The organism is Nostoc sp. UHCC 0302, from assembly GCF_038096175.1.
GTDB lineage: Bacteria > Cyanobacteriota > Cyanobacteriia > Cyanobacteriales > Nostocaceae > UHCC-0302.
In genome coordinates this window covers 6059492-6117162 of record NZ_CP151099.1, presented here as the reverse complement: position 1 = coordinate 6117162, position 57671 = coordinate 6059492, and the positions used below count along the sequence as shown (strand labels likewise).

Sequence of the window (57671 nt, the reverse complement as noted above, 5' to 3'; positions counted from 1 at the left end):
GTGCATTTGTATCGAATGTCACTCTAGCAAAAGTTATCAAAATCATCTCAGCGGCTGATCCCAGTATTGGTCAAATTCCTCAAAATCATCTTTATATAGTTGAAAGTATCCGCTTAGATGGCTCTGAGGAAGTTAAACGGTTCTTCTTTGACCAAGTGTTGCAAGGTAAGCGCTTTGGCAACGCTTTCTCAGAAGTCGGAACTCGTGATGTCAACGATGTTAAAACTCAGTTGACACCAACTGATGATGGCAACTATGTGTTGAATGGCAAGAAGTTTTACTCTACAGGGGCGCTTTTTGCAGATTGGGTTCCAGTTGTGAGCAAAGATGAACACGATAATACTGTAATTGCAATTGTAGAACGGAATGCACCAGGTCTGACAATCATTGATGACTGGTCAAGCTTTGGTCAACGCACCACTGCTAGCGGTACAACAATTCTAGAAAATGTGAAAGTACCGCGTGATTATGTTGTGCCTCACTACAAAGCATTTGAACGCCCCACAACTCAAGGGCCTATTGCTCAAATCATCCAAGCAGCAGTAGATGTGGGTATTGCGAAAGCAGCATTGAAAGACACAATTGAGTTTGTGCGTAACCATACTCGCCCTTGGATTGATAGCAATGTAGAACATGGATATGAAGACCCCTTGTTGATCTACAAAGTGGGTGAGTCACAAATCAAAGTACATACAGCAGAAGCACTACTGCGGCGTTCAGGTGAATTTATTGATCGGGCGATCGCACAACCCAGTGAAGAAAATGTCGTCGCTTCGCAAATTGCTGTAGCAGAAGCCAAAGCCGTTGCTGAAGAAGCTGCTCTTTGGACGAGTAACAAACTATTTGAATTAGCAGGAACTCGTTCTACACTCAATCAGTTTAACTTGGATCGCCATTGGCGCAACGCTCGCACCCATACCCTACATGACCCTTCTCGTTGGAAGTATTATGCTGTAGGTAACTACTTCCTTAATGGTGTGAATCCTCCTCGTCACCCTTGGTTGTAGAAGTTTTGACGCTTACACAAATTTCTTGGATGCAATTTGGCATTTTTTACCTGTGCAGACAGCTCCTGCACAGGTTTTACTTTTCTAGTTTAAAAATCAATCATAAAGCCTACAAAAGTTCTGAATTCTAAATTTGACTTCTAAAATTCTGCTTTAATAATTCTGAGTACTTTTAGACTGATGATAGCCTAAAGTATGAGATGTGCTTGCTATCTGTGAAACTCGAAATTGCTCACCGACAAATGTCAAAGAATCTGCTAAATGTTCTCGCCAGTATTGCCAAGTATGACTGCCAGGAAATTGACGAAACTTATTATAAATTTTTAATTCATTTAGAACTTTCGTAAATCGTTCAGCTTCATCAATTTCTTCCAAATCTGATGTACCTGAATCTAGATAAATTCGTAATCTTTTTTTCGCTTGTAGTGGAATATTTCTGATATAAATTATTGGGCTATTTTGTGGGCCGCTTTTGTCTTGAAAGTAACCACTATGACTAAATAAAATCGAGAAGTTTTGCAAGTTATGTAATCCCACATTCATTGCACCCCAACCACCAGAAGACAGTCCACCCATAGCCCAAAAATTTGGATTGGGTAGTGTACGATAACGGCTTTGCAACACTTTCACCAGTTCATCCCCAACTGCGGTAGAAACATTACCGTTAGTTCCATCAATATATTGAGGATCCCAATAGCGGTTAGAACCGCGTTTGTCATTACCATCTGGTGTGATGATGATACTGGGTGGCAACTTACCTGTAGTGTAAAGTTTTTCTAGAGTCTTGAGAGCTTGCCCTTTTTTATCGCTAAACCAATCATCGGGATTGCCGTGTCCACCGTGGAGCAGAAAGATTACAGGATAGCGTTGTTTTGAGTTTTGCTCATAACCAGGAGGTAAAGAAATCCCATAGGTGCGACTTCCACCCATAACTAAGCTATTGTAAGTTTCAATCTTATAGGTTAAGGGAGTGGCTAAGACTCCAGTATTGGGCTGTGGCGGTAAAAGGGAAACCCTTGTTTGTAAATCTGATTGTTGGGGTAGTTTTGCTGCCGCACCTTGCGAGTAATGACAACTAACTAAAGTTAAAACGGAAACTACTAGTAGAATTTGAGGATTTTTATAGTTCATTGCTTGAGATTAATTATAAAATTGCTTCCAAATCTGCATCTCTGCTATAGCGATTTTCATTTGAATGAGGCGCATAGATGTTGCGACCCTACTGTGTTTATCTGTATGGCTTTGCTGAGTAAAACAATGAATTTGTATGTATCACGCAGAGGCGCAGAGACACAGAGAATAAGAGTTTGAGGATTGAATTTTTGACCTTTCATACTTAAATTCAGCAACGCCTATGTGTAGTTAAGGATTTTTTCTGTACTTTAACCATGTGAGAACCGCTATATTAACGGCATCATCTGTGTTTACTAACTCGTGCTTGACTTCAAAAGCTTACGCCAACAATTTGTCAATCCTGTGTCAAGGTGATGGAAACTTTACGACTGATGTAAGTTAAGAATCAACAGTCAAGATAGTTCTTCACTTAAGACTTTTGCAATGCTCAATAAACTGCGAATCAATCTCAGTTCTGTGTTTGGCTTGTTGCTGCTGGTACTTTCTTTATGGGCGATCGCTAACGAGTTGCATGAGTATAATTATCATGATGTCCTGAAATCTCTAGCAGCCATTCCTAAAAGCCGCTTAAGTTGTGCAATTTGGCTAACAGCCTTGGGATATTTAGTAATGATTGGGTACGATATCTTAGGTTTTAGCTATGTCAGCCGTTCTTTGGCTTGGAACAAGATAGCCCTTACCAACTTTATTAGCTCCGTATTCAGCAATACTATAGGTTTTGCTTTATTGACTGGTAGTGCTATCCGTTATCGATTTTATGCCAGTTGGGGAGTGTCGGCACTAGCGATCGCTCAAGTAATTGCTTTCGCCAATTTCACTTTTTGGTTGGGGATGTTTGCTGTTGCTGGGTTCTTATTTATCACCAACCCCTTAAAAATTCCCACACAATTACATTTGCCTTTTACAGATGTACGTCCTATCGGTGTAACTTTTATACTGTTAGTTGCCGCCTACTTGTTGGCAAGTATTTTAATTAAACAACCATTGACCATTCGTGGGCAAGAATTTCGCTTTCCTTCTTTGAAAATATCTATTGCACAGATAGCAGTTTCCAGCCTTGACTGGATTTTGGCAGCAGCAGTTCTTTATGTTGTGCTTCCCAATAAGATACCTTTGTCTTTTCTTGATTTTTTAGGAATTTATTTACTAGCAATGTTTGCAGGTGTTATTAGTAACGTCCCTGGCGGTTTAGGTGTATTTGAAACTGTGATTTTGCTAATTCTCTCCTCTAAAGTTTCGGCGGCTGCAATTTTAGGTTCAATGCTAGCTTATCGCGGAATATACTACTTCTTACCTTTGCTCATAGCAGCAGCTTTACTAGTACTGTATGAATTTAAACGCTGAACAGAGAAAATTACTAAGTAAATGTAGTGACTTAAAGTGCTAAACACCATGTATAGTCACGGGATTATTGTATCATGAAATGTATTTATTAATACAAATTTATAGCTATTTTGAAGCGATCGCAAAACTTTTCAGTTTACTAAATATCAAATACCAAAGAAAAGATAATATGCTAAACAACACCATATATATAAAGAGTAAGTCTCGTGGCATTTATAAAAAATCATTTATTCAAGTTCTCAGCAAAATATTTATCAAAAATTACCGTTTTAATAGCACTTCTTCCGTTACCAGTTAAAGCAGCTACATTTTTAGTAACTGAACGCGCTGCTTTTGAAAGCAATGACCAGATTAACTGGTCAAGTTTGGGTTCTACTTTTACGCCTTTACCTAACAGCTTTTCAGCGACATCTCAAGGTGGTTTAGGACTCCGTGTAAACATACCTTCAACTAATAATCCTCTAATTACCCAACCATTTGTCTTTCAAACCTCCGATAACCCCGGAGGTATTCGGACTAATTTCGCCAACGGCGATTATATTCTCTTCGCTGGTATCGATGTAAGAGCTTTTGGGCCTAATCCTCCTCTTCCTACAAATGGCAATCCTGGGCCTGTGACTATTAGCTTTGATCAGCCTGTTTTTGGCGCTGGTACTCAGATAGTTGTAGATGATGTTTTTGGGTTCGACACATTTGTCTCAGCTTTTGATAGTACCAATAACCTTTTGGGTACTTTCTCAGCTCCAGGAACTTCGTCATTGTTACTAGATAATTCAGCAGTGTTCCTGGGAGTCCGTAGTGACATTGCCAACATCTCGCGACTTGTGTTTAGCACTTCTGCTCAGCAATACGGCGTAGCCATAAATCAAGTGAGTATTATTGCAGTTCCCGAAGCAAACCCTACCTTAGCTATATTAATTTTAGGAACTTCCAGTGTTATTTTGCGACTACGCCAAAGGGCTTAAAATTTATGTATATCATGATAAAAGTTAAGATCCAAGAACTTAAACTCTGAGTTCTAATTTCGAAATTCCCAGTTCTGGAGTTGAATAAGGATCTTGTAAAGGCGATGTCTGACGACAAGCCGCAGAGTATAATTCATTTCGACTAAACAGCGTCGATTTTGAGGGAAAAATAGCAGCTTACGAATATGTAGCTTTTGAATAATCGTTCAGAATTGTTCAGAATCTTTCAAAAATGTCTAATCGTGGCAATCTAGACATCAAAAAACATAGATTCAAAACTGATAGCTATAAACCGCTAACAGAAAGAATTGCTATTGGAGTTACCAAGTTAATCGCTGAGAAGATTAAATCTATTGACAATTATCCATAACTCTGCATATAAGCTCTAAAATAAGCGCTAGACAAGGTAGACCAATTATAGAGTTAATTATGATGGGGTATTCGGCGCGATATTTTAGTAAACTAAATAACTAATAAGCCTTCAATGCTTCCTAACCCGGCGGGGGCGTTAATGAAAGCAGGCACATTGATTTAATAAAAGTTATGGCGCTCATAGTTCAGAAATACGGTGGTACATCTGTCGGTTCAGTCGAACGTATTCAAGCTGTTGCAGAACGCGTTTACAAAACAGTCAAAGCAGGAAACTCTGTTGTCGTAGTAGTTTCTGCGATGGGAAAGACCACCGATGGACTCGTCAAACTAGCTAATACAATTTCTCCAAATCCTAACCGCCGGGAAATGGATATGTTGCTTTCCACGGGTGAGCAAGTAACCATTGCTTTACTCAGCATGGCATTGCAAGAACTCGGACAACCAGCAATCTCTTTGACTGGCGCTCAGGTAGGAATTGTTACCGAAGCTGAACACACCCGCGCCCGAATTTTACACATTGAAACTGAGCGCCTAACTCGCAATCTTCAACAAGGCAAAGTAGTTGTAGTAGCAGGTTTTCAAGGTATCTCCAGCACTGAAGAATTGGAAATTACAACTTTGGGGCGTGGTGGCTCTGATACTTCAGCGGTGGCTGTAGCAGCAGCGTTAGGGGCAAATTTTTGTGAAATTTATACAGATGTCCCAGGAATTTTAACTACAGATCCTCGCCTAGTTCCTGAAGCTCAACTGATGGATGAAATCACCTGCAATGAAATGCTGGAACTAGCTAGCTTGGGTGCAAAAGTGCTGCATCCCCGTGCGGTGGAAATTGCCCGTAACTATGGTGTTCCCTTGGTTGTTAGGTCTAGCTGGACAGATACCCCAGGTACTTGGGTAACATCGGTCAAACCTCAAGGGCGATCGCTGATAAATTTGGAAATTGCTCGTCCGGTAGATCATGTAGAATTTGATACTGACCAAGCAAAGGTTGCCCTGTTGCGTGTACCCGATAAACCAGGGGTTGCAGCAAGGTTATTTGGAGAAATTGCCCGACAAAAAGTAGACGTAGATTTGATTATTCAGTCAATCCACGAAGGTAACAGTAATGACATTGCCTTTACTGTGACAACACCGATATTAAAGCGTGCAGAAGCAGTAGCAGCAGCGATCGCCCCAGCACTGAGGAGTCAATCCAACCCTAAATCTGACGAAGCCGAGGTAATAGTAGAGCAAAACACTGCCAAAGTCAGCATAGCTGGTGCAGGAATGATTGGGCGTCCGGGAGTAGCTGCCAAAATGTTCGCCACCTTAGCAGAAGCTGGGGTGAATATCCAAATGATTTCCACCAGTGAAGTGAAAGTTAGTTGTGTAGTTGATGCAGTAGACTGCGATCGCGCTGTCAAAGCACTCCAGGCTGTGTTTGAGATAGAAGCAAAGGAGCAGGGAGCAAGGGGACAAGAAGGACAAGGAGGACAAGGGGGACAAGGAAGAATTATTGAAAAAACTTCTCGCTTTTCTCCCTACTCCCCCACTCTCTCACTCCCCCCCTCCACTCCCTCAGTTCGCGGTGTTGCTTTAGATATGAACCAAGCGCGTCTTGCAATTCGCCAATTGCAAGACCGGCCGGGGATGGCGGCAAAGTTGTTTGGATTATTGGCACAACACAATATTAGTGTGGATATGATTATCCAATCTCAACGCTGTCGAGTAATTGATGGTGTTCCCACGCGGGATATTGCCTTTACGGTTTCGCGAATGGATGGGGAAAATGCTAAAGAATTGCTTTCGCAAGTAGCTGAACAATTAGGATGGGGTGAAGTTGTTTTAGATAATGCGATCGCGAAAGTAAGTATTGTCGGTGCAGGTATGATCGGACAACCAGGTGTTGCGGCTAAAATGTTTGAAGCGCTAGCTCAACAGCAAATCAATATTCAAATGATTGCTACTTCAGAAATCAAAATTAGCTGTGTCGTAACACAAGACCAAGGTACTAAAGCTTTACAAGCTATTCACACTGCCTTTGGGCTAGCTGGTAGCGAGAAATTTGTAGTGCCTGCGTAGATTAGAAGATGGCGTGTTTTAACTGGGTATGTAGATTAAGTAGACAATACTTTAACCGATTGTAACCGAATAGGAAGGGAAACTATGAATTCTGTACCACTACCTACTTCAGATTTACAAGTGAGTTGCCCTCCGTGTTTCTCGACTACAATCTGATGACTAATTGAAAGTCCCAACCCAGTGCCAACACCTCTAGCTTTAGTGGTAAAGAACGTCTCAAAAATTCTTTCTAGAATTTCAGGCGCAATACCAGAACCATTATCAGCAATCCGGACAACCACACAATTGTTGTCCTGGCGCTCGGTAGAGATTTCAATTAGTGGGCGGTCTTGATTGTCGTGCTGTTCTTCCAAGGCATCAAGTGCATTGTTAATAATATTCATAAACACTTGATAAAGCGAGCCAGAAAAACCTTGAATGCTAGGAATGTCACCGTAGTAGCATTTAACTGTAACTCCCTTTTTGATACGGCTGTTGAGGATGAGTAACGTACTATCAATGCATTCGTGTAGATTCACAGCATGAGCTTCTACTTCATCTAGTCGAGAGAAGTTCTTTAAGCTTAAAACAATCTGTCGCACGCGCTCAGCACCAAATTTCATCGAATGCAAAACTTTTGGTAAATCTTCTTGCAAAAACTCCGCATCAATTTCGGTGGCATAGTCTTGCACTACGGGAGGTGGACTTGCTATCTCTTGGCGATAAGTTTGTAGTAGTCCCACTAAATCATCTACATATTGAATAGCAGGATCTAAATTGCCGTAAATAAAATTTACCGGATTATTAATTTCGTGAGCGACGCCAGCTACCATTCGTCCCAAGCTAGACATTTTTTCAGTTTGCAGTAATTGAGCTTCTTGCATTTGCTGTTGCTGCACGGCGGCTGCCTTCTGTTCTGCTAGTAGGGATTTCACCCGTTGTAAGAGTTGGTTAAAGGCAGTGGCAAGTATCCCAATTTCGTCTGTGGTAATGATGGGGGCTTGCAGGTCAAAGTTAGATTCTTTCGTAACCTGCTGTGCAATATTAGTCAGCGATTGGATGGGATGGGTAATAGTGCGACTCGTCAACAGAGCTAAAAGAGTGGCTATCAGCACAGACAACAGAATGCTGGCAACAATCAGCCGAATCCGTAGTTGCTCTGCTAGCTGGAAAGCAGTTGCCGCTATTTTCAAATCCTCATAAGAATCATTAATAACGCTAACCAACTCATCAGAAATACCGTCAAACTTGAGCGCTAACTCACTATTTGTAAACTTCAACAGTTGTTGTCGAGCGGTTACAACTTTCGCATCAGTTAAAGGGGATAAATCGAGTTGCTGGAGTAGTTTCGCTAATTCGCGAGTATAAGTTTGTGGTACACCATTATAGGTTTGCAGAAACTGGGGAATATGGTCAGTATGATTTTCTTTAAGATAATCGTTAGTTTTAACATAGGTTTCGAGTTCAGACCAAACCCGCTCAATTTCAGGCATATGTACTTTAGTAATATGACCATATTCCTCCTTGTACAAGTCTGGTGTTGCTGCCAATGGAATGAGTTGCTGTTGATGGGTGCGAGTCTGGAGGATACCTGTCTGCAAACGATATAGCAAATTGAGTTCCTTAAAGGCGGTTTCTTGTCGATGTAACGCCTCTCGCTGATAGTGGTCTCCCAGAAGTAACCCAATCGTGGTTCCTAAAATTCCCACGCCGAGGGCAAGAGCATAGCCACATTTAATTTTGCTGCCAATACTAAGACCGTTGAGAATCGGTGATAACCAGCTTTTTACGTTGGACTGTATGACGATATCCTTAGAAACTGGCGGTAAATCTGAAGGTTGATTCTGAGAAGCCATAATGATACTAAACGCAACAAGAGTTAACTCTTACCTAGAGTTCCCTTGTTCTGCTCCAAAATCAAAAATTTTGAAACTTTGTTTTGGACTTAAAGGCTTTTTTATCTATTTTGAGGTTGCCATTTTTCCATCATGGTAATTAGTTCTGAAATCCGGCGTTCACCGCACCAAACTAAATCAAGTTTTTTGAGTTGTTCGAGACTAATAAAACCGTCAAAATCAGCAACACGGTGATATTCTGTATCTCCCATTGCCGCTAGTAAATGCTGGAAAATAATGGTCTCATTAAACTGTGGATTTGTTTGTGGATCATTCAGGATTGCCATTGCTCGTTCTTGTGGCAAGCTTTCAAGAGTACTAATAATAAATCGTGTAGGAAAATCTGCATCCTTGAGTTGGGGATGACGCGATACTAGACCAGCTAACACAACTCCTAGATATGCTGCTGCTTGAGAATTACTCAGCGCCTGTATCTGTCGAGATGCAATTTCTGTCAAATTCGTAAAAAACGGACATCCCAATTGTTGTTCAATAGCAGTCATCGCACCTGGAACTAGGGAGGTTTGCAATTGAGCCTCAAATGAAGCCCGACGTTCCTGTGGCAATTGATTAAGTAAAATTTGCTCAGCGCGATCGCTTATAATAATCTCGCCACCAACCCCAAAACTGAAGTCTTTGCCAAGTTCCAAACCCTCGCTGGCTAAAATTTGAAATATGTTATTTTGGGCTTTTCGTTGCATCTGTTCATAATGGAATTGCCCAAGAAACATTTGACAAAACCAACTGTGGTTATCAGAGTCGCATTCGACTAATAATTCGTTAACAATCAAATTTGTTAATTTTTCGGCTCCTAAAATCGGTTGCCATTGGGTAATCAAGCCATTGATAGCAGCTTTATCGTGGCGGCTAAGTGCATCATTAAATTGACGCTTGGCAATAGCTGCTTGATTTTTATTTTGTCTAAATAAGTTTATTTTCAATTTTTTATATGGGTTGAGGATATTTCAATTTGCCTCTTTTGTACACTATTTTGATCTCAGGGGTCATGAGTGGTATTGCTGAAAAACTTTTATGAAGTTATATGTGTATTTAACTCTTCCAGAAAAATCCCTCTTTTGCGAACGCAAAAGTCCCTCTGTCCTGGTATAATACTCAGGATTGTGTATACTCTATTCTGTAAATATAAAAAAAGTTATGATCAAAAATATGTATAGTATGGTTAATTATTAATACTTGTACTTTGCGGCAATACCTTAAACTTTTAACGTTTTTGCAAGTAGTATTTTAAAATACTGAGTGTTAACACTTAAGTAGATTAAATAAATATAAGACTATATTTATCTTGATGAATAGTCATCTGTGGGATGGACGTTACCGAATACTAAAAGTTTTAAATATAAGAGAAGAGACTACAACCTATTTAGTTGAAGATGCTAGCCTTGCTGCTAGCCAATATGTAGTCAAGCAGCTACGTCCTCCCAGTAATAATCCCCAAACTTTAAAAATTCTGCGTGATTTGTTTACGAGTAAGGCAATAAACTTAGAGAAACTAGGACAAGAACACGACCAAATCCAGAAACTAGTTGCTTATTTTGAAGAAAATGAAAAATTTTACTTAGTCCAAGAATTTATTCCTGGTCATCCTTTAACTGAAGAAATTTTAGTAGGGAAGCCTCTGAGTGAAGACCAAGTAATAAGTATCTTATCAGAGATATTAGAACTTTTGGTATTTATGCATAGCCGTGGAGTAACTCACAGAGACATTAAACCAGGAAATATTATTCGCAGAGAGTCAGATAACAAATTAGTTTTGGTTGACTTTGCTGCTGTTAAAGAAGCGATAAATCCTATAATTGTTAATTCTGGATATCTACCTGAAGAACAAATTCAAGGAAACACCAAATATAATAGCGATATATATGCTTTAGGTATAGTTGCGATCGCAGCTATTATGGGTTTAAAAGTAGACGAAATAGCTAGGTTACAAAGTCAAAGAAATCGTCTGACAAGGGAAATTGTCTGGCGTAATAAAAATATAAAAGTTAGTGGAAACTTAGTAAAAATTATTAATAAAATGGTGCGTTTTGATTATCGTAAGCGTTACCAATATGCAACAGAAGTTTTAGAGGATTTAAAACAGTTAAAAAATCCTACACAGGATAATAAACAACAAAAGCAGCAAAAATTGTGGCTAATTATTACAGGGATAGCTGGCTGTACCTTGCTTGGCGGTGCTGCATGGTTTTTGCAGTTGCAAAAACCTCTAAGTAATACTCAAACAATATATCAGAAGGGAGTAAGCAACTATCAAACAGGAAAGTTTCAAAAAGCTGTTGAAGATTTAACACAGGCTATAGAATTAGATCCCCAAAATGCTTTGGCTTATAATAGACGAGGCGATGCTTATTATCAGTTAGGAGACTACGAGAAAGCACAAGCAGATTCTAGTCAAGCGATTTTGCTTAATCCTCAAGATGACAATGCTTATTATGACCGAGGATTTTCTTTCTATGAATTAGGTAAATATAAAGAAGCAATCAGAGACTACACCGAAGCAATTAAACTCAATCTGAAAAATCCATATACTTATTATGGTAGGGGTTTAGCATATAGTAAACTTAAGGATAATAAAAGAGCAATTGGGGATTTTAGTAAAGCGATCGCCCTAAAACCTGAGTATTCTGAACCTTATTTACAGCGGGGTATCATCCGGCGTCGCCTCAAACTCAATAAAGTAGCAATACAAGATTTTAGTACAGCAATTAAGATTAATCCCAATGATGCTAAAGCCTATTATCACAGGGGTTTAATGCAAGTTGCTAATAAAGATAAAAATGCTGCAATTAAAGATTATACGAACGCAATTAATATCAATCCCAAGTATATAGAAGCTTATCTGAGTCGTGCTGATGTTTATAGTGATATAGGAAATCAAATAGAAGCGACTGAAGATTATAACAAAGTTTTGCAGCTTAATCCTCAATTAACCGCAGGTTATATCCACAGAGGGCTTCACCGCTTTTCTTTCGGAGATTATCAAGGCGCAGTTGAAGATTATACCCAAGCAATTACACTAGATGCTAAAGATGCTGCGGCTTACAACAATCGTGGTAACGCCTATCTGGAAATGGGAAATAAAAAAGCAGCTAGTCAAGATTATTCTCAAGCGATCGCAATTAATTCTAACTATGCTTTAGCTTACTATAACCGGGGTATAACTCGTGCTAAATTAGGAAATAAAAAAGGAGCGATCGCAGATTTTCAAAAAGCCGCGAAACTATTTCGACAGACAGGAGAAAAAGATAGTTATAAAGATGCACAGAAGGAAATTGCTAGTTTGCAAAGTCAATCAGTTTATGTTAACAGTACTCGCCTGAAGTCTAAGGAAAGAAAAGACAATTAAACTTCAATTCTGTGAATCAAGGTTCAAAACTTAATATTCAAAAACCTAATCATACCAATTGTTTTATATTGTCTTAATATCTCAATAAAAAACTATTTAGACAAGTGAATAAAACTGTTGATGATTAAGACAAACCCAATCCCCATCAAAGCAAGTGGTAAAATTTTAGGTAACCAAATATTTATTCGATAGTAAAATTTTGCTAAATAATTAATAGCCTTGTCATTCAATAAAAAATAAACACTAATGAATATTAATAATGGCAGGACAAAAATCAAATCATATAATGTCCACAATAGTATAAATGTTGGGGTTGAAAGATGGGCATCTACCATGTGTTTAAGCGCAGCAACGTGAGGCAATGCTGTTGGAGTTTCGATTGCGACAATACTAAAACCCAACCAAAAGGTGTGCAGTGGCTTGAGTGAACGAGGATGCTGAGTTGTTGTAGAAAATCTCAAGAGTTTTGTGGCGTTCCATCCTACAATCAATAGTGCGATTCCTACGAACAAATGTAATATATAAATACTCTTGCTAAGAGAATTCAAAAACTGTTCAAGCACTTGTGTCATTCCCCAAGCAATCAATAGTCCAGCAATCCAAAGTGCAACATATTCTCCAAGGGCAAAAGTTAATGCACGTATAGTAGGCTTTGCTGTACTCAGCAGATAAATTTGCACTGCAAAGCCGTTAGGGTTAATACTACCAATTACTGAGAGTGCTACCAGAGAAAGTAAGAAAGAGGACATATTTCAATAGCACACTCGTTTTGAGCTTTGTTTGGAAACTGTGGTAGGATTTGCAACTTAGTCGATAGCCAAGCACCTTACCTTATTAACTAATCCTGGAGTTTAAGCCCCCTGCTTCTAAAAGCAGCAAGTTTTGTATCTATTTCTAAATATGCATTACAAAACTTAATTACGAATTACGAATTATTTTAACCTCCAATATTCGTGTTGGTAAATTCTTCTGCGCCAGTATTGAATTTTTGATGAGTTATTGGGATATTTGTAGCGTTGGTATTGTCGTGCCAAGCTTGGAGGTAAATTAGTTCTAGTTCGCTGCCAACTTTAGAAAAATAATCTTTTTGTCGCGATCGCAAGCCTACAAAGATTCGGAAAAATATAAAAGCAATAATCGCTACAGTTATACCAGTAACAGAGGTGATTAGCGCCTGACTGATACCAGTAACAACCGCAGAGACATCAGTACTATCTATGTCGCCATTTTTCAGGTTGTGGAAAGTCGTAAGTAATCCGCCTGCTGTACCTAATATACCTAATAACGGTGCGATCGCCATCACGCTTTTGAGTAGCTGATCACCTTGGTACATATCTACAAATTCCCTGTCACAAGCTACTTTCATTGCTAGGTAAAAATTTTCCGGAGAAGGTCGCTTCAGTTTTAGTGGGGCCAAAAAAAAGCGGCCGATAGCTAACCCTTGGGAACGCTGTGCAATATCTTGTGCTTTTTCTAAATCCACCTTTGCCGCTGTTAGCACTTCATGCACTACGTGTTTTTCTTGAATTATTAGCTTAAACCAAAACCAACTGCGTTCTAGGACACAAGCAAACGTTGCAATAAATAAACCTAGCAGGGGCCACATAACAAAGCCACCTGCCAGGAAGGTATAGTATATTCCGGCCATGTTTTGATCAGGTTAGCGCTTATTTGTAAAAAATAATGCTTATCCCTAGTTAGGATAACTAAATTGGCTGTGAAATAAGGTTAAGAAAAGTAAATAAATAGGTTAATTTGCAGTTAAGAGGGGTGGAGAAGAATGACTACTGATCAATCCCCAATCCCCAATCCCCAATAACAAATGACAAATGCTTAATAATATAAGAAAGCGCTTCACACTTCTTAAATAATAGCTTTACTAGAAAAATGGCAAGAGACCTGCGGGGATTCATTAAAATTCTGGAAGAAAGGGGACAATTACAGCGAATTTCAGCTTTAGTTGACCCGGAATTAGAAATTGCAGAAATTTCCAACCGGATGCTGCAAAAGGGTGGGCCAGGTTTATTATTTGAAAACGTCAAAGGCGCTTCCTTCCCGGTGGCGGTGAATTTGATGGGAACTGTGGAACGGATTTGCTGGGCGATGAATATGCAGCGTCCTGAAGAGTTGGAAACTCTAGGGCAAAAGTTGAGTATGTTGCAACAGCCAAAACCGCCAAAGAAAATTTCCCAAGCAATAGATTTTGCTAAGGTGCTATTTGACGTAGTAAAAGCAAAACCAGGACGTGACTTTTTCCCTGCTTGTCAACAAGTGGTTATTCAAGGTGATGATTTAGATTTAAACAAGTTGCCTTTGATACGTCCTTATCCTGGTGATGCTGGCAAGATTATCACACTAGGATTAGTGATTACCAAAGATTGTGAGACGGGAACACCAAACGTAGGCGTGTATCGTTTACAACTGCAATCCCAGAATACGATGACAGTTCACTGGTTATCGGTACGGGGTGGGGCGAGGCATTTGCGAAAAGCAGCCGAACGTGGGAAGAAATTAGAAGTAGCGATCGCACTTGGTGTAGATCCTCTAATTATCATGGCAGCTGCCACACCCATACCTGTAGATTTATCAGAATGGTTGTTTGCTGGACTTTACGGCGGTTCGGGTGTGCAGTTAGCAAAGTGTAAAACTGTAGATTTGGAAGTTCCCGCAGATTCAGAATTTGTCTTGGAAGGGACGATTACACCAGGGGAAGTTTTATCAGATGGGCCTTTTGGCGACCACATGGGTTATTACGGTGGCGTAGAAGATTCGCCTTTGATACGCTTCCACTGCATGACGCACCGCAAAGATCCAATTTATTTAACAACATTTAGCGGTCGTCCACCTAAAGAAGAAGCAATGATGGCGATCGCGCTAAATCGTATTTATACTCCGATTCTGCGGCAACAAGTCTCAGAAATTGTCGATTTCTTCTTACCAATGGAAGCTTTAAGTTATAAAGCAGCAATTATTTCCATTGATAAAGCATATCCAGGACAAGCGCGACGCGCAGCCTTAGCGTTTTGGAGTGCTTTGCCACAATTTACGTACACTAAATTTGTCATTGTCGTAGATAAAGAGATAAATATTCGCGATCCGCGTCAAGTAGTATGGGCAATTAGTTCCAAAGTTGACCCTGTTCGGGATGTGTTTATTTTGCCGAATACCCCCTTTGATACTTTGGATTTTGCCAGTGAGAAAATTGGTTTAGGTGGACGTATGGGAATTGATGCCACCACAAAGATTCCACCTGAAATAGATCATGAATGGGGTGCGCCTCTAGAATCAGATCCAGATGTTGCGGCGATGGTAGAAAGGCGATGGACAGAATATGGTTTAGCAGAGTTGCAATTAGGAGAAGTTAATCCAAATCTCTTTGGCTACGATGTAAGGTAATAACGCCCAATACGCTGCTTGTTCGTAGTTGCGCTGTCTTCGCTAAAGCGCCAACTACGAACCTATCAAACTCAACAAAATATTAGATCACTTAATTACGTTGGATATTGTCACTCAGAAAGGAAAAGCTGGCGAACATAGCCTGATATAAATATCTCTTAGATCATCAGCAAAAGCTCTTCTACCATGCATGATTCTGGTATTATCAACCATTAAGATATCCCCTTTTTGCCAGGAAATTTCTGTAGTGATTATCTCAGCAATTTCATTAAGTTCAGAAACAACGTCATCTGGAATCTTTGAATCATCATCAAACGTAAGAACATCTGGACTTAGCTGCATAGTTGGCAATAGACTATTAATAAATACCTGATAATTACCACACCTGCTTGGAATAATTGCTGGAGCGATGTATTCTAGTTGAATCGATTGATCCTCATGTACTTTCAAATGTGTATTATTATTTTTACACATCTCACCCAATACTTCTAAATCATCTGTTTTATATTTTTTATGCCAATCATCTTTAGAGATCCGCACAGCAAACTTTAACTTCTTTTGACTGAATAAATCCTTAGTCGAACTACTAAGTTTATCAAAAAATTCTCTGCCATCGCATACCGTTGTTTCACCATCTTCTAGTGCAGGATTAGCACAGAAAAACCACAGCATAAGCGGAATATTCTGCTGATAGTACATCTCTCCATGTAACTTAATCTCCGACTTGAAATCATTTACACTCAGAAGAGTCTCATCTCCATTAATTACCCTTCTATTAAAAGCGCCACCAGCATAATTTATAAAGTCTGTACTAAATAAACTAGTAAATTGCTTAAAAATATCAGTGTTAGTCTCAAAGCCTCTGAAAAGCAATACTCCATAATATTTAAATAAACTAATGATTTCTTCTTTGTCTATTTCTAGAATATTACTATTATTTCTATTAAAAATTAACTGACCTAAACTATTTGATATTGGTTGTTTTTTGATATTCATAGGATTTTACAAGGTTTTACAAAACTTTAATTTTACTGTTAGTGTTAACAACATCCTATACTACATCATATCTTTGTGTTGCATTTGTAACTAGTGTAATAGTAAATTTTGTATAATTATAATTTATACATTACAGGCAGTTTGACGTAATGTAGTTCTATATTTACCTCTTATTCCTTATGGATAGAACTATATCCTTAAATTTTAATGATAGAAAATTGGAGAGATTATGACAATAAATCAAAAAAGAACAGCATCTAAACTAGTAATAGGATTAGTATTTAGTTGTCTGAGTGTAATAGTTAATACTGGAATTGCTAATGAAATTGTTTCAGCAAAATCAATTAAACAACAAAAATGCGATATTCTTGCCTATGTCACTGAAACAGATTCGCAAGGTTTAAATGTGCGGAGTGGTGCAAGTACCAAACACAGAATTCTAGGGCAAGTACCTATTAACGAAACAGTTCAGGTTATCGCTGCTGCTAGAGATTGGGTGAAAATTACTAACGCTAGTGGCGGGTTTAAAGGAACTGGATGGGTAGTTATACAAAAACTAGGGACATCGACACGGGGCTATGCAACTAATAGCGTGGAGCTTTATGCTAGTAGCAATCAGCAAAGTCGAAAAGTGGGACAAATACCTGCTAATACAAGTGTCAAATTATTAGGCTGTAAGGGAGATTGGGCGCAGATAGAATATCAAGGAGTTAAAGGTTGGTTGGCAAGAGAAGATCAATGCGGTGCTGCCCTTACCACTTGTTCTTAAAATTCCATACATAAGTACTATAAAAGTGAAGGGAATAAGGGAAAAGTTGAAAGTTTAATTTTGAGGTATTTGTATGCCTTCTCTGTTTCCAGGAATGAACCCGTATTTAGAAGATCCTGCATTATGGTCAGGAGTACATGGGAGACTAATAGTTGCGATCGCACCTCATCTAAAATAAGTAAGTTTAATATTTATTAATAAATATTAAGTAAGTTTTTGCAATATCGCGTCAGCTAATTAAAAGGTTTACGCGGGTTGGATATTTTAATAGAATAATCTCATCAAAAGATTCGCAGAAATATAAATGGACTGGATTACGCTACTGCGATCGCTACAGTCTGATTTTATTAAAAGGTTAACATCTGGTTCTCTGCTTCATTGTGAAACAGAAGGTCAATATAGTGAACTAACTATAATCTCTGGAGAGAGGTTAAAGGCGTTAAGGGAATTTTGCTGGCTGATGGCTGAGAAATATAAACGTGTTTCGCCAGTCCGGGATGTTTTTCTTAGCTATCTTAAGGGTAAATTGGGTGAAGAAGTTGTCAAAGAACGTTTAGCTGATTTTATTACAGAAGTCGATTATGAAAAGCGATTCGGCGGCGATGGTCAAATAGATTTTACTCTGACTTCTGATCCATCTGTTGGTATTGAAGTTAAATCTCGTCATGGTAGCATTGACAGAGTTAGATGGTCAATTAGTTCAGAAGAAGTTGCAAAAAATGCAGTTGTAGTTTGCATTTTTATTCAAGAGGAAGTTAGTGAAGCACAGACTGAGTACCATCTTTTATTAGCTGGCTTTCTCCCAACCAAAATGATTAAGTTGAGGACTGGTAGAATCTCATTCGGGATAGACCAATTACTTTATGGCGGCGGTTTATGGTGCTATTTAGAACAATTACAATCTTCCATAAATTATAATGCTTCTAGGCAAGAAACTATCATTCATAAGTTTCCCTTGCAGGAGCAAAAACTATCTCAACAAACTAATAAAGAGTTAATCAAATCTTCTTCATTTCCTGAGATGGAAAACTATGTACATCACCGTAATGAAGATTTAAATTTGCTTTATATAAAGCTGGGTGATGAGTGTTTACAAAAAGGAGAGTATGTAGATGCAATTGCTAATTATAACCAATGCTTGCTAATTAGTAATGATAGTAATTTATATTATAAACGAGGTTTAGCTCATTATCAGCTTGGAGATTATGAAGCAGCGATCGCAGATTATTCTCAAGCGATAAAAATGAATATTTCCGATGCTAAATCTTACATAAAACGAGGTTTAGCTCTGTATCAACTCGGGCGATTAGAAGAGGCGATTAATGATTATACCCAAGCTATCAGAATTAATCCTAATATTGCTATAGCTTACAGAAACCGTGCTGAAGCTCGTTCTCATATAGGAGATAATCAAGGAGCAATTGAAGATTATACTCAGGCTATTAAAATTAATCCCCATTATGCTGATGCTTACAAAAACCGTGGTATTTCTCGTTATCTTTTAGGATATCAGCCAGGGTTTCCGCAAGCAATTAAAATTAATCCTCAAGATGCTAATGCTTATAAAAATCGTGGTAACGCTCGTTCTGACTTAGGTGATTTTGAAGGGGCGATAGAAGATTATACTCAAGCAATACAAATTAATCCCAGTTATGCTGATGCTTATTACAACCGTGGTAACGCTCGTTTTGACTTAAGTGATTATGACGGAGCAATAGAAGATTATACTCAGGCAATAGAGATTAATTCTAATTATGCTGATGCTTATTATAATCGTGGCAATATCCATTTAGAAATGGCAGATAAACAGAAAGCAATTGAGGATTTTCAAAAAGCGGCAGATATTTATCGGAAAGAAGGCAAACTAGAAGCTCTCAAAGAGACACGCCAAAAAATATTAGATTTGGAAATAGAAGAATCATTAGATATTTTAAATTTTTAATAATAGCAGCTTACAGATATTTAGCCCTATTTTGTGAATTTGTATTGTCTTGACAATTCTCTTGCGATCGCACTTTTTTATCTACGTAATAAGTAATTTGATATCCAAAGTGGGTAATACAAATAAGTATCTTAGATGAAATAGGTTTTAAAGAATGATTATAGGCTTAAGAAATATTAGTGCTGTATGCGCTGTACTGACGCTATTTAGTGCTACCAGTTTACAGGATTCAAGCAATGCTACAGAAAGTATTGTCAAACATCAGTCCCAGCTAATAGCACTACCAGCAGCTAGCACCACTAATTCTCAACCACACCGAGTTTTTCGGTCTATTCTGCCCAAATTAAAGCAAAAGAGTCAGATTCAAATTTTATTGCCGAAGTTTGTTCCTGAGTCAGATGAGAATCTCCCAATTTACGCAATTATCGAAACTGCTACAGCAAATAAATATGAAATTTTACTAGGTTACATTCCTGATTGTAATGGGGCTTCTTATTGTCGTTTGGGTGTTGTTTCTGCTGAAGCAGTAACCCGCAAAACGCCATGCCTGCGTGGTAAACCTGTATCTTTAGCTAAGGGCATCACTGGCTATTTTACAGATTTTACTTGTGGTGCTGGTTGCTCAGATGCTACGTTGACTTGGCGGCAAAAGAATGTACAGTATGTTGTTGGGATTAAAGCAGGCGAACGCGCTTCTTTAGTAAAAATGGCTAATTCTGCGATTAATCCTTAAATTTGACGCTAGTAGTGTCAGTCCAGTAACGCGCCATAAATAATTAAGGTGCGTTAGCCTACGGCATAACACACCCTAATAGTGAATTCTTCTGTTTAATTACGAATTACGAATTAGTTAATATCCGCCTTCTTCTTCGTATTCTGGCTGTCTTTCCTTGACTTTCTTGGGAATATTCACTGGCTTTGGCGCATCTTCCCAAGCATCGCCGTCTACATCGTCATAATCATCATATTCTTCGACGTATGGCTTGTTGTAGGGTTTAGCTTCGTATTTTGGCGGTTGTTGATATCTATCCCTACCAGTTGCCTCACTCCAGTTATCTTCTTCTTCGTCTTCTTGGTATTGAATAGACTCATACTGCCGCGCCCTCATAACTTCACGGCGTGGTATTTCTTCTTCCACATAGTCTTCATTCCATTCCTCTTCCCGCGCTACGGGTTCGGGGGCGCGAACTTTCGTCCTGGGTGGTTGTAATGGTACTCCACTAGGGAGTTGGTTGGGAGTTGCAATTGTACGAGGAGCAGTATAGCCATATTCTTCTTCTGCATCACGCTCCCACGGGGCTTTACCGATACCCAGGCGCTCTAGCAAGCCGACTGTTAACTGCTGCACCCGTTCTTCGGCTCCCTCAAATACTATCAACCTCTTGGGGCCGGTGCTGACGATTTCGTCTACCGACAGATCGTAGGTACTGAGAAATTGGTCGGGAATTTGTGGATATCCCAGAGAAGCGATGACTATGGAGTAAATCTTACCCGTTTCTGCATTGAACTTGAAGCCTCGCACCTTGCCTAAAACTTCACCTGTTTCTGTAATTACTTCCCAGTTAATCAGGTCGCCGTAGGCTTCAATCTCGATATCTTCAATTACATCTTCGTTATCAACCAAAATGACATCGCCAATCTGGTTGATGTTATTGAGGTACATATAGCGCGGTAGGCCCGAAATAGAGATCAGGCTGTCTCGCAAACCAAGAGCCACAACCTCTCTTTGGTCAATATCAACCCAGACTTGGCTAACGATGCCTAGCCGCTTGCCGTTGTCGCGGGTGATTACCTGGGTATTCAATACATCGGAACGCCTAATTATCTGTTCAGAGGTCATTCTATACGGAGTCCTGATCTCGAATCCGGTTTATCTATACACTATTATTAACAAAAACTCAAGCAGATGTATTAGAGGATTGTAACTTAATACCCAAAACTTGAGTATAAGCTCCTCGCGCTTGAGTAACGCCAATTGTGCGTTCGGCTGATTCTATCATCGGACGACGCAAACTCACAACTATAAATTGTGCCTGTTGTGCCTGTTGTTTAATCATTCTAGCTAATCGTTCTACATTTGAACCGTCTAAAAACATATCAACTTCGTCAAATGCATAAAATGGCGATGGACGGTAGCGTTGTAAGGCAAAAATAAAACTCAAGGCTGTGAGTGATTTTTCACCTCCCGACATGGAAGCTAGACGCTGTACTGGTTTACCTTTGGGGTGTGCGACTAAATTCAGTCCGCTGCTAAACGGATCTTCGGGATCTTCGAGTTGCAGGTAGCCATCACCGTCAGAAAGAATCGCAAAAATGGATTGGAAGTTTTCATTGACAGCATCGAAAGCTTCCCTAAAGGCAAGTTGCCGCAATGTAGTAAAGTTTTCAATCCGCAACAGTAACTCGGTGCGTTCTCCTTCTAACGTTTGCAATTTTTCTGTAAGTTCCTGGAGACGGTTTTGTGTGCGTTCGTATTCTTCCAATGCCAGCATATTCACGGGTTCCATTGCCTGCAAGCGTTTGGTAAGCGATCGCAATTCTTTTTGCAATTCTTCCAAGTCTACTTTATCTGGAACTTCCGGCAAGGGATTTGGCAATTCTGCGGCGACATCTTGCAATTGGCTTCGCAAAGCAACTAGGTCTTCTCTGCGCTTTTCTTGGGTTTCTTGGAGTTTTTGCAGTTCCCATTGCAATTGTTGTTGACGCAAGAGATGCGATCGCACTTCTTGTTCTGTAGCGTCGCGTTTTTGCTTTTCTTCTCCCAAATTCTGTTCCATTTGGCTCAACACTAAACGTGTTTGGGTGATTTGCTCGTCTAGCGCTGTGATTTGAGTAAACACGCGATTCATCGCGTCTCTACATGAGGTTTGCTGTGTTTGATATTCAGCAATTCGCTGTTCCGCTTCTTGGATTTTCTCTTGCAGCCGCTGCTGCTGATTTTCTAAATTTTTTAATCTTTGCTCGGCTTCCCGTAAAGCTGTCTCTCGTTGTTGTAATTGTTGCTCCTGGATTTTAATTGTTGCTTGGATTTGCTGCCATTCGCTGGGAGTTTGGGAGGCTTCCAACTCTGCTAATACGTGTCGCAATTCTTGCAACTGAGATTCTTGTCCTGGTAATTCCCTGTCTAAAACTTCCAGGCGGGATTGAGCAGTAGCTAATTTTTCATTGTTTTGTGCGAGTTGCGATCGCGTCCCCTCTAATTGCGCCCTTAACCCCTTAATATCTTTCTGCAACTGCTCTAATTGCAACTGCTGTTCGCGCCGCGCTTGTCGTGCTTCTGTGAGTTCTTGCGTCAGTTTTTTGGTTCTGGTTGACAAAGTTGCGATCGCTTCAGTACAACGCTCTAAAACCCGCTCAATATCTACCAAGCGACTTCTTAAAGCGATCGCTTCATCAGATTCCGCCGCTTCCCCTGTACCAAACCGCAACGCTGAACGCTGGGTGTTGCTACCACCAGTCATTGCACCGCTAGTTTCTAGCAATTCTCCGTCTAAGGTAACGATACGATACAATCCTAAATTTTTCCGTGCCGCCTCAAGACTGGCAAATACTACCGTGTTGCCGAAAACGTAGCTAAATACATCTTTGTAACGGCGATCGCACTCGATTAAGTTAACAGCATAGTTGACGAAGCCGTTGGCAAAACGCAACGTGGCATCTTGAGTAAATTTTGACCCATGAATTTTATTCAGCGGTAAAAAAGTCGCTCTCCCAGCACGTTTTTGTCTGAGCAGTTCAATACCAGCTGCGGCTACGCCATCATCTTCCACCACTATATGCCCCAAGCGCCCACCAGCGGCAATTTCCAAAGCCAGCTGATAGCGGGGTTCTACCCGTCCTAACTGCACAACTAAGCCACAAAGTCCAGGCATTCCCGATTGCAGGATGACTTTGCTAGCTTGAGTTCCTTGAACTTCTTGCTGTGCTTGCGCTTGCGCCTCTAGTTTATCTAATTGCCGTTGTTTTTCGCGCTGTTCTTGTAACAGCCGCTTTTGGGTTTCTTGTTGGATTTGCAGTTCTTGTTCTGAGGCTGAAAGATTTTCGGCTAAATTTTGGATGGGTTCGCTAGAGGCGTTAAATTCAGTTTCGACACGACTACACTCAGCTTCTTTTTGGGCTAGCTGAGGTTCATCACGTTCAATTAGCTGGGTTTGCTCTGAAATCAACTCCTGTAATTGATTATTTCTTTCCCTGAGTTGTGCTTGTTCTGTGCGCTGCGGTTCTAGAGTTTGCAGCAAAGCTTCAATTTGACGGTTTAATGCCGTCTGTTGCTGTACCCAAGCTTCCGAAGCTGAGGCAATTTCCGCAGCGGCTTCGCGGGAATTGTCTAAAGCTTGCTGCACCTCATCCCTTTGCTGGCGACAATAGACAATAGATTGCCCTTCAACAATCTGTGTCTGGGCAATTTGTTCTAAAGAATGCTGGTGTTGTTGAATTTCTTGCTGAGTTTGAGCCAGACGCTTGGCGGTTTCTTGGGAAGTTGCTTCTAATTCTGTTTGTTGACGCTGGAGTTGTTTGCGTTCTGCTTCTAGGGTAGCGAGGGTAGATTGCACCGCTAAAACTTCTTCTTCCCCCAAGGCTTTCACGTGAGCATTGAGTTGTTCCAATTCGGCGGTTTTTTGGGCAATTTCAGAATTCAGCGTTGTCAGTTGGTTAGTAAGTTCAGTAGAAGTGCGATCGCCATTTTGGATCTCAGTAACCAGCTTTTCTTGCTGTGCTTGCAAAGAACGCCATGATAAAACCGCTTCCCAAGATTGTTTATGCAGAAATTCCGTACGGAGTTTTTGATATTTTTCCGCTTTCGCCCGATCCTGAGAAAGGCGATCGCGCTGTGCAGTTAACTCCGTCTCAATAATCCGACAGCTATCTTCCTTCTCCTTAACCTCATCTAAAGTTGATTTGGCTTGGTTAATCTTGCGATCAAACGACGCCACCCCTGCCAACTCATCAATGATTTCCCGTCGTTCCCTAGCATTCATCGAGATAATGCTAGTGACATCCCCTTGCAGCACGACATTGTACCCTTCAGGGTAAATACGCAGATCATTCAGTTGCTCATGCAATTCTGTGAGAGTGCAGCCGACACCGTTAATGTAGTAATTCGAGGTGTAAGTCCCTTGATGAGTAACACGCAGTTTCCTAGTCACACTCCATTCAATTGGGGATTGGGGACTTGTACTGAGCGCAGCCGAAGTATTAGGTACTGAGGACACTTCTCTACGAGAGGCTTCTCCTGACGGAGACGCTTCGCGAACGCCAACGACAAGCTCAGTGCATCGCTGGGAATTTTCTTCCACTTCCTCTGCGCCTTCTTCACTCTGCGCCTTTGCGCCTTTGTGTGAGAAATCTTCTCCCGACAAATCAAACGTCACTGTGACACTAGCTTCAATAGAAGCACGTCCTTTAGCCGTTTGAGTATTATTTACCAAATCCGGGAGGCGATCGGCTCGCATTCCCTTAGAACTAGAGAGTCCCAGACAAAACAGCAGTGCATCGAGAATATTAGATTTACCGGAACCATTTGGCCCAGATATGACAGTAAACCCCGGCAGCAGAGGGACTTGAGTAGTGCCGCCGAAGGATTTGAAATTGGTAAGTTCCACGCGCTTGATATGCATAGGCGCTGGTTAACTGGGCTAATGAAGAACAAGTGTATCAACTAATTAAAAATTCGCAAGAGGAGAGACTGCCAAACTCCAGAAAAGTTAGGAGCTTCTGGCTGCCTTGGAGCAGAACTTTGGTAAACACACACACAGGTAAGCAGAGTTTAACAGCGAATGGAATCAGTTGGTACAGTTTAAATCGTGTCTGCGCCAGCTGAGCATCTGTATTTTAATGGTTAAAATACTCACGCATCTTCTTGTGACGCTGATGCTGACTGCTTTAACTTAACTAATGTTGGTAGTTACTTAAATTAACCAGTTGCCTGCAAACTCACGATTGAGGTTGTAATCCATAAGTAGAATGCTATCCCCTACTGAGAATTTTAATACTAAGTAATATCTTTTTGCGATCGCATCTTGAATTCTGTAGTTGTTGCTGAAGTGCTTAGAGTTAACCTTGCACCAAGTCTTGCTTTGGAAACGATTGCAGGGGGGGGGACAGCGTTAGCCGGAGGGTGAATTATCTTACAACCCTAAAAGGGTTGCTATATTTTAGCAATCACTATTAAGAAATAAGGAATATTTTTTTGGTAATAATAGTATGAAAAATATATAAAATATTATTTTAGATAGTAACTAATCACTATACTTAAATAGTAATTTTGCAAACAAAAAAAATTAACTTATTACTAATTATTATTCTAATAATTAGTAATAAACAGTAAATTCAGGAACAAAATTTAATACATACTGATATTAACCGTATATTAGCCGTATTTATTTACAAGCGCTTTAAAATTAAGCCTTTAAGCGTAAAATAGTGTAGCAGCGCTGCTAATTTGTGCTAATTTGCTTAGTCAAGATTTGCTTTACGCGTTTTGGGTTTTACACGTTTTGGAAATATGGGTAAACTAATTCCAGCCATCAAAGTCAAGAATCTTAACCTTTATTACGGCACTCAAAAGATAATTGAAAGCGTGTCGATGGATATTTACCAAAACCAAGTTACAACAATTATTGGTTCTAGTGGGTGTGGCAAATCTAGTTTTTTGAAATCGCTCAATCGGATGAGTGAATTAGAAGAAGTAAAGGTTGAAGGGAGGGTAGAGTTTTTTGGTCAAAATATTTATGAGCGTCGTGTTAACTTAAATCGGTTACGTCGCCAAATTAGTATGGTTTTCCCCAAACCAAATCTTTTTCCGATGAGCGTATACGATAATGTTGCTTATGGGGTGAAATTAGTAGGATGGCATCCAAAAGTAGAATTAGATGAGATTGTCGAATCTGCTATTAAAGCCGCTGATCTTTGGGATGAAGTAAAAAATAAGCTGCATAAATCAGCTTTAGAGCTTTCTGGTGGACAACAACAAAGACTATGTATTGCTCGTGCTTTAGCAGTCAAACCGAGAATTCTGTTAATGGATGAGCCTTGTTCAGGTCTTGATGCGATCGCGAGCATGAAAATTGAGAATCTCATCCATAGTTTACGCTCTGAGTTGACAATTGTGATTGTCACTCATAATATGCAGCAAGTTACTCGTCTATCTGATTTTACGGCGTTCTTTTACAGTAATGAACATCGTATTACTCAACTGCTTGAATTTGGTACTACAAATAAAATCTTTACTAGCGCTATTGATTTCCGTACTCGCGATTATGTTTTAGCGCGTCCTGGGTAAGTTTTTTGCTGATTACTATTAGATTTATATTTATAAAATCTATTCTCAACTAATACCAATTTGAAAAAAGAATCTAACAAATAGCCCATCTGTAGAGACGCGATGAATCGCGCCTTCACCATAAAGATGTGTTGCAATCATCAATTGAATTGGTATAACTTTAGTCAGCTTTCATCAAGTTGGATAAAAAGGAAATAGAGCAAAATACAGTAGGGACGTTGCAATGCAACGTCTCTTACACCGTGTAAATTCTTTTAATTCCAAAGATATTGGTCTTTAAACAGGTCTCCAGCGTTCAATTTTTCCTGTGTACAAGCTGACATAGTACAAATTGCTATCCGGGCCAGTAGTGATTTGCACAGGTGAGACGATTGGTGAGTTTGGATCTGTAGTAGAATCAGCGAACCGTCTAACTGAGACAACTTTGCCCTCACTATCGAATGTCAAAGTATCAATAGTTCCTTGACTGGCATCACCAACAAACAAAGCATTTTGATAGATTGAGGGGAAAGTAGTGCCAGTGTAAAGATCGCCTACAACGATCGCATTAGAGCCAAAATGTTTGTATGTGTAAGCCGCTGCTGTCACAGGTGAGCCACTATTATAAAAGGCTGTGGCTGACGCTGAGGTCGCTGGGTTAGCACCATAGTCTGGTTGTTTGAGATTGACGGGATTGCCAGCGGCATCAAGACCACCTTCAAAGTACGGCCAGCCGAAGTTAGCTCCTTTTTTGCCAATATTTACCTCTTCCCACGTTCTCCAACCCACATCACCGACGATGGGGGTATTGTTTCGTTTATCTATAGTGAAGCGGAAAGGGTTACGGAAACCTAAGTTATAAACCTTGGAACGATTGCTATTGGGATCATTGTTGTAGAACGGATTATCTGATAAGCCTTCACCAGTAATCGGGTCAATCCGCAGGATCTTGCCTGACAGATTATTGACATCTTGAACGCGAAGTACGCGGGGGTCTACTTGGTTGTAGGAAGTACCATCGCCGACGCCAACAAACAGAGACCCATCACTACCAAAGCGTACAGTACCAATTGAGTGAGATTCGCTATCAGTTGCAATAAAGTCCTGGACGTTGGTGATGTTATTGAGATTATCTAAATAATCTTGGGTATTGGCAAATAGTTGACCATTTGAGTTGAGAATTCCTGATGGTGCAAAGTTAAGGGTGTTGTTAGCATTAACACCTGTGCTATTAGCATCTGGGCGACTGATATACTCCCAAGTGCTATTCTTGCCTAGCAGGACAACTTCGCTACCAGGGACGGCAGTGGTGTAGTTGGTTTTGGAGTCAGCTGTCACCCGAATCAGACGCCCAGCACGATTACCAAGCTGATCGGCATCGTCTAACTTACTGGCGGTAGTATTGGTATAGACTTCTGGTGGATCGTAGGTGAACAACAGGTAGACATAGGGGTTATTGAGAAAATCTGGATGTACGGCAATGCCCAATAGACCGCGATCGCGTACATTATTTACTTGTTGAGAAATATCGATAAATGGGGTTGTTAATAACTTGCCATTGTCAAACACCTTCACTACCCCATCTTTTTGGGCAATGAACATCTTCTGACCGTCAGGTGACCAATCAAAAGCTGTAGGTTGATTTAACCCAGAAACCACAGTTTCTTTAACAAAGTTACCAGGGTCATCATCGGTGATCGAAATCACAGCCGTATCTTCGATATTCAGCCCCACTCCAACTGCATTACTGAACTTCAAAGTAAACGTTTCATTTGCTTCCCCAACGGTGTCATTAATAATCGGGATAGTTATGGTTTTACTGTTTTGTCCCGCAGCAAAGTTTAAGGTTCCAGATACAGATTGATAGTCAGATCCAGCAATAGCAGTTCCGTTCACAGTTGTGTAATTCACACTAGCAACTTCTGAACTTTGACCCCGTGTAGCTGTTACTGTGGCAGTACTGTCTTTCTCATTAACTCTTGGTTTGGAGAAAACGACATCAAGACGATCATCATCTTGAATCGTAATGCCTAAAGTTCTCTGGATTCCTAAGTCTGCCCCTTCTGACTGGTCGATAACTAAACCAAAGGTTTCATCTTGTTCTGCTAATGAATCGTTCAATATCGGAATGGTAATTTGCTTGCTAGTCTCTCCGGGATCAAAGGTGATTGTTCCAGCCGTTTCAATATAATCAACCCCTGCTGTAGCAGTCTCAGCTGTGGTGGCGTAGTTGATTGAAGATGTCTTAGTTAAATCATCACCGCTTCGCAGCACAGTAATGCTTGCATTAGTATTGGATTCGCGCACTGTCGTTACAGATGGGCCCAAAGTGATAGTGGGTTGAACAACTGGTAAATATAGTTGGGACTGGGGAATAATTTCCTTAGACTGAGAGGTACTTGACCAAGAGAGTTGGGAAAGTGCGTAGACGTTACCTTCAAAGTATTCAAGTTTAATATCGTATTTCTGTCCGGCAACCAGTGCGATTGTGCCGCTTACTTCTTTAGCACCTTGATTGACAAAGTTATTGATGATTTGTTGACCGTTGATCCACAGTCGCGCACCATCATCACTAGTGCTGTAAAAGGTGTAAGCTTCGCTGTACTTAGCTTCTACCTTACCTGTCCAACGTACAGAGAAGGTATCAGTCCCTATAGATTTATCTGGAGAACCAATACCCCAGTTAAAGTTAACTGTTGGATCTGTGCGAGTGACTTTCAGATTGGTGAAGTTTTGATTGTCGTAATACTCTGCTTTGAGTCCCGTACCCGTGCCAGCGATATTGATTTTAAAAGTGCCTATAGTGCTAGCTTCGGCAAAATTGCTGTTAATGTCGCTCACTTGGTTAGCTTGAAGTGCGATCGCATAACTACCGTTGTTAGAAACATTCCAATTTCCCTCCACAGGATTAATGCTGTAGGTTACAGTGCGGGGGCTATTCTCGCTGTTGTCATCTATACTTACGAACTTTGCTAGTTGACTAAACCCGTTAGGCCCAGTCACAAGTAAATCGTTACTATCCAAAGTCGCAACATTTACGATTGTATTATCGCTGTAAGTAACATTGAAAGTATAAGTATTGCCTCCACTTGTAGTCAGATTGGGAGCATTTATTATGGTAGTTGGAGGAGTAACATCAGTATAAAGTTGGGACTTGGAAATAATTTCTTTAGATTGAGAAGCACTTGACCAAGAAAGTTGAGAAATAGCTTGTCCAGCATTTTCGTAGTACTCAAGTTTAATATCGTATTTCTTGCCTGCTTCTAGTGCGATTGTACCGCTGAGTTCTTTGGCAGATTGATTAACAAAGTTATTAATGATTTGTTGACCATTTACCCACAGTCTTACACCATCATCACTTTTAGTATAGAAGGTGTAACTTTCGTTGTACTTGGCTTCTACTTGACCTGTCCAACGCACAGAGAAGCTATCAGCACCTATGGATTTATCAGGAGAACCAACACCCCAGTTAAAGTTAACTGTCGGATCTGTGCGAGTGACCTTCAGATTGGTGAAGTTTTGATTGTCGTAGTACTCTGCTTTGAGTCCCGTACCTGTACCAGCTATATCAACCTTAAAACTACCTACAGTACCAGCTTCGGCAAAATTGCCGTTAAGGTCGCTAACTTGGTTCGCTTGAAGTGCGATCGCATAACTACCGTTGTTAGAAACATTCCAATTTCCCCCCACAGAATTGATGCTGTAGGTTGCAGTCCGAGAACTATTGTTGCTGTTGTCATCCACACTGACAAATTTTGCCAGTTGGCTGAAGCCATTAGGCCCAGTTACAAGTAGATCGTTATTATCCAGAGTGGCAACTTTAATGGCTGTATCATCATTGTAAGTAACATTGAAAGTATAAGTGTTGCCACCACTTGTAGTCAGATTGGAAACATTTATTATGGCAGTTGGAGGAGCAACATCAGTATAAAGCTGGGACTTGGGAATAATTTCTTTAGACTGAGAGGCGCTTGCCCAAGAGAGTTGTGAAAGAGCGTTGACATTACCCTCGAAGTACTCAAGTTTAATATCGTACTTCTTACCTGCTTCTAGTGCGATTGTACCGCTGAGTTCTTTAGCAGATTGATTAACAAAGTTATTGATGATTTGTTGACCGTTTACCCACAGCCGCACACCATCATCACTTTTGCTATAGAAAGTGTAACTTTCGTTGTACTTGGCTTCTAGTTGACCTGTCCAACGTACAGAGAAGCTATCAGCCCCCATAGATTTATCTGGAGAACCTAGACCCCAATTAAAGTCCACTGTTGAATCTACACGAGTGACCTTGAGATTGGTGAAATTTTGATTGTCGTAGTACTCTCCTTTTAGTCCGTTTCCCTGGGGAATTGTGCTGTCGTTAGCTTGTAGAGTGGTGTTTTCGCTAGAGCTAGCAGAAGTTTTAACTTGTCCCTGGTTAGTTGTATCTAAAGACGATGGTGAAACTACTATTGCCGTTTTTGGATTGGGATCTAATGGATTGTTGGTGATGGTATTATTCATTGAGATGTACCCTTCAAAATTCTCATAAAAATGGCATCCTAATTAATACTTCAGGATGTTTTTTTAACTGAACTAATTTTTGGGAAAATTTGAGTACTAAATTGAAATAATAAATATATATTTCAATATAAATGCTGTTAATAAATCTATTTATTAACAGCATTTAAAACTAATATATTTTAGTCAATATATTTATGAAAATACACCTTAGATAGATATATGAAAATATACCTTAAATTAGAAATAAAGATGAATTTTTAAAATATTATTTATCAATTAAAAATCAGTTTTAGTGAATTGGGCTTAAGGCTTAAAGACTTTGTTACCTGTTTCACTAAACATATTCAATATTAATAATTTCTCTGTTCCATATACATTTAAATTTAAAAGTTTAAATGTATATGGACTAATTTACTAGGTGTTATTACAGTTAAGAAGTTCACATTAGCATTTGTATTTAATAACTTCTTTTAATACTTTCTCAGCTAATTAAAATACAACCATGTGAATACAAAAGTAAAGTTATGCCTAGTAAGATTAGACATACATTTAAGCATACAGAATGCCAAAATTTTGGCATTCTCACATTTTTATACAGAATTAACTTGTTTAACTTAACCGAATACACATACATTTGACACTATATCCGGGAATATATCTATTTTTTTTTTGAACATTGTTTAAATATTTATATTTGTAGGTAACTTTTTAAAGATATATAAAAGTTTTTATAAATTTGGAATGAAAATTACAAAAATACAGGATAATTGCGGCTTTTTCTGAGACTTGTCTTGCTAAGTATATAAAAAAACTATGAAGGAAAATGCTGTTATGCAAAGTTCAAAACAAGATACATTAAATTGTTTATCTTTTGATTTTTAATGATTAATTTAATATTTCCGTATTACTTGAAAATAGTTGCATTTTTTACACAAAATATAGTAAGTTTTTAATAAATAAGTGCAAATAAACTAAATATAAAAAATATTGTAACATAGGTAAAAATTTTATTTTAAAAGGATTTTTTAGTTTTACTTGTTTATAATTTAGTGATGTTTATTTACACCTAAGTAAATATAAATTGTGTTATTTTGTACACAAGTATGAGCGTAGAGCTTGAGTAAAAGTAGCTTAAATATTCAGTTTCACTAACTACCTGATACAAACATCTGACTTTTCATGTTATGTGGAAGAGTCAATCTGTATCTTTAGCTTTGCGCTACGCTTCTACGCGGCGTTGCTGAATTTAGATATGAAATGCAAAAATCGGGTACTCTCAATTCTTGCTCTCTGCGTCTTAGCGCGACACCACTTGCTACAACGCGGGAAACCCGCGCAACGCAGTGGCTCCTCTGCGTGAAACAAATTCATATTCTCACTCAGCAACGCCTTCTACGCACCACATTCTTTACATTGAAAAGACTATTGAGATTTGCGAGAAAGGTTTCTAGACTTTTCCACTACCTAGAAGCCTTGTCCTGGCTGCCATTGATATCTTTAACATTAAAAATAACAGAGATAGACAGCTAACCCCAAGTAGGAAAAATTACAAGTTTGAGGTTGTACATTGCCACTTTCCCCTAGACTAGGGGCAGCAACCTTGTTCAAACTGGCTGAGGAAAGTAGACTGTGACTGAGACGAATAATTTAATTTCTACCCTCCAGAATGTCTCACGCAGGGAATTGCGAGATTTAGTGCGGACTCAGCTGCAAATGCTGCTGGAAGTGGAGGATTTACAGGGGGCAAAAGCCATTTTGGTTCCTGTACAACCTGCGGATATTGCCGAAGCAATTGAGGGTTTGCCCGAAGCAATGCACGCTTTAGCTTTTCGCTTACTTTCTAAAGACGAAGCAATCGAGGTTTATGAACATCTCGACTACAGCGTTCAAGAAAGGCTAATTGAAGAACTTAGAAGTCAAGATGTGCGCGACATTGTAGATAAAATGTCGCCGGATGACCGGGCTAGGTTATTTGATGAGTTGCCGGCAAAAGTCGTTAATCGTCTGTTAGAACAACTTAGTACAGCGGAACGCCAAGCCACAGCCCAACTTTTGGGTTATGAAGCTGATACTGCTGGGCGAATTATGACGCCAGAGTTAATTTCGCTTAAAGAAAATTTTACGGTATCTCAAGCATTAGAGCGGATTCGCAACTTAGCTAATGCCAGCGAGATGGTTTATTACCTTTACATTACTGATGCGGAAAGGCGCTTAACAGGGATTTTATCACTACGTGAGTTGGTGACAACTCAACCAGAGCAAACAATTGGCGATATTATGACCCGTGATGTGGTATTTATCCACACTGACACAGATCAGGAAGAAGTTGCAAGATTGATACAAAGATATGACTTTCTGGCTGTACCTGTAGTAGATCGAGAACATCGTCTAGTAGGCATTGTGACGGTGGATGATGTCATTGATATTCTGCAACAGGAAACTACTGAAGATATTTATGCTTTGGGTGGTGGTGTGCAGTCGGGGGGAGACAACTATTTTCAGATGAATTTGCTAGAAGTTGCCCGCAAGCGGGTTGTGTGGTTGTTAGTTTTACTGATAACCAATACCATCACAGGAACAATTATTAAGTCGCAAGAAGATATTTTGGCAAAAGTAGTGACGCTGACTGCGTTTATCCCTTTACTGACTGGTACTGGTGGAAATGTAGGGGCCCAGTCTTCCACAGTTGTAATTCGTGGGATGAACACTGAAGAGATCAGATCGCTTGGTGCATTGCAGGTAGTTGGGCGGGAAGCGATCGCTGGGACATTATTAGGAGTAATGTTAGGTGTGATCGCTACTGTATGGGCTTTCTTTCTCCAAGGAAGTTTAGAAGTGGCGATCGCTGTGGGTACAAGTTTAGTAGCTATTTCTGTTTTAGCTTCTATATCCGGTTCTGCACTGCCGTTTTTATTCCGTTTACTCCGCTTAGATCCAGCTCTTATGTCAGCGCCATTCATCACAACAGCGGTTGATGTGTTGGGGGTTTTGATTTACTTCAACTTGGCACGGGTAATTTTAAAGTTATGAGTTATGAGGTATGAATTTTACTATTAACTCCTAACTCCTCATTCTTAACTCCTAACTCCTAATTTCATAATTCTGATTCTGTATCTGGGGCAACGATTTCGCCAGTACCTAATTGCAATATCAAATCTTGGTCAGTAATCAGTTCGCTGAGTTCCTTAACTTGTAAATTCATTTCCTCACAGGCTTGCCTAAGTTCTCGTGCAAATTTGTTGAGATCATTACCATAGCCACATTGATAAGCAGCAGTTTCAATTCCTTGCTTGGCATTTGCTCTAGCACAATCTACTAATTCTGTGCCATGCAATTGTGTAGGAGAAGCCATAGATGTATCTAGTTGCTATAAAATGTTTGCTGGTAGATAGACTATCAGTCTTTGAGTATTCTCTCATCCCTCCAATGGAAGACGAGGGGGATAGAATTAAGAGTTAGGAGTTAAGAATTAAAAACCCCTAACAGACGCGATTAATCGCGTCTCCTAACTCTTGCACAGACGCGATTAATCGCGTCTCTACTTTTAACTTTTCACTCAACCGTTCACTACTTCTCCACCATTGGGATGTAAGACTTGACCAGACATATAAGAAGCATCATCAGATGCTAAAAATACGTAACTTGGTGCAACTTCTTCTGGTTGTCCGGCTCTTTGCATTGGCACTTGTTTACCAAAAGTTTCAACTTTCTCTTCTGGAAAAGTTGAGGGAATTAAAGGTGTCCAAATTGGGCCAGGTGCAACAGCATTAACGCGAATACCTTTTTCGACTAAGCTTTGGGATAAAGAACGAGTAAAAGCAACGATCGCACCTTTTGTGGAAGAGTAATCAAGTAGTTGTGGATTACCTTTATAAGCTGTTACTGATGTAGTATTAACAATGGCGCTGCCTTCATGTAAGTGTTTCAGCGCTGCTTTTGTTAGGTAAAACATAGAGAAAATATTAGTACTGAAAGTGCGTTGCAGCTGCTCTTTACTAATATCTTCAATACTTTTTTGTGGATGCTGTTCAGCAGCGTTGTTGATGAGAATGTCGAGTTTGCCAAACTCATCCACTGTTTGTTGTACTGCTCGTTGACAAAAGGTTTCATCAGTAATGTCGCCTGCTATCGCTAACGCCCGACGCCCATGTTTTTCTACTAAATTTTTGGTTTCTTTGGCGTCTTCGTGTTCATTGAGGTAAATGATCGCGACATCTGCACCTTCTTTAGCATAAGCGATCGCTACAGCACGACCAATGCCACTATCTCCACCCGTAATCAATGCTACTTTATCTTGGAGCTTGCCACTACCTTTATACTTTTCATTTTCTGTTTTAGGTTTTGGCGTCATTTCTGATTCAGCACCAGGTGGTTGCTGTTGCTGTGGTGGTTGTAATTTTTGTTCTTTTGACTCTGCCATAGGTCTTTTACTAATGATAGTTTCTCAGCAATTTAAGATGGGAAATTAGTAACAGGTGAATTGCCAAAAGTAAACCTTGGATCGAAAACTCAACCCAAGGTTTATTTTTTGCTTTGGCTCCCACTTGCCACTTACAACTTTAAGTGTTTCCACCCTAAATATTTGCCAAACGTACTTATTAGTTACAACTGTACGCGGCTGATAATCCTCACACCCTACACACTCTTTTACCCTGACTAAGAAAACAAGTAGACAACTCTCTTATGATGAAGGATTTCTCCTTACCATCTGTCATCACGTTAACTTTTATGCTACTAAAGTTTATCGCTCCCTGGAGGTAAAGTAATCTCAAACTTTCTCAATCTTCAGACGTAAAATAAATTAATAAAAATTATGACAGTCGAAGTAGCCTATTTATCTTTTACTCTTTAGCCTTTGTGTTTTCTTGCTAGATGCTTTTAACTAAGGAATAATCAAGCTTTCTACCTTTTTTTAGTTAAAATCAATGCAGGTGGATATCTTTTAAGAACCTTCCACCATTTTCCCGGTAGGGATCAAGATGGGGCAAGGGTTATGGCAACAATAAATATTTCAGAATTAGAACAGTTTGATAAGTTTCGTAATCTGCAATCAACTTTGCACGAGCGCTGGAAAAATATAGAGCTATTCGATAACAGTGAAGCGGATATTTTAGTTATTCCGTCTTTGAGTATCGACCAACGTGAACTGCAAAAAATTGAAGGCTGTGAACATTATGAAGAAAGATTACTATTTTCTTTGATGCGGTTGCGGAATCCTCGCACTAGGCTAGTGTATGTCACATCAATGCCACTGCATCCCAGTATTATTGATTACTATCTGCAACTGTTACCAGGCATTCCATTTTCTCATGCCCGCAATCGTTTGCTACTACTTTCTACTTATGATTCTTCCCTAAAACCCCTGACTCAAAAAATTTTAGAACGTCCCCGTCTATTAGAACGAATTCGTCAAGCCATGAGGCTAGAGAAATCGTTTATGATCTGCTACAACTCAACTTTTTTAGAAGCAGAAATGTCTCTGAAATTGGATGTGCCACTATATGCTGCTGCGCCAGATTTACAAATTTGGGGAAGTAAAAGCGGCAGTCGGCAAATCTTCGCTGAAAGTGGAGTACCGCATCCAGCAGGTAGTGAAAAGATTTGGAACCCAAGTGCTTTAGCAGAAGCTGCTAGTGAGTTGTGGGAGAGTGAACCTACATTACAACGGATGGTGGTAAAACTCAATGAAGGCATTTCTGGAGAAGGGAATGCACTGTTGGATCTCAGACCAATTATGAATGTAGCACCGGGAGAAGTTCCTCCTGCTAAAAGACTCACAGTAATGAGCGAACACCTCCCGACGCTGCGCTTTCAAGCAAAACAAGAGACTTGGGAGAATTTTTCTGGAAGAATAGCTGAGTTAGGCGCAATTGTCGAAGCATTTATAGAAGGGGAAACAAAGCGATCGCCCAGTGTCCAAGGACGGATTACGCCCAGCGGTGAGGTAGAAATCCTTTCAACCCACGACCAAATTCTGGGAGGGCCAGACGGACAGATTTACCTTGGTTGCCGATTTCCCGCAGATGAAAGGTATCGGTTGCAATTACAACAATTAGGGCTACAAGTTGGCAAAAAGCTAGCAGAAAAAGGCGCTTTAGAGCGATTTGGAGTAGATTTTATCGCTGTGGATAAGGGTGATAAAGATTGGGATATTCAGGCGATCGAAATTAACTTACGTAAAGGCGGCACAACTCATCCTTTCATGACCCTGAAATTATTAACTAATGGTCGCTATGACCTATCTACGGGGTTATTTTACAGTCAACTAGGTCGTCCAAAATATTATATTGCTACTGACAACTTGCAAAAAGACCGCTATCGGGGATTATTACCTAATGATTTGATGGATATTATTGCTCATCATAGATTGCACTTTGACAGTTGCACCGAGACAGGCACTGTGTTTCACCTTATGGGTTGTCTTTCACAGTTTGGGAAGTTGGGATTAACCTGCATTGGTGATTCTTCCCAACAAGCAGAAGACATCTATAACAAAGTCGTCAAAGTTTTAGATGAACAAACTCGTGGTGAAAATTACGATGTTCCTTTGTTCTCTGATTACAGCTTTCCCGTGGTTGAACATTAATGTGTAGAGACGTTGCAATGTAACGTCTCTACATGGCGCGTCTCTTAAGAAGAAGCATTCTGCAACTCAGCGGTGCGTACAGAAAGCTGTTGTGTCTGATTACCGCGTTGTACTTTCACCTGCAATACTTGACCGAGACGGCTATCTTCCACAATGCCTTGTAACTGTTCAGCAGTGGTAATAGGTTGTCCATCAATTTGGACTATAACATCGCCGCGTCGGATACCTGCACTTGCTGCTGGAGAGTTGGGTATAACGCGCATTACTAAAACACCATTGACTTCTGGTATTTGGATGGGAGAGTTAGGATCGGTGTTATTTTGTCTTGCTAACTGGGGTGTCAAACTTACCATTTGCACACCTAAATAGGGGTGAGCAACTTTACCACCACGTTGCAACTGAGCTGCGATCGCTTTAGCTTTATCAATAGGAATTGCAAAACCAATACCCATTGCATCAGGACGAATCGCTGTGTTGATGCCAATTACTTCACCTTGACCATTTAATAGTGGCCCCCCTGAGTTACCAGGGTTAATTGCGGCGTCGGTTTGAATAAACTCTAGGCGTTTATCAGTAATACCGACTTGGGCGCTAGAACGTTTGAGAGTACTGACAATTCCCAAAGTCACAGTGTTATCAAATCCTAAAGGATTACCAACTGCGATCGCCCAGTCTCCCACTTGTACACTACCAGAAGAACCCAAGGGCGCGACTGGTAAATCGCTACCAGCATTAATTTTGACTACCGCCAAATCTGTTACTTCATCAATGCCTTGAACTTTGCCTTCAAAGGTGCGACCATCTTTGAGCCGGACTGTCACCTTATCAGCCTTATCTACTACATGAGCATTGGTCAAAACCAACCCGCTTTTATCAATAATAAAACCAGAGCCTAGACCACGCAATTGCTCAGAAGGCATTTGTTGAGGTAAGCCTTCACCAAAAAACCGCCGAAAAAACGGGTCTTCAAGAAACGGATCAACACGACGAGTAATTGTACGTTCGGTATCAATTCGTACCACTGCTGAGCCGACACGATTCACTGCTGCTGTGACAAAGCTACTGCTACCGATAGCAGAACTTGCTGGTGATTGACGTTGGGCAATTAATTCTGGGGCATTTCCCGCAGATACTAGAGGTGCAGGTTCTGCTTGCGAGGGTAACACCTGTAATGTGTTAACCGTCAGTATAACTCCGAGAGCGATCGCTAACACATGAGTGGTAAATTGACGTATAGACTGGGGGATTTTGGAAAATCGCATAAATCACAACCTAAATATAAAAGCCTAATTTTGTTGTTTAATCGTGACAAATCTATCTACAGTTATTTTTACAGAATTAAGGTTTGCTTTCTGGTCAGGTTTCGCCGACTTGCTTCAAGGTTAGAGTTGCAGCATTGTGCGAGTTACCTAATAATCAAATTAATTGAACATTTGTCCCGAAAGCTATTATGGAGATTCACCCTTAGAAGGTTCGGCTATTACCCATTAATTGGTATTGGGCATTGATCAAACACCCTCTGAGAGACTCCTTAAGTAATTTCCCCCAATCCCGATTCCCCAATCCCTAGTACAGCGGATAACTCATGAATGGCTCAAACCGATTAGCTAAAGAATCCTTGCCAACATCCCAACCAGTAGAAAAATCCCACAACTACGAGAAAGACCACGAGCATACAGATCATACTCATGAGCATGAAGAGTCGATTCATCCTCACATCCATAGCGAAGAGTCTTTACGGCGAATTGTCAATCGGCTCTCGCGCATAGAAGGACACGTTCGTGGCATAAAGACAATGGTGCAGCAAAGTAGCCCTTGTCCTGATGTTTTGTTACAAATTGCCGCAGTCCGGGGCGCACTAGATAAGGTAGCACGAATTGTTTTGGATGAACATTTAACTGAGTGTATTGCCAGAGCTGCCAAAGAGGGCAATATGGAAGTTGAAATTGAGCAGTTAAAAGCTGCTTTAGATAGGTTTTTGCCTTAACGTAACGAATAGAAAAATACCAATTTTCTGACAGTGGGCGGCTATAAACTGGGGTGCAAGTTCTATTCGCCAAAAATTATAGGATATGATAATTCCAAACTATCAATTTCACTATTCTTTGTTTGGCAACTTAGACAAGCCATTGATTCTTTTTTTACATGGTTTCATGGGTGATATTGGTGAGTTTAATGAAGCCATAAAATCCTTATCTGATGAGTTCTCTTATCTGACACTTGACCTTCCTGGACACGGCAAAACTCAAGTTTTAGGTGAAGATGAATACTATACAATGGCAAACACTGCCCATGCTTTAATCAATTTACTTGATGAATTGAAAATCCCTAAATGCTTGTTAGTTGGTTATTCAATGGGTGGAAGATTAGCTTTATACCTTACTCTACATTTTTCGGAACGTTTTCATAAAGTTGTTCTAGAGTCAGCTTCTCCAGGTTTAGCAACAGAAGTAGAACGATTAGAACGAATTAAACGTGATACGCAAATAGGTAGAAAGTTAATCAGAAGTATTGATAAAACTAATTTTGCACGGTTTTTAGCAAATTGGTATACCCAGCCGATTTTTGGTTCTATAAAAAACCATCCAGAATATAACCAGATGGTAGAAAGTCGGTTGCAGAATAATCCGCTGGAATTAGATAAATCTCTGCGCTTTATGGGTACTGGATGCCAACCTTCTTTATGGGAAAAACTACAATATAACAAAGTTCCCCTGCTTTTACTTGCTGGTGAATACGATGAAAAATTTATAGCTATTAATATAGAAATGGCTAAAAGATGTGAATTAGCTAAGCTAGAAATAATTAGTAATGCTGGGCATAATATTCACTTTGAAAATACTTTCGCTTTTGTTAAAAGTATTAAAAGTTTTTTGATGCAATCTGTAGGAAACTAAGAGGATAAACTTACTGCTTCTTTAGCTGCTTAGCTTCTGATTTATTAGAAGGAGTTGGAGTTGGGGTCAAATTTTGTAATCCTGGTTTATTAACTGTAGTTAATTCCTCTTGCAGCATTTTCTGATAAATCTTGGGCAAAGAGTTACTTATAGAATTAGTTTCAATGCCGTATCCTAGACTTGTCCAAGTGGGTGAAAGTATCCGCAAAACATCGTTTAACTTTCCCTGATGCAGCAGTTGAGAAATATCAGTTCCCCAAACTCGCGAATCACTCAACCAACGGTAAACCACAGTATCTTGATACTCTGGTTCAAAACTATAACTAGCCCAAAACATCAACTGCGTTGGGTGTGGGTGGTAACGAGGTGCTATATTATACCAAGTAGTGTTGATGATTTGATATCTGCCAGCAGCTGTAGAGCAATTACCCGTGTTGGGGCCTATGACAATTGTGACGCATACTTCAGGATGTCGGCTGAGGTCGTTGACTTGCTGTCCACCATACAACACAGAATAGGGACGTTTGCTATTTGCCTCACTCGCGGAAATGGTTCGCATCAAAGCGCGGATATAAGGGTCGCCTCCTTTCATCACCAAAGGCGGCTGTTTGACTGCAAAAATGGGATCAGAAGGCGATCGCAGTTCTCCATGAATATACCACTGCAACAAACACACAAAACCGAGAAGTGCGGCTATTGGCCCAATAAGTTTTTCAACGCCTTTGAATTCAAAGCCTTTCAGAGTCTGACTCCTTCAAATTCGCTCTCTGTAGGTAACAATAATCATCGACGAACTCATTCTGACAAAGTTCACACCTTCTTTTCAACCATCACTCCTGGTTCGCTTATTTTTCGAGGAGTAAAAAAAGCTCATAGATTAAACATTGTAGGCGACATCTTGCCCAAAATACTGTCTACGTATAATCTTAGCTATTTTATGTACTAACTTTATCATGGGAATCGCGCTCTCTTTCCCAAATCGTGTAATTTTACAGTCGCACTCTCAAAACTTTAATCCATATATTGTTCAACATAAGTTCATGAGAATTTAGGTAATCATGCCATAGCCATCTTTAAGAATAAATTGTCATGATCTATTTAGTAAATACTTATGCAAATTTAATTTTACATATACGTTACTAAATAAGGTTTAGAACAAAGTTTGATAATTATTCATTTACATAAGTAATTATTAACTTCATCAAACATTCAATGAATGATTGATTACTTAACGTTCATTTTTTGGAATCAACGACTATTAACTATTAACTAATAACTAGAATTTTGTAATTCCATTCCTTTTAAAAATCAGGTAACGGTGTTTTCTTATGACGTTTTCTAGTCTGTAAAGTAGTATTTGTCGGTAGTTTCAGAAAATTTATCGTTAATTCAACTCAGACTTAATAATTTTCTATTTTTAATATTTTGTAGCCACTTCAAGTATGTTTGACACTTCTGCAACTCTTATTGATTCCTCTTTGCCAACATTGGGTAATACCTCGAATTCTCTAACTAATAATTCAGTTAATCTTGTCCAAACGGATTTAACAGGATTAAATTCACAGAGACTTTCAATGTTAGCAAATGAGATGCTTCTCGATGCATCGCAAAACCAAACTAACGCAACCCAAGTATTAGTTTACACTCCTATAAGTGTTTTTAATACTAATTTTGTAGTTAATGCTCAACCTGCCTACCAAGAAGCTGTTGATGTCAACAGAGTAGGGTCTGACATATTGGGTGGGTCTTATGGTGTCTTGCCAGATGTAAATTTTCTCTCTAATTCTGTACCAACTTTACAACCCGATTATGCAGGGAATAGTACCAGTACAGCACGTGATATTGGCACATTAAATACTTCTCGCAGTTTTAGTGATTGGGTAGGTGCGGCAGATACCAACGACTACTATCGCTTCTATGTCGGAGGGCAAAGTAACTTCAGTCTGAGTTTAACGGGCTTAAGTGCTGATGCTGATGTTCAATTACTTGATAGTTTCGGTAATGTTATTACTAGTTCTACTAGTGGTGGAACTAGCAATGAGTCTATTACTCGTCAGTTAAGTGCTGGAACTTATTATGCACGAGTCTATCCTTATGGTGGTATTAATACTAACTACAATCTTTCCTTAAATGCTACTACTGTAAGTGATTGGTTCGGTCAAAATCTACGAGACTCTGGAATAAGCGGTTTAACCCGTTCTTTAGCTGCTGATGGTACCTTAAGTCGTAATGACATGATTAGCATTTTTCGGGATGCTAAAGATGGTAGTGTTATTGACTCTTATGAGTTAACTGATTTGCGTACTATTGTCAGCAATTACAGTCGCTTCAGTATGGCAGATTCTGTTCGTGTTTTGTCCAATAAGATTGCCAATAGTGATATAGCTAATACTAATTCAGGTATTGGGAATCTTTATGCAGGAAGTAACTCCACTCAAATGGAGAATCTAATTAGCAAATGGTTCTTGGGAAATGATCGTCCAGACGCATCCTACGGCTATCAGTTTATCAGTGGTTCTTTGTTCCAAAATGGCATTAGTATCAATGATGTTCGTCAAGGACAGGTTGGTGATTGTTATGTCTTAGCCACTTTATGTTCTCTCGCTACCGATAAATCTTCCTACATCCAAAATATGTTTATCGACAATGGCGATAACACATTCACTGTTCGTTTCTATAAGAATGGTGTGGCTGATTATGTGACAGTTGACAGATATTTACCTACCAGAAATGGTTACGCCGTTTATGCAGGTTGGGGAAGTGGTTCCTCTTCCAGTTCATCTAATGAACTCTGGGTAGCTTTAGCTGAAAAAGCCTATGCCCAGATGAATGAGTCTGCTTGGTTACAAAGAGGCTATGGAAGAGATGGCATTAATTCTTATGAAGCAATTGCTGGAGGTAATGAATACAAAGTGATGAGCCAAATCACTGCACTTAATAGCACGATGACAACCAATGTTACTCAACAGGATATGATCAATCGGGTCAATTCTAATAACTTAGTAACTTTTGGAATTAATGCACGGATATTCGGTTCTCAATATTCTGGAGGCCATGCTTTAGCTGTTACCAGTTACAATTCTTCCACAGGACGCTTCCATCTACATAACCCTTGGGGATCGAATCACCTTGATCTGACTTGGCAAGAATTAATAAATTGGGCTACTACTGGATGGTCTTATACTACCGTCTAAGTTTAACAGTTTAGCTAATGAAGGGTAACTGAGAACTTAGTATTGCTCAGTTACTCCATTATAATCAAAATCGAAAGAGTTTTTTTATTAATTATGAAATTATTTAATTGGCAGAATATATTGCTTTCATCGTTTTTTATAGTGATAGCAATCATTTATAATTTTCCTTTATGGGCTATAACTGAAACAAAACCTTTCACTTTAATAACAAAAAATCCTGTGTCTGAAACACTAAACATATCCTTTGCCAATATTACTCTCTCGGCTTGGCAGCAAACAACTCTCCCTAATGGAGTACCTCCTCAACTTAATCAAGATATTGGCTTTGCATCAGTGTTTCTGAGTTTGCATAATCAAACTGAAAAAAGCCAGCGGATCATTATTAAAAGTATTAAGATTCATAATGTTTATAATGGTCAGTTACAATCCTTTAGTTTTAAGGCAAAACAAATTAATTTAAAACCCTTAGAAAATTCTGAGATAGCTTTTCATTTAAGTAATAAAACTGGCTATTCTGGGCAAGGTAAAGTAAAAGCTATAATTACCTATCAAATTGGAAACAAAGTGAATATAATTGAATCTGAATCAGTAGAAGTAGATAAACATTAATTGTTAAATCGACTAATGTAACAACCTATATAATTTGTAAATATACTCATATAGACTGTGAAAGAGAAAAATTTTACTTACAAATAATTTAGAATATGTATACCTAAAACTTTAGGCGATCGCTTTTTCTCCTTAACCACCAAAAAGCGATCGCTTTTGGTACTGTGGAAAATGCGATCGCTACTTATCAAAAGTTAATTAACCTGAGTTCGGGATAAGGAAAAGAGCAGGTAGTAAGCTGAAAATAGCGTTAAATCCAGCACCTGCCCTATGTTTAGTTTAGAAGCATTATTCTGCCACGTAGACGATTTCTGCGAGAAATTTGAAGCTAAATGGCACAAAAGCCTACTAAAACATGGAGGAATCAAGCGAGTTCGGGCAAAGAGCTTGTGCTTAAGCGAAATTATCACAATTCTGATTGCGTTTCACCAAAAACATTACCGAAATTTCAAGCATTTTTATTTAGAACATGTAGAGAAACAATGGAAATGTGCATTTCCAGGTCTTCCAAGCTACCAACGATTCGTTGAATGGATGCCATCTGTGCTGATACCCCTATGTGCATACTTGAAGCATTGCTTTGGTCAATGTACGGGTATCGGTTTTGCCGACTCAACAAGTGTCAAGGTTTGCCACAATCGCCGCATCTCCAGGAATAAGGTGTTTAAGGATTTTGCCACTAGGGGTAAGACTTCTGTGGATTGGTTTTTTGGTTTTAAACTCCACATCGTAGTTAACGAGCATGGTGAAATTTTAAATGTGATTGTGACACCTGGTAATATTGATGACCGGAAACCCATTCCAGATTTACTTAGTGGTCTTTTTGGCAAAATTTTTGCCGATAGGGGTTATGTCTCTAAGCAACTGGCTGACAAACTTTTTAAAGAATTCGGTATTGAATTTTTTGCCAAACCCCGTCGCAATATGAAAAACAAGTTGATGCGCCTTCATGACAAACTTTTGTCACGTAAGCGTTCAATTATTGAAACAATTAACGACCAACTCAAGAATATTTCTCAGATTGAACATTCAAGACATCGAAGCCCCGTAAATTTTTGCGTTAACCTTCTGTGCGGATTAATTGCTTATTGCCACCAACCTAAGAAGCCCAGTCTTCACATGGACTGGATTTTATCTCCATCTGCTTAACCCGAACTCAGGTTAATTAAGGAAAGGCTTAAACGTCATATTTCTGTTAATTCACAAGATAATGAATTTGTACAGTACATAAATTCTAAATATTTTCCATTGTGATTGATTTTGGTGGTATTGATAAAAGATGTGCTTGGACGAGGATTTCGACATATGAAATTGAATTTTCGGCAAATGTATTTAGTCGAGTTAAGTTACGAATCAAGCCACATTCGCAAATAACTCACCAAAAGTTTTTGAGGTAGCCTCTGGTTTAGCAACAATCTCAACAACTTTATTACGGGCGGCTGGTTCAAACAGCGCCTCGACACAGACTTGGGCAACTTTTTGCCTGGGAATACTACCTTCGAACAATGTATCAGAACTCTGCATCACGACAGGGTTGGAGTTATCTTCATTTTTCAATCCCCCAGGTCGCACAATCGTATAAGTAAGACCACTTTTTTGGATGTACTCCTCAGCTTGCTTTTTCCACACCAAAATCAGCCAGAACAAGTTCAGTGGATGGAAAAATTGGGAAGTACACAAAGAAGAAACCAGGACAAAGTGTTCAATACCCTTTGCCTTGGCAATATCTACTAAATTTTTATTACCTTCAAAATCCACCTTATAGGGGCCGGTAGGGTCAAAGCTAGGTTTTGCTCCAGTAGCAGACAATATGACTGTGCTATCTCCCAAAGCAGCAGTCAGACTTTCTGGTTGTAACACGTCGCCGATAACCAATTCGGTTTCAGGTGGGAGAATCTCCCTAGCTTTCTCAGTATCCCTAACCAAGGCTCTGACGGGAATATTCCGTGCAATTAGCTCTTGCACAATCCGGCGACCTGTTTCACCTGTTGCCCCTGCTACAAATGCTTTCATAATGAACGCTATCCTGGGAAACTATAGTGTGCTTGTTTCGTTCTTTATTTTAGTGATTATATGGAGTTGATGGCAGATTATTGAGGTTTCCGTCAAAATAAGATACTAGTGCGAAACAAACCAAGCAAGTTGGGAATTATTAATATAGACGAACGCCAAAATATAACATTACTGTATTTATGCTTTCAACAAACGGTGAATATCAATCTTTAGAAATATCAGAAACAGTTTTACCTATGGTACCAAGCCTAGCAGAAGCTGAAGATGCATTAACAGAAACAAATGTAGCGACACTCACAAAATTTTACGGTCGTTATCAAGACTTTATGGAAATGCCTGCTTCAGCAGATAAGGTTGCTGAGTATCTTAATGCTCATAGTTCATGGTTTGTGCGCTGCGCCGAACCTATGAAGGTACAACCACTGGGGGAAAATGGCTATGCTTTAGTAATTGGTCGTTTTGCTTCTTTTGGTTATGAAGTAGAACCGAAAGTTGGCTTAGAATTGTTACCTCCAGATGAGGGTATTTACCGCATTCGTACAATCACTATTCCTGATTACGTCCCACCTGGTTATGACGTAGACTATAATGCATCACTACAGTTAAAAGAAAACCCTGCGGATAATACTTATACTGAAGATATTCAAGTTACACGAGTTGAATGGGAATTGGATTTAATAGTTTCTCTTCACTTTCCTAAATTTATTCACCGATTGCCCAAATCTTTAATTCAATCTACAGGCGATCGCTTACTTAATCAAATTGTCCGCCAAGTCTCCCGCCGTCTAACGCGTAAAGTTCAAGAAGATTTTCATAAATCTTTGGGCATACCTTTTCCTGGGAATTCTAAGAAAAAGTGGTGAGTCAATAGTCAATAGTCAAGGGTCAAAAGTCTTAACATCTACATACAGCAGAATCTAGAATTTAAGAGTCAGAAGTAAAAAAGGCTTTATGTCTAGCTTTTAAACTCAGATACTGTACTTCAGTGACTTGCAAACTGCTGTATATGAATTTTTGACTATTGACCCTTGACCCTTGACTCCTTTACAGACGCTATTAATGGCGTCTGTACTCCTAACTATGCCTGAGTAAGAATTCTTTGGATAATTTGCACACCAGTAATAGCCTGCCAAGCAAAAAGCCCTAAGAGGGCGAAATTCAGCAAAATGTGAGTCGCACGCGCCCAGTTTGCCCCTTTTTGCATATAGGGAGACAAGGAGGCAGAAAATGCAATCAGACTTGTCATCCCTAGTCCTGCTAGCAGATGAGGCCCTACAAACAACTTACCATTATTGATGTATGTGACTGCCATACCACCAATTGCACCCGCCACCATAAGACCTAAGAGTATAGATCCAATTTGATAGTGTTTGATGTTATATCTACCTTTAATCAGTTCTTTCTTTTCTTCTCCCTGAGCATTTCTGGTGCGCTGTACTTGCAGCCCCAAATAGGCTGCGTACAGTGAAATTAGTAGTAGCGCCCACATCATCACCGGGTGAAAGAAGTTCAACCAATATTTCACAGATGGAGAAAGTTCCATACTCGTCGTGTCCTCGCCCTATTCTTAAATCTTCATAAAAATTAGCATAACTCTATTCTCTGTATTTAAAGTTGCTGTTATCAACTACATACATTTTCACTCTTGAGGGAGAAGAAAAGTTAAGCTATTCTCGCTTCAATTTACGTCAAGTCAATAGTTAAAATTACTTGCCAAGATTGCATTTGTACATTTCTTGAGCTGGAAATTGAAAATTTCAATTGCATAGCCTCTTGCCAAAGTGGATAAACAATCTCAGACTAAATTTTGAGGGTAGACAAATAAAACCCACCGATGTGGGATCTGATCCATGACTGAAAATAAAGATACCTTGCTGCTGAAGGCTGCTAAAAGTGGTGATATTAAGCGGCTGTGTGCGCTCCTGGCTGCTGGTGCTAATGTGGACGCGTCCGATCGCAACGGTACTACAGCGTTAATGTTTGCTGCTAATTTAGGCTATACGGAAATTGTGCGATCGCTACTGGATGCTGGGGCAAATATCAACTTACCCAGAAAACTTTATGGTTTGACAGCTTTAATGTTGGCAGCTAGTGCTAATCAGCTTGACATTGTGCAACTTTTAGTATCCAGAGGTGCTGATGTCAATGCGATTAATGAAGATGGCAGCACAGCTTTAATGGCAGCGGTACTTAAAGGTCATGTTGATTTAGTGCGAGTCTTATTAGCTGCTGGGGCTAAGGTAAATATCACAGATAAAGATGATGATACTGCCCTGAAACTAGCAGTTAAGCAAGGACACATAGAAATAATCCAAGCAATTGTCCAAAGTGGTGCGGATGTCAACATCCCAGATGAAGAGGGTGAAACGCCGTTGATGGTAGCCGCAGACTTGGGATATCTGGAAGTTGTGCAAGCATTGTTGTCCGCAGGGGCTGACATGAAGGCGAAAAACTCCGGTGGTGGAACTGCCCTACTAGCAACAGCGGCAGCTGGACACAGTGCGATCGCTACTGCTTTACTGGATGGGGGCGCTGAGATTAATCACCAAGACCAAGATGGTGAAACTGCCCTACACCTTGCTGTTGTAGAAGGCTATGTTGATCTAGTGGAAGTGTTACTTAACCGGGGTGCAGATGTGCAAATCAGGAACCAGTTGGGTGATACACCACTGCTTGTAGCAGCGTTGCAGGGACACAGCCAAATAGTTGAGGCACTGCTACGTGCTGGAGCGAATATTCATGAGAAAAATCTTGGTGAGTTACCTTTAACACTAGCGGCATCACAAGGACACACCCAGACAGTAAAGGTTTTGCTAGGATATGGTGCTGATCCCAATATCCCAGGGGATGATGGCAAAACAGCTTTAACCAAAGCAGTAATAAAAAACCAGATAGAGGTAATACAACTGCTGTTAGCAAAAGGGGCAGATGTGAATTCTCAAGACACAGCCGCAGCCACAGCGTTGATGTGGGCTGCTTCCGCAGGTTACGGCGAAGCTGTGCAGCTATTACTCCAAGCTGGGGCAGATGTGAATTTAAAAAACCAGGGTGGCTATACTGCTTTAATGATTGCAGAATTTAATGGTTATAAGAACGTGGTGCGGAGTTTAAGGAAAGCTGACGCGCAAGAATAGCCATATTTACTTACAACAAATATGACAAATTTTTATAGCGTATTCATTACTTATTAGAGATTGGGGAACACAAAGCCCCCTTTATGTATTAGAGACTCTTGAGATTTGATCAAAACCCCACCTCTTGTGGGCAGATTCCTTCCCCAGTTCCCAATCACTTATATCATTTCGGATTTGTCGATAATTTACTTTAACTTTTTGCTGCTTTGCCAAAAGATAGTTTTTTCACAAAAGATTTACCTATTTTTTTCAAAAAAATCTTGACAAATAGTTAAATGAAGGTTATCACCTTAAATACCAAGGAGCATCAAAGAGCGAAAGTCTAGAGGGAAGAAGTGTAAAAAGCAAAACTCCGTCGCAGCTGTTGTGATCTTGCTGCAACGGAGAAGAAAAAAAACGGAACGCCAAGAAAGAGCAGGCGAAATGCTTGCGCCACAAGGATATAAAGGGAATCGAAAATGAAGAAGTAAATCTGCCTTTTACCTTGTACTTTTTACCTTATCTCCCTCTCGGCTTTTCCTACTGTGCTTGATGTGCAAAATATATAATTTTTACTTGGAGAGAAAAGTATTCTAAAGATCATTTTTTATGTATCATACTGAACGTCATACATAAGCGATTACGTGAAAAACGTTGAGTAGCAAGATTTTCCGGGATTGTTGCGTAACTTAAAAGAAACAATAAATAAAAAATTAAATTTAGTATAAACTCTGTTGTGAACGAGAAATTGCAGCAAGTGCAGTTAAAATTACAACTTCTCTGGGTAGGAATTGGTTGTCAACGAGGAACTTCGCAGCAGTTGATTGACAAGGCAATTGGGCAGGTTTTTCGAGAAAATCAACTTGCCGAAAGTGCGATCGCAGGTATTGCTACCATTGACACTAAAGCCTCGGAAGTTGGCTTAATAGAACTTTGCCGCCTACGCAATTTGCCCTTGATAACTTTTTCTTCAGAAATCCTTTCTGCTATCTCTGTCCCTAACCCAGCCAAAATCACTCAAACAAAAGTGGCTACACCTAGCGTAGCTGAAGCTGCGGCTATTCTGGCAGCTTCTCAGTTTACCTCGACTTTAATTGCTTCCTTTTTTGCTGGAAAAAAGGAATTGGGTGTGAGGTTCTTAGTTCCTAAACAAATTTTCCGGTTAGAAGGGCAACCAGGAGCAGTGACGATAGCCGTTGCCCAAGAGTCAGATTAAAAACAAGGTGCGTAGACGTATGTACTACGCCTATATTTTGCTATTGCATTCCACTACTTTGTTGATTTTTCTTAATCAACTACTCTGAGAAAATAGTTGATGATGCTAGAAACAATCGCTAGCACAATTGAACCCAGCAAAGCAGGCAAAAAACCTCTAATTTGAAAATCAGAGCCAGGAGTTAATGCACTTGCTAGCCAAAGGGCTAAGGCATTGATCACAAATGTAAATAAACCAAAGGTAAGTAATGTAATCGGAAACGTTAAAATCCGCAAAATTGGGCGGATAAAGGCATTAACTAAACCAACAACAAGAGCAGCAACAAGGGCAGCTACAAAAGTCTTGACAATGAATCCAGGAACGATATTAGCAGTAATTAATAACGCCACCGCAGTACCGAGCCAAGTTAATAAAAAGTGTAGCATAAGCTTTTCTAGAGGAATTAGCAGTAAGTTTAATTAATTTCACTATGAGCCATTGTGATCCGTAACACGACAAGACGTCCTGTTTGACTCTTATAATTACCGTCCTCTTGTATTAGTACAAAAGTCACGTAGTTTTTCAGCACTGGCGTTGAGTGATACTTCTAACTGGGGTATCTTTATCGTATTCCAGGATGTATCGAGAATTAAATTCTTCAAAAATTGCACAATTTATAAAAATCCTACAAATGTAATATAGTTTCCGAAATAGCTGCTATACATTCATGGGTAGGGGCGCACAGCTATTCATTGGTGTCAACTTAACGCGAAATGGGCGGTTATAAACCGCGTCTATATAAACCAAACCCACCTCCGTGGGTTTCAGTTTCAAGACCTTGGTTTTTTATTAGTCCGCGCAGGCGGTGAGGGGGTCGCTCTTCTCCCAAAGGGAGAAGCTAGCGCCAAAGCGGCTTCCGTCGTAGGCGGAACGCCTTCCCGTAGGGTATGCGTTAGCGACGCTCTTGAGCGTCACCCCCGAACCCGAAGGGACTTTGCCTGTGTAGCCGCGTTCACGAAGTGTGCCGCAGGCAATTCTATTCGCCAAGGCTTAAGTTGACACGCATGATAGCTGTAGCGCCCTTACAGTTGATTGATATGTTGCAAAGATTTTTGAAATGGTATGATTTACAATTTTCTCAAGTAGCGGACTTAAATGCCAGAAGTCTGTTGACTCTGCGAACTGATGAACGGAAAAACCGCGCAAAAAAGTTCTTTCTGACTTTTGTCTAAAATAGTCCGTACTTAGTATCAGCTTAACTCTCTTGGGGCTAACGTCGCAAAAGAATCTCCCAGGTAGATCCACCAACTACGCCGTCAGGCTCTAGACCATACCGCTTTTGTAAAGCTTTTACTGCTGTCTCTGTTGTTGGGCCAAAGTCTCCATCTATACCTTCATCCAAGAAACCAAGTTTTTTTAGTCTTTCTTGTAACCTATTAACTTCTGAATTACGCATTCCTACACGCAAAATCGGCAATCCGGCTGAGGTGTATTGAACACCAGGGATTTGCTGTGTACGTGTGATTGGCTGATTACTAGTAGTTGAGGCAGCAGTACGATTTGGTGTTTTCTGTACTCTTGAAGTTGTATTTTGTCTTGGTTTAGCAGGTCTTGGCTCTGGGCTAGAATTTACAGCTTGAGTTTTAGCAGGTCTGGGGGCAGTAGGGCTAGTATTCACAGTCCTAGTAACGTTGCTAGCCTGAGTTGGAACGGGAAAGTTTGTCGTATTTGATGAGGAGATGGTTGGCGCGACTATCGGTTGGTTAGGGAAAAGTCTTTGCCAAGTGGTAGCATCAACTATGCCATCAGGACTCAAACCGGCTGCTTGTTTAAATCGGGAAACAGCACTGGCCGTATTCTCGCTATAAACGCCGTCTACTGCGCCTGAGTAAAAACCCAAAAGTTTTAAGGCTGCCTGAAGTTCAGATACGCGCTCTCCTTGGCTACCTACTTTGAGTGTAGGGCGTTTGATGGCATCACTGGGATTTACTTGAGCTATTTTTAGTGGTGCTGCAATTGATACTACATTGAAGCAGCTAATGAGCAGAGGCATAGAGGAGAACAGAAGTATTTGAATCGCCAAGCTAGATTTAGACCGCTTTGTCCACCAACTCTTTTGCTCGTCTTCCATTTTACAGCTATTTACAGTTGAATCTAGTGTTCGTAAGTAATTCAAGATACCTGCTCTCAGGCTGTCTTTCATGGAATTTCCCCTCGGAATCTTCTGATGCTAATAGTACAGCCGCTTGGTCTAAAAAACAGCTGGTGGAATTGTAATTACCCGTATAATTTCTGGGTGTTTCTTAAAGAAAACCCTTCAGCATAAAAATGTGCTATGCGATCGCACTAGAAATTGCTTCTTCTTGACCGACTAAAGACAAATAAGGTTCCTGTAAATACTTACAAGCTACGGCGATCGCATCTTTAACAGTTACAGCTGCAATCAGTTCTTGAAACTCCTGGTCAAAATTAATTCCTAAGCCCAAAATTTCATACCAGCCGTATATCTGAGCAATTTGTCCGTTCGTTTGCTTACCTAAAGCGTACTGCCCCAATATTTTGTTTTTCGCAGATTGCAGTGCGCTTTCGGATATTTCTGTAGTACAGAGTAGGTCTACTTCTGTCCGCAGTCCTTCTAAGCCTACACTGGTGTTTTCTGCTGCTGTACCCATATAAACCAAAAATGACGCTGGAAATAGCCTTGTTGGGTAAAATGCGGATACTTCATAAGCTAAACCCCGCTTTTCTCGCAATTCCACAAACAAGCGGCTCGAAAGCCCATTACCTAAATAGGTAGAGAGCAACTTCAGTGGTGCATAATCAGCAGAATTCACCGCTGCGCCGAGATAACCTAACATCACGATTGATTGCTGCGTATGTAGAGGCTTGAGCCTTGATTGTGGTTCTACTATAATTTCCGGTAAATTGAGTGTAGGCAGTGCTTGTGTTGGGACTTGCCAATCACCGAAAAGTTCTATCACCAACGCCACTGCTTCTGTTGGTGTGACTCGACCAGCAATACTTATTACTACATTATCTGGACGAAAATAAGTCTCGTGATACTTTACTAAATCCGCACGAGTTACGCTGTTCATGGTTGTCTCATCTCCTAGCACTGATGCAGCATAGGGATGATTTTGATACATTACCTGCCGCATCTGCTCAAAGGCGACAGTAAACGGTTGCTCTTTCTGTGAGCGAATATCTTGTAGTGCGAGACGCCGTTCTAGTTCTACTTGGGTTTCAGGAAAGGTAGGCGATCGCAAAATCTGCCCTGCCAATGCTAAAATTTCCGCAAAATCAGCTGTCACCGTCTTGAAAGAGAGCAAAAAATAATCGCTTGAGGTATCTGCGCTTAAACTCGCTCCCACAGACTCAATTTTTTCAGCAATTTCCAAGCTCGAAAGTCCACCACATCCCTTTGTCATCACAGCTGACAGCAAATGCGACAACCCCGCCTGTTCCCGGTTTTCGTAACAAGTTCCAGCACGCACAAATATTCGCGCCGCAATTATATCCGCCGCTGGGTTTTCTGCCACCAGCACTACAATACCGTTGTTCAATACAGTGCGATGGATGGGCGATTTTTGCAGCAAGGTTGTCATTAGTCATTTGTCCTTTGTCATTGGTCATTTGTCATTAGTCTTTCACTAATAGACTTCTTACAAAAGTTGTTTTTTTGCGCTCTTCTTTGCGCCTACTCTCCGAGTTCCGCCTTTGGCGGTATGCGTGAGGCAAAAAAATCTTCATGCAAGAAGTCTAATAACTAATGACTAACAAGGTTTAAGTACAGTAACCGCGTAATCCTGTAGTGAAAGATATTGTTTAGCTAAGTGTTGCAGTTCTTGAGGATTAAATGACTGAACCTGCTGGGGATATGTGACGGCTACTTCAGCTTGAGCGATGGTGTTGTAGTAACCATAAAGTCCGGTAAGCTGATTCGGCGTTTCGGTAGAAAAGGAGTAGTCATTGCACAACAGTCTACGTGTGCGAGTAAGTTCCTGTTCGCTAATTTCTATAGTCTGCAAATCCTCCAAATGAGCGCAAATCAAAGACTCAACTTGCTCTAGATTTTCTGGTTCCAACCAAGCGGTAATTGTAAATAAACTTGATTCCCGTTGTAAGGAAAAGTTACTACAAATTCCCTGTACCAATTGCAAATCTTCACGCAAATCTCTGACTAAACGTGAGGTTCGTCCTTCTGCCAATAACACCGACAACAAATCTATACCATAAGCAGTGCGGAGTTCTTCAACTCCTGGTACTAACCACGCCATTATTAGTCGCGCCTGCTCTATACGTGGTAGAGAAATTTCCTGACGGCGAATTCCTTTGATTGCTGGCTCTACGACTTTTTTAGATTGTGGACATTTAGCACGTTCGGCAAAATCAACAAATGAGCGATTGACTAGTTCCCAAGCTGGCTGTTCGCCAATTCCTCCCACAATCACCACTGTCATGTTTTCTGGTTGGTAATGAGTGCGGTGAAAACAGCGCATTGCTTCTGGTGACTGCTGCATCAGCTCTTTTTGTGTACCCAACACCGAACGTCCGTAGGGATGGTGTTGGTAAACGCTTTGAATTAAAGATTGGAATCCTATCCAGTCGGAATCGTCTTCACAAGAACGGATTTCCTCTAGTACTACGTCCCGTTCGCGGATAAATTCATCGTCTGGAATCGCCGCGTTTAGTAGCAGTTCGCCCAAGTGGGGGAGCGTGTCTTTTAGATAAGGAGCTGCTGTAGTGAGGGAGTAATGAGCATAATCATGACTCGTAGCCGCATTACTCACGCCACCCCTGTTTTCAATGTTATGATCAAACATCCCAGGGGGTAGCGTCGCTGTCCCTTTAAAAATCATGTGTTCCAAAAAGTGTGCCATACCGAACCACGGTTCTGGCTCTAGGGTGGCTCCAGCACGCACCCAGACATCCGCCACAACTACAGGGGTAGTGGGAATCTCTTGATGAATAAACGTTAAACCATTGTCTAGTCGAAAAACCGAGGCTGGAAACACGGAATTAGTTAGTTGTTTTGACAATTTTTTGTAGCTTTAACCACAATTTAACGCAATCATGTAATTTTAACTCTGAATGGCACCTAAATTAGAATCGAGTTATACAGATTTGGTGTTTGGAAGCACCTATTCTTAAATTTCAAATTTTAATTTCTTATTTATCTTATAACTTATACTTATTTAAATAATTAAAGCTCCCAAATTCTCAAGGAATTTGGGAGCTAAAAATTTTAAGTCCACCGCGACGCCGTTTTACCTAAGTTTATGACCTGGTTAAACCAGGTGGGAACCTAATTCCTCGTTTAAAGTTTCCGGGTACATGCCCGGTATACTGCCACGAGAACAGTTGACTCCCTTGTCTTTAAAGGCATAGATCAAAAAACTTGATGGCAGTCACCAACGTCGTAGTGCAACTAACTCATTATAGCTTTCTCAAACAGGTTGTGTGTTCAATAATCGAAAGTTTCTAGAAATTTTAGCTGGGATACCAAATAGCTTCTACGGTTTGAGTTATAACACTTGCACTATCTTGGTTTTGATTGTCCAGCAAAACGGTGACGTGTCCTAGCTTGCGTCCAGGACGTGATTCTGTTTTTCCATACCAATGGACGTGCGCTTGGGGAATCTCTGCTAATTGTTGGCGTTTACTTTGATAGTCGTTGTGAGAATTTTCATAACCCAAAAGGTTTACCATGACAGCGCCAGTAGACTGCAATCTGGGATTACCTAAAGGCAAACCACAAACCGCTCTCAGGTGCTGCTCAAACTGAGACGTTTCACAGGCGTCAATCGAGAAATGTCCAGAATTGTGGGTGCGGGGAGCAATTTCATTTACCAGGACTTTACCTTGGGCAGTGAGAAATAGTTCTATGCCAAAAACTCCCACAACTTGTAGGCTATTTAATAGAGTGTGTGCGATCGCTTCTATTTCTGCTGCTTGATTGGGTGTAATGTCAGCTGGCGCGATTACCCGCCGACACACTTGTTGTTCTTGTTGGGTTTCAACAACTGGGTAAGCTACAATCTCTCCATCCACAGAACGAGCTGCAATTATTGCTAGTTCTCTGTCAAATGGCACAAATTCTTCTAACAAAAAGAGTGATTGACTTAATTCCTTATTGGTGACACCTGCTTTCTCTTGCAAAGTTGCCAAATCAGGAATTATAAAAGTACCTTGTCCGTCATAACCGTGGCGTCGGGATTTGAGGACTACGGGAAAACCGAGATATTCCATTTTGGATTCTAGATTTTCCAGTTTGTCGAGTGCGAAAAATTGAGGTACAGGTAATCCCAAATCACGTAAATAGCAGCACTGATGATATTTATCTAAAAGAGGAGCTAAAGCTTCTAACCTGGGGCGGAAGCTTATGCCTTGTTGTGCTAGTGAGGATAAAGCTTCTAAATTAACAAATTCATTTTCAAAGGTGATGACGTCACATTTTTTCGCTAATATTTCTGTAGCATTGGCGTCATCGACTGGAGCTAAGATAGTTTCTTGGGCGATCGCTACAGCAGGATCATCTCTACTAGGAGTTTGTATTAGTAATTCTACTCCTAGCTTCTGTGCTGCATCTCCCATCATCCAGGCAAGTTGCCCGCCACCAATTACACCAACACGCTTCATTTACATCCTAGAGAATCACGAGTTTCTATACCAGTTTTAGAATTTACTCCACTGGCTTTCTCACACAGTTCTTTGATTTGCGCCCTATCCAAAACTGCATCAGTGAAATCTGCACCGTCTATGTTTACATCAGTAAATATGGCACGGAGCAAAAGGGCTTCTTTGAAAACTGCATCGCTCAAATCTGCTCCCTTCAAGTTTACCTGATCCACCATTGCATTAGTTAAATCGGCTCCGTGCAGATTTGCTTGTGTCATCACTGAAGCACTGAATACTGTTCCGCGCAAGTCAGCTTTTGTAAAGTTTGTCATTTCGAGATTGGCGTTAGAAAACTCCGCAGCTTGCAAGCTTTCGCCAGAAAAATCGTGTCTTGTCAACTCCGCATTACTAAATGACAGTGGATGTGTCCAATCTGCCAGTGCAGGATGAGCCACGCA

The 57671-nt window shown here is 40.2% G+C and carries 42 protein-coding genes, 1 other RNA gene and 1 pseudogene (2 of these 44 running past the window's edge); 22 read left to right on the top strand and 22 right to left on the bottom strand.

The annotated features are described in order from the left end of the window. On the top strand, positions 1-1007 hold the 3' portion of the coding sequence (locus tag WKK05_RS26445) for an SfnB family sulfur acquisition oxidoreductase (RefSeq protein WP_341526010.1). Its footprint begins 196 nt before the window's first position; only the last 1007 of its 1203 coding nucleotides appear in the window; its start codon lies off the left edge, out of view; it ends in the stop codon at positions 1005-1007. A 153-nt stretch (positions 1008-1160) separates the two neighbouring features. Here the strand turns inward: WKK05_RS26445 and WKK05_RS26440 are convergent, their stop codons facing one another. After that, positions 1161-2138, bottom strand: coding sequence for an alpha/beta hydrolase-fold protein (locus tag WKK05_RS26440; RefSeq protein ID WP_341526009.1), 978 nt, complete (start codon positions 2136-2138; stop codon positions 1161-1163). Between the two features lie 426 nt (positions 2139-2564). On the opposite strand from WKK05_RS26440, the gene WKK05_RS26435 reads away from it, so the two are divergent. From WKK05_RS26435 to WKK05_RS26425, 3 genes are all read left to right on the top strand, one after another. After that, the gene (locus WKK05_RS26435; RefSeq protein ID WP_341526008.1) at positions 2565-3485 is read left to right on the top strand and encodes a lysylphosphatidylglycerol synthase domain-containing protein; all 921 of its coding nucleotides are present in this window, start codon (positions 2565-2567) and stop codon (positions 3483-3485) included. Between the two features lie 206 nt (positions 3486-3691). Next, entirely contained in the window at positions 3692-4450 is a 759-nt protein-coding gene (locus tag WKK05_RS26430) for a hypothetical protein (protein WP_341526007.1), read from the top strand. A gap of 543 nt (positions 4451-4993) precedes the next feature. Further along, positions 4994-6883, top strand: a complete 1890-nt coding sequence (locus tag WKK05_RS26425) for an aspartate kinase (protein WP_341526006.1) — start codon at positions 4994-4996, stop codon at positions 6881-6883. 35 nt (positions 6884-6918) lie between these two features. Here WKK05_RS26425 and WKK05_RS26420 read toward each other — a convergent pair whose 3' ends face one another. Both WKK05_RS26420 and WKK05_RS26415 read right to left on the bottom strand, forming a co-directional pair. Next, complete coding sequence (locus WKK05_RS26420; RefSeq protein WP_341526005.1) at positions 6919-8718, bottom strand: ATP-binding protein; 1800 nt, start codon at positions 8716-8718, stop codon at positions 6919-6921. A gap of 101 nt (positions 8719-8819) precedes the next feature. Next, positions 8820-9698 (bottom strand): hypothetical protein, encoded by an 879-nt coding sequence (locus WKK05_RS26415; RefSeq protein WP_341526004.1) that lies wholly within the window; start codon positions 9696-9698, stop codon positions 8820-8822. A 365-nt stretch (positions 9699-10063) separates the two neighbouring features. Here WKK05_RS26415 and WKK05_RS26410 point away from each other — a divergent pair, with 365 nt between their 5' ends. Continuing rightward, positions 10064-12121, top strand: coding sequence for a tetratricopeptide repeat protein (locus tag WKK05_RS26410; RefSeq protein WP_341526003.1), 2058 nt, complete (start codon positions 10064-10066; stop codon positions 12119-12121). A 92-nt stretch (positions 12122-12213) separates the two neighbouring features. Here WKK05_RS26410 and WKK05_RS26405 read toward each other — a convergent pair whose 3' ends face one another. Together WKK05_RS26405 and WKK05_RS26400 are read right to left on the bottom strand one after the other, a co-directional pair. After that, positions 12214-12870 carry a GAP family protein gene (locus WKK05_RS26405; RefSeq protein ID WP_341526002.1) on the bottom strand — a complete coding sequence of 219 codons (657 nt, stop codon included), beginning with the start codon at positions 12868-12870 and terminating at the stop codon, positions 12214-12216. A gap of 188 nt (positions 12871-13058) precedes the next feature. Continuing rightward, positions 13059-13727, bottom strand: a complete 669-nt coding sequence (locus tag WKK05_RS26400; RefSeq protein ID WP_341526001.1) for a MotA/TolQ/ExbB proton channel family protein — start codon at positions 13725-13727, stop codon at positions 13059-13061. A gap of 281 nt (positions 13728-14008) precedes the next feature. Between WKK05_RS26400 and WKK05_RS26395 the strand changes: the two genes are divergently transcribed. Further along, positions 14009-15517: a UbiD family decarboxylase gene (locus tag WKK05_RS26395; protein WP_341526000.1), complete on the top strand. Its 1509-nt coding sequence runs from the start codon at positions 14009-14011 to the stop codon at positions 15515-15517. Positions 15518-15631: 114 nt separating this feature from the next. On the opposite strand, the gene WKK05_RS26390 is transcribed toward WKK05_RS26395, so the two are convergent. Continuing rightward, complete coding sequence (locus tag WKK05_RS26390) at positions 15632-16513, bottom strand: TauD/TfdA family dioxygenase (RefSeq protein ID WP_341525999.1); 882 nt, start codon at positions 16511-16513, stop codon at positions 15632-15634. A gap of 229 nt (positions 16514-16742) precedes the next feature. On the opposite strand from WKK05_RS26390, the gene WKK05_RS26385 reads away from it, so the two are divergent. The 4 genes and pseudogenes from WKK05_RS26385 (at position 16743) to WKK05_RS26370 (ending at position 19957) form a co-directional block, all read left to right on the top strand. Continuing rightward, positions 16743-17282: an SH3 domain-containing protein gene (locus WKK05_RS26385; protein ID WP_341525998.1), complete on the top strand. Its 540-nt coding sequence runs from the start codon at positions 16743-16745 to the stop codon at positions 17280-17282. A gap of 73 nt (positions 17283-17355) precedes the next feature. Then, a pseudogene (locus WKK05_RS26380) lies at positions 17356-17457 on the top strand (DUF4058 family protein); the annotation flags it as partial. Positions 17458-17586: 129 nt separating this feature from the next. Further along, entirely contained in the window at positions 17587-19224 is a 1638-nt protein-coding gene (locus WKK05_RS26375) for a tetratricopeptide repeat protein (protein WP_341525997.1), read from the top strand. A gap of 154 nt (positions 19225-19378) precedes the next feature. Continuing rightward, positions 19379-19957 (top strand): hypothetical protein, encoded by a 579-nt coding sequence (locus WKK05_RS26370; RefSeq protein ID WP_341525996.1) that lies wholly within the window; start codon positions 19379-19381, stop codon positions 19955-19957. Between the two features lie 117 nt (positions 19958-20074). Here the strand turns inward: WKK05_RS26370 and WKK05_RS26365 are convergent, their stop codons facing one another. Further along, the gene (locus WKK05_RS26365; RefSeq protein WP_341525995.1) at positions 20075-21064 is read right to left on the bottom strand and encodes a PRC-barrel domain-containing protein; all 990 of its coding nucleotides are present in this window, start codon (positions 21062-21064) and stop codon (positions 20075-20077) included. Between the two features lie 58 nt (positions 21065-21122). Next, on the bottom strand, positions 21123-24842 hold the full coding sequence (gene smc / locus WKK05_RS26360) for a chromosome segregation protein SMC (protein ID WP_341525994.1): 3720 nt from the start codon (positions 24840-24842) through the stop codon (positions 21123-21125). 887 nt (positions 24843-25729) lie between these two features. On the opposite strand from smc, the gene WKK05_RS26355 reads away from it, so the two are divergent. Next, the gene (locus WKK05_RS26355) at positions 25730-26506 is read left to right on the top strand and encodes a phosphate ABC transporter ATP-binding protein (protein WP_341525993.1); all 777 of its coding nucleotides are present in this window, start codon (positions 25730-25732) and stop codon (positions 26504-26506) included. A gap of 276 nt (positions 26507-26782) precedes the next feature. Here WKK05_RS26355 and WKK05_RS26350 read toward each other — a convergent pair whose 3' ends face one another. Then, positions 26783-30988, bottom strand: coding sequence for a PA14 domain-containing protein (locus WKK05_RS26350; protein WP_341525992.1), 4206 nt, complete (start codon positions 30986-30988; stop codon positions 26783-26785). A gap of 1629 nt (positions 30989-32617) precedes the next feature. Between WKK05_RS26350 and mgtE the strand changes: the two genes are divergently transcribed. Next, positions 32618-34018 (top strand): magnesium transporter, encoded by a 1401-nt coding sequence (gene mgtE / locus WKK05_RS26345; protein ID WP_341525991.1) that lies wholly within the window; start codon positions 32618-32620, stop codon positions 34016-34018. 64 nt (positions 34019-34082) lie between these two features. Here mgtE and WKK05_RS26340 read toward each other — a convergent pair whose 3' ends face one another. Together WKK05_RS26340 and WKK05_RS26335 are read right to left on the bottom strand one after the other, a co-directional pair. Further along, positions 34083-34340: a hypothetical protein gene (locus WKK05_RS26340; RefSeq protein WP_341525990.1), complete on the bottom strand. Its 258-nt coding sequence runs from the start codon at positions 34338-34340 to the stop codon at positions 34083-34085. 204 nt (positions 34341-34544) lie between these two features. Further along, positions 34545-35408: an SDR family oxidoreductase gene (locus tag WKK05_RS26335; RefSeq protein ID WP_341525989.1), complete on the bottom strand. Its 864-nt coding sequence runs from the start codon at positions 35406-35408 to the stop codon at positions 34545-34547. Between the two features lie 573 nt (positions 35409-35981). Between WKK05_RS26335 and WKK05_RS26330 the strand changes: the two genes are divergently transcribed. Next, positions 35982-37574 (top strand): peptide ligase PGM1-related protein, encoded by a 1593-nt coding sequence (locus WKK05_RS26330; protein WP_341525988.1) that lies wholly within the window; start codon positions 35982-35984, stop codon positions 37572-37574. Positions 37575-37618: 44 nt separating this feature from the next. Here WKK05_RS26330 and WKK05_RS26325 read toward each other — a convergent pair whose 3' ends face one another. Continuing rightward, the gene (locus tag WKK05_RS26325) at positions 37619-38836 is read right to left on the bottom strand and encodes an HhoA/HhoB/HtrA family serine endopeptidase (RefSeq protein ID WP_341525987.1); all 1218 of its coding nucleotides are present in this window, start codon (positions 38834-38836) and stop codon (positions 37619-37621) included. Between the two features lie 323 nt (positions 38837-39159). Between WKK05_RS26325 and WKK05_RS26320 the strand changes: the two genes are divergently transcribed. Continuing rightward, positions 39160-39561, top strand: a complete 402-nt coding sequence (locus tag WKK05_RS26320; protein WP_341525986.1) for a metal-sensitive transcriptional regulator — start codon at positions 39160-39162, stop codon at positions 39559-39561. An 85-nt stretch (positions 39562-39646) separates the two neighbouring features. Next, positions 39647-40471, top strand: a complete 825-nt coding sequence (menH, locus tag WKK05_RS26315) for a 2-succinyl-6-hydroxy-2,4-cyclohexadiene-1-carboxylate synthase (protein WP_341525985.1) — start codon at positions 39647-39649, stop codon at positions 40469-40471. 10 nt (positions 40472-40481) lie between these two features. Here menH and WKK05_RS26310 read toward each other — a convergent pair whose 3' ends face one another. Next, on the bottom strand, positions 40482-41177 hold the full coding sequence (locus WKK05_RS26310; protein WP_341531201.1) for a glycoside hydrolase family protein: 696 nt from the start codon (positions 41175-41177) through the stop codon (positions 40482-40484). Positions 41178-41913: 736 nt separating this feature from the next. Here WKK05_RS26310 and WKK05_RS26305 point away from each other — a divergent pair. The 3 genes from WKK05_RS26305 to WKK05_RS26295 all read left to right on the top strand — a co-directional run bounded on the left by WKK05_RS26305 (position 41914) and on the right by WKK05_RS26295 (position 45423). Then, positions 41914-43665, top strand: a complete 1752-nt coding sequence (locus WKK05_RS26305) for a C2 family cysteine protease (RefSeq protein ID WP_341525984.1) — start codon at positions 41914-41916, stop codon at positions 43663-43665. A 93-nt stretch (positions 43666-43758) separates the two neighbouring features. Continuing rightward, a complete protein-coding gene (locus WKK05_RS26300) occupies positions 43759-44274 on the top strand; it encodes a hypothetical protein (protein ID WP_341525983.1) in 516 nt (171 codons plus the stop codon). A gap of 270 nt (positions 44275-44544) precedes the next feature. Continuing rightward, on the top strand, positions 44545-45423 hold the full coding sequence (locus WKK05_RS26295) for an IS982 family transposase (RefSeq protein ID WP_341525982.1): 879 nt from the start codon (positions 44545-44547) through the stop codon (positions 45421-45423). Positions 45424-45627: 204 nt separating this feature from the next. Here the strand turns inward: WKK05_RS26295 and WKK05_RS26290 are convergent, their stop codons facing one another. Continuing rightward, positions 45628-46287 carry an SDR family oxidoreductase gene (locus WKK05_RS26290; RefSeq protein ID WP_341525981.1) on the bottom strand — a complete coding sequence of 220 codons (660 nt, stop codon included), beginning with the start codon at positions 46285-46287 and terminating at the stop codon, positions 45628-45630. Between the two features lie 179 nt (positions 46288-46466). Between WKK05_RS26290 and WKK05_RS26285 the strand changes: the two genes are divergently transcribed. Then, entirely contained in the window at positions 46467-47150 is a 684-nt protein-coding gene (locus WKK05_RS26285) for a DUF1997 domain-containing protein (RefSeq protein ID WP_341525980.1), read from the top strand. Between the two features lie 215 nt (positions 47151-47365). Here the strand turns inward: WKK05_RS26285 and WKK05_RS26280 are convergent, their stop codons facing one another. Beyond that, positions 47366-47830 (bottom strand): DUF4079 domain-containing protein, encoded by a 465-nt coding sequence (locus WKK05_RS26280; protein ID WP_341525979.1) that lies wholly within the window; start codon positions 47828-47830, stop codon positions 47366-47368. Positions 47831-48137: 307 nt separating this feature from the next. Here WKK05_RS26280 and WKK05_RS26275 point away from each other — a divergent pair, with 307 nt between their 5' ends. Both WKK05_RS26275 and WKK05_RS26270 read left to right on the top strand, forming a co-directional pair. Further along, positions 48138-49421: an ankyrin repeat domain-containing protein gene (locus tag WKK05_RS26275; protein WP_341525978.1), complete on the top strand. Its 1284-nt coding sequence runs from the start codon at positions 48138-48140 to the stop codon at positions 49419-49421. Between the two features lie 715 nt (positions 49422-50136). Next, the gene (locus WKK05_RS26270; RefSeq protein ID WP_341525977.1) at positions 50137-50616 is read left to right on the top strand and encodes a cobalamin biosynthesis protein; all 480 of its coding nucleotides are present in this window, start codon (positions 50137-50139) and stop codon (positions 50614-50616) included. 71 nt (positions 50617-50687) lie between these two features. Here the strand turns inward: WKK05_RS26270 and WKK05_RS26265 are convergent, their stop codons facing one another. Beyond that, complete coding sequence (locus tag WKK05_RS26265) at positions 50688-51041, bottom strand: phage holin family protein (protein ID WP_341525976.1); 354 nt, start codon at positions 51039-51041, stop codon at positions 50688-50690. Positions 51042-51659: 618 nt separating this feature from the next. Here WKK05_RS26265 and WKK05_RS26260 point away from each other — a divergent pair. Further along, on the top strand, positions 51660-51827 hold the full coding sequence (locus WKK05_RS26260; protein ID WP_341525975.1) for a hypothetical protein: 168 nt from the start codon (positions 51660-51662) through the stop codon (positions 51825-51827). A 38-nt stretch (positions 51828-51865) separates the two neighbouring features. On the opposite strand, the gene WKK05_RS26255 is transcribed toward WKK05_RS26260, so the two are convergent. From WKK05_RS26255 to WKK05_RS26230, 6 genes are all read right to left on the bottom strand, one after another. Continuing rightward, positions 51866-52648 (bottom strand): peptidoglycan-binding protein, encoded by a 783-nt coding sequence (locus WKK05_RS26255; RefSeq protein WP_341531200.1) that lies wholly within the window; start codon positions 52646-52648, stop codon positions 51866-51868. Between the two features lie 280 nt (positions 52649-52928). Next, positions 52929-54200: a pitrilysin family protein gene (locus WKK05_RS26250; protein ID WP_341525974.1), complete on the bottom strand. Its 1272-nt coding sequence runs from the start codon at positions 54198-54200 to the stop codon at positions 52929-52931. A 168-nt stretch (positions 54201-54368) separates the two neighbouring features. Beyond that, positions 54369-55610 (bottom strand): pitrilysin family protein, encoded by a 1242-nt coding sequence (locus WKK05_RS26245; RefSeq protein ID WP_341531199.1) that lies wholly within the window; start codon positions 55608-55610, stop codon positions 54369-54371. A 232-nt stretch (positions 55611-55842) separates the two neighbouring features. After that, positions 55843-56024: non-coding RNA, 6S RNA (ssrS, locus tag WKK05_RS26240), on the bottom strand. Positions 56025-56085: 61 nt separating this feature from the next. Continuing rightward, positions 56086-57234 carry a 5-(carboxyamino)imidazole ribonucleotide synthase gene (locus tag WKK05_RS26235; RefSeq protein WP_341525973.1) on the bottom strand — a complete coding sequence of 383 codons (1149 nt, stop codon included), beginning with the start codon at positions 57232-57234 and terminating at the stop codon, positions 56086-56088. Continuing rightward, positions 57231-57671, bottom strand: partial view of a pentapeptide repeat-containing protein gene (locus WKK05_RS26230; RefSeq protein ID WP_341531198.1) — the 3' portion only. 48 nt of this gene lie beyond the right edge of the window; 441 of the gene's 489 nt are visible here — the last part of the coding sequence; the start codon falls outside the window, past its right edge; its stop codon occupies positions 57231-57233. Before WKK05_RS26230 ends, WKK05_RS26235 begins: the two co-directional genes overlap by 4 nt.

Coding starts and splice junctions, on each gene's coding strand:
- WKK05_RS26440 (WP_341526009.1), bottom strand. CDS start 2,138: ATGAACTATAAAAATCCTCAAATTCTACTAGTAGTTTCCGTTTTAACT.
- WKK05_RS26435 (WP_341526008.1), top strand. CDS start 2,565: ATGCTCAATAAACTGCGAATCAATCTCAGTTCTGTGTTTGGCTTGTTG.
- WKK05_RS26425 (WP_341526006.1), top strand. CDS start 4,994: ATGGCGCTCATAGTTCAGAAATACGGTGGTACATCTGTCGGTTCAGTC.
- WKK05_RS26420 (WP_341526005.1), bottom strand. CDS start 8,718: ATGGCTTCTCAGAATCAACCTTCAGATTTACCGCCAGTTTCTAAGGAT.
- WKK05_RS26410 (WP_341526003.1), top strand. CDS start 10,064: ATGAATAGTCATCTGTGGGATGGACGTTACCGAATACTAAAAGTTTTA.
- WKK05_RS26405 (WP_341526002.1), bottom strand. CDS start 12,870: ATGTCCTCTTTCTTACTTTCTCTGGTAGCACTCTCAGTAATTGGTAGT.
- WKK05_RS26400 (WP_341526001.1), bottom strand. CDS start 13,727: ATGTGGCCCCTGCTAGGTTTATTTATTGCAACGTTTGCTTGTGTCCTA.
- WKK05_RS26395 (WP_341526000.1), top strand. CDS start 14,009: ATGGCAAGAGACCTGCGGGGATTCATTAAAATTCTGGAAGAAAGGGGA.
- WKK05_RS26390 (WP_341525999.1), bottom strand. CDS start 16,513: ATGAATATCAAAAAACAACCAATATCAAATAGTTTAGGTCAGTTAATT.
- WKK05_RS26385 (WP_341525998.1), top strand. CDS start 16,743: ATGACAATAAATCAAAAAAGAACAGCATCTAAACTAGTAATAGGATTA.
- WKK05_RS26375 (WP_341525997.1), top strand. CDS start 17,587: ATGGACTGGATTACGCTACTGCGATCGCTACAGTCTGATTTTATTAAA.
- WKK05_RS26370 (WP_341525996.1), top strand. CDS start 19,379: ATGATTATAGGCTTAAGAAATATTAGTGCTGTATGCGCTGTACTGACG.
- WKK05_RS26365 (WP_341525995.1), bottom strand. CDS start 21,064: ATGACCTCTGAACAGATAATTAGGCGTTCCGATGTATTGAATACCCAG.
- smc (WP_341525994.1), bottom strand. CDS start 24,842: ATGCATATCAAGCGCGTGGAACTTACCAATTTCAAATCCTTCGGCGGC.
- WKK05_RS26355 (WP_341525993.1), top strand. CDS start 25,730: ATGGGTAAACTAATTCCAGCCATCAAAGTCAAGAATCTTAACCTTTAT.
- WKK05_RS26350 (WP_341525992.1), bottom strand. CDS start 30,988: ATGAATAATACCATCACCAACAATCCATTAGATCCCAATCCAAAAACG.
- WKK05_RS26340 (WP_341525990.1), bottom strand. CDS start 34,340: ATGGCTTCTCCTACACAATTGCATGGCACAGAATTAGTAGATTGTGCT.
- WKK05_RS26335 (WP_341525989.1), bottom strand. CDS start 35,408: ATGGCAGAGTCAAAAGAACAAAAATTACAACCACCACAGCAACAGCAA.
- WKK05_RS26330 (WP_341525988.1), top strand. CDS start 35,982: ATGGCAACAATAAATATTTCAGAATTAGAACAGTTTGATAAGTTTCGT.
- WKK05_RS26325 (WP_341525987.1), bottom strand. CDS start 38,836: ATGCGATTTTCCAAAATCCCCCAGTCTATACGTCAATTTACCACTCAT.
- WKK05_RS26320 (WP_341525986.1), top strand. CDS start 39,160: ATGAATGGCTCAAACCGATTAGCTAAAGAATCCTTGCCAACATCCCAA.
- menH (WP_341525985.1), top strand. CDS start 39,647: ATGATAATTCCAAACTATCAATTTCACTATTCTTTGTTTGGCAACTTA.
- WKK05_RS26305 (WP_341525984.1), top strand. CDS start 41,914: ATGTTTGACACTTCTGCAACTCTTATTGATTCCTCTTTGCCAACATTG.
- WKK05_RS26300 (WP_341525983.1), top strand. CDS start 43,759: ATGAAATTATTTAATTGGCAGAATATATTGCTTTCATCGTTTTTTATA.
- WKK05_RS26295 (WP_341525982.1), top strand. CDS start 44,545: ATGTTTAGTTTAGAAGCATTATTCTGCCACGTAGACGATTTCTGCGAG.
- WKK05_RS26290 (WP_341525981.1), bottom strand. CDS start 46,287: ATGAAAGCATTTGTAGCAGGGGCAACAGGTGAAACAGGTCGCCGGATT.
- WKK05_RS26285 (WP_341525980.1), top strand. CDS start 46,467: ATGCTTTCAACAAACGGTGAATATCAATCTTTAGAAATATCAGAAACA.
- WKK05_RS26280 (WP_341525979.1), bottom strand. CDS start 47,830: ATGGAACTTTCTCCATCTGTGAAATATTGGTTGAACTTCTTTCACCCG.
- WKK05_RS26275 (WP_341525978.1), top strand. CDS start 48,138: ATGACTGAAAATAAAGATACCTTGCTGCTGAAGGCTGCTAAAAGTGGT.
- WKK05_RS26265 (WP_341525976.1), bottom strand. CDS start 51,041: ATGCTACACTTTTTATTAACTTGGCTCGGTACTGCGGTGGCGTTATTA.
- WKK05_RS26260 (WP_341525975.1), top strand. CDS start 51,660: ATGATAGCTGTAGCGCCCTTACAGTTGATTGATATGTTGCAAAGATTT.
- WKK05_RS26255 (WP_341531200.1), bottom strand. CDS start 52,648: ATGCCTCTGCTCATTAGCTGCTTCAATGTAGTATCAATTGCAGCACCA.
- WKK05_RS26250 (WP_341525974.1), bottom strand. CDS start 54,200: ATGACAACCTTGCTGCAAAAATCGCCCATCCATCGCACTGTATTGAAC.
- WKK05_RS26235 (WP_341525973.1), bottom strand. CDS start 57,234: ATGAAGCGTGTTGGTGTAATTGGTGGCGGGCAACTTGCCTGGATGATG.